Annotated in this window: 47 protein-coding genes and 1 pseudogene (2 of these 48 cut by a window edge); 31 read left to right on the top strand and 17 right to left on the bottom strand. The window is 51.4% G+C overall.

Translation table 11 applies throughout. The features are described 5' to 3' along the window. The 3 genes from C173_RS07360 to C173_RS07350 all read left to right on the top strand — a co-directional run. On the top strand, nt 1-393 hold the 3' end of the coding sequence (locus C173_RS07360) for a DnaJ C-terminal domain-containing protein (protein WP_036723649.1). 603 nt of this gene lie to the left of the window's left edge; only the last 393 of its 996 coding nucleotides appear in the window; its start codon lies beyond the left edge, outside the window; it ends in the stop codon at nt 391-393. A 76-nt stretch (nt 394-469) separates the two neighbouring features. Continuing rightward, nucleotides 470-3,112: an ATP-dependent chaperone ClpB gene (clpB, locus tag C173_RS07355; protein WP_036723648.1), complete on the top strand. Its 2,643-nt coding sequence runs from the start codon at nt 470-472 to the stop codon at nt 3,110-3,112. A gap of 668 nt (nt 3,113-3,780) precedes the next feature. Next, the gene (locus C173_RS07350; RefSeq protein ID WP_036723643.1) at nt 3,781-4,206 is read left to right on the top strand and encodes a hypothetical protein; all 426 of its coding nucleotides are present in this window, start codon (nt 3,781-3,783) and stop codon (nt 4,204-4,206) included. Here the strand turns inward: C173_RS07350 and C173_RS07345 are convergent. The 4 genes from C173_RS07345 to C173_RS32740 all read right to left on the bottom strand — a co-directional run bounded on the left by C173_RS07345 (nt 4,203) and on the right by C173_RS32740 (nt 8,430). After that, nucleotides 4,203-4,652: a GNAT family N-acetyltransferase gene (locus C173_RS07345; RefSeq protein WP_036723638.1), complete on the bottom strand. Its 450-nt coding sequence runs from the start codon at nt 4,650-4,652 to the stop codon at nt 4,203-4,205. The two genes, C173_RS07350 and C173_RS07345, sit on opposite strands and share 4 nt — an antisense overlap. Before the next feature lie 120 nt (nt 4,653-4,772). Beyond that, nucleotides 4,773-5,477: an MBL fold metallo-hydrolase gene (locus tag C173_RS07340; protein ID WP_036723636.1), complete on the bottom strand. Its 705-nt coding sequence runs from the start codon at nt 5,475-5,477 to the stop codon at nt 4,773-4,775. 560 nt (nt 5,478-6,037) lie between these two features. Beyond that, the gene (locus C173_RS07335) at nt 6,038-6,379 is read right to left on the bottom strand and encodes a sigma factor-like helix-turn-helix DNA-binding protein (protein ID WP_036723635.1); all 342 of its coding nucleotides are present in this window, start codon (nt 6,377-6,379) and stop codon (nt 6,038-6,040) included. A 209-nt stretch (nt 6,380-6,588) separates the two neighbouring features. Then, nucleotides 6,589-8,430 carry a glycosyltransferase family 2 protein gene (locus C173_RS32740; RefSeq protein WP_051477886.1) on the bottom strand — a complete coding sequence of 614 codons (1,842 nt, stop codon included), beginning with the start codon at nt 8,428-8,430 and terminating at the stop codon, nt 6,589-6,591. A gap of 231 nt (nt 8,431-8,661) precedes the next feature. Here C173_RS32740 and C173_RS07320 point away from each other — a divergent pair, with 231 nt between their 5' ends. From C173_RS07320 to C173_RS07285, 8 genes are all read left to right on the top strand, one after another. After that, nucleotides 8,662-8,880: a hypothetical protein gene (locus tag C173_RS07320; RefSeq protein ID WP_036723633.1), complete on the top strand. Its 219-nt coding sequence runs from the start codon at nt 8,662-8,664 to the stop codon at nt 8,878-8,880. Then, entirely contained in the window at nt 8,877-9,302 is a 426-nt protein-coding gene (locus C173_RS07315; protein WP_036723630.1) for a peptidylprolyl isomerase, read from the top strand. The genes C173_RS07320 and C173_RS07315 overlap by 4 nt, the downstream gene beginning before the upstream one ends. A 96-nt stretch (nt 9,303-9,398) precedes the next feature. Beyond that, on the top strand, nt 9,399-11,012 hold the full coding sequence (locus C173_RS07310) for an ABC transporter substrate-binding protein (protein WP_036723628.1): 1,614 nt from the start codon (nt 9,399-9,401) through the stop codon (nt 11,010-11,012). Between the two features lie 85 nt (nt 11,013-11,097). Next, complete coding sequence (locus tag C173_RS07305; RefSeq protein ID WP_036723626.1) at nt 11,098-12,048, top strand: ABC transporter permease; 951 nt, start codon at nt 11,098-11,100, stop codon at nt 12,046-12,048. A gap of 4 nt (nt 12,049-12,052) precedes the next feature. Next, entirely contained in the window at nt 12,053-12,898 is an 846-nt protein-coding gene (locus tag C173_RS07300; RefSeq protein WP_036723623.1) for an ABC transporter permease, read from the top strand. Nucleotides 12,899-12,912: 14 nt separating this feature from the next. Beyond that, nucleotides 12,913-13,923: an ABC transporter ATP-binding protein gene (locus C173_RS07295; RefSeq protein ID WP_036723621.1), complete on the top strand. Its 1,011-nt coding sequence runs from the start codon at nt 12,913-12,915 to the stop codon at nt 13,921-13,923. Then, nucleotides 13,920-14,837, top strand: a complete 918-nt coding sequence (locus C173_RS07290; RefSeq protein WP_036723619.1) for an ABC transporter ATP-binding protein — start codon at nt 13,920-13,922, stop codon at nt 14,835-14,837. The genes C173_RS07295 and C173_RS07290 overlap by 4 nt, the downstream gene beginning before the upstream one ends. 53 nt (nt 14,838-14,890) lie before the next feature. Next, nucleotides 14,891-15,337 (top strand): hypothetical protein, encoded by a 447-nt coding sequence (locus C173_RS07285; RefSeq protein ID WP_036723612.1) that lies wholly within the window; start codon nt 14,891-14,893, stop codon nt 15,335-15,337. 59 nt (nt 15,338-15,396) lie between these two features. Here C173_RS07285 and C173_RS07280 read toward each other — a convergent pair whose 3' ends face one another. Beyond that, nucleotides 15,397-16,236: an SDR family oxidoreductase gene (locus C173_RS07280; RefSeq protein WP_036723611.1), complete on the bottom strand. Its 840-nt coding sequence runs from the start codon at nt 16,234-16,236 to the stop codon at nt 15,397-15,399. A 235-nt stretch (nt 16,237-16,471) separates the two neighbouring features. On the opposite strand from C173_RS07280, the gene C173_RS07275 reads away from it, so the two are divergent. From C173_RS07275 to C173_RS32735, 10 genes are all read left to right on the top strand, one after another. Continuing rightward, nucleotides 16,472-17,506, top strand: coding sequence for an AI-2E family transporter (locus C173_RS07275; RefSeq protein WP_036723609.1), 1,035 nt, complete (start codon nt 16,472-16,474; stop codon nt 17,504-17,506). Nucleotides 17,507-17,677: 171 nt separating this feature from the next. Next, complete coding sequence (locus C173_RS07270) at nt 17,678-18,694, top strand: S66 family peptidase (RefSeq protein ID WP_036723607.1); 1,017 nt, start codon at nt 17,678-17,680, stop codon at nt 18,692-18,694. Nucleotides 18,695-18,938: 244 nt separating this feature from the next. Beyond that, nucleotides 18,939-19,829, top strand: coding sequence for a DegV family protein (locus C173_RS07265; RefSeq protein WP_327196439.1), 891 nt, complete (start codon nt 18,939-18,941; stop codon nt 19,827-19,829). A 218-nt stretch (nt 19,830-20,047) separates the two neighbouring features. Continuing rightward, the gene (locus C173_RS07260) at nt 20,048-21,967 is read left to right on the top strand and encodes an AraC family transcriptional regulator (protein WP_036723604.1); all 1,920 of its coding nucleotides are present in this window, start codon (nt 20,048-20,050) and stop codon (nt 21,965-21,967) included. A 48-nt stretch (nt 21,968-22,015) separates the two neighbouring features. Continuing rightward, nucleotides 22,016-22,573 (top strand): hypothetical protein, encoded by a 558-nt coding sequence (locus C173_RS07255; protein ID WP_036723603.1) that lies wholly within the window; start codon nt 22,016-22,018, stop codon nt 22,571-22,573. Nucleotides 22,574-22,779: 206 nt separating this feature from the next. Continuing rightward, nucleotides 22,780-23,895, top strand: a complete 1,116-nt coding sequence (locus C173_RS07250; RefSeq protein WP_036723602.1) for a DUF4037 domain-containing protein — start codon at nt 22,780-22,782, stop codon at nt 23,893-23,895. Between the two features lie 320 nt (nt 23,896-24,215). Then, nucleotides 24,216-25,652, top strand: coding sequence for a radical SAM/SPASM domain-containing protein (locus C173_RS07245; RefSeq protein WP_051477885.1), 1,437 nt, complete (start codon nt 24,216-24,218; stop codon nt 25,650-25,652). Between the two features lie 89 nt (nt 25,653-25,741). After that, the gene (locus C173_RS07240; protein WP_036723600.1) at nt 25,742-29,320 is read left to right on the top strand and encodes an ATP-binding cassette domain-containing protein; all 3,579 of its coding nucleotides are present in this window, start codon (nt 25,742-25,744) and stop codon (nt 29,318-29,320) included. Between the two features lie 259 nt (nt 29,321-29,579). Continuing rightward, a complete protein-coding gene (locus tag C173_RS07235) occupies nt 29,580-32,474 on the top strand; it encodes an S-layer homology domain-containing protein (RefSeq protein ID WP_036723599.1) in 2,895 nt (964 codons plus the stop codon). Between the two features lie 196 nt (nt 32,475-32,670). After that, the gene (locus C173_RS32735; RefSeq protein WP_051477884.1) at nt 32,671-33,195 is read left to right on the top strand and encodes a helix-turn-helix transcriptional regulator; all 525 of its coding nucleotides are present in this window, start codon (nt 32,671-32,673) and stop codon (nt 33,193-33,195) included. Here the strand turns inward: C173_RS32735 and C173_RS35620 are convergent. The 3 genes and pseudogenes from C173_RS35620 to C173_RS07220 all read right to left on the bottom strand — a co-directional run. Further along, nucleotides 33,192-33,323, bottom strand: a pseudogene (locus C173_RS35620) (flavin reductase family protein); the annotation flags it as partial. The gene C173_RS32735 and the pseudogene C173_RS35620 overlap by 4 nt on opposite strands. A gap of 3 nt (nt 33,324-33,326) precedes the next feature. Further along, complete coding sequence (locus tag C173_RS07225; protein WP_036723598.1) at nt 33,327-33,770, bottom strand: SMI1/KNR4 family protein; 444 nt, start codon at nt 33,768-33,770, stop codon at nt 33,327-33,329. A gap of 205 nt (nt 33,771-33,975) precedes the next feature. Further along, the gene (locus tag C173_RS07220) at nt 33,976-34,371 is read right to left on the bottom strand and encodes a hypothetical protein (RefSeq protein ID WP_036723707.1); all 396 of its coding nucleotides are present in this window, start codon (nt 34,369-34,371) and stop codon (nt 33,976-33,978) included. 253 nt (nt 34,372-34,624) lie between these two features. Here C173_RS07220 and C173_RS07215 point away from each other — a divergent pair, with 253 nt between their 5' ends. The 4 genes from C173_RS07215 (at nt 34,625) to C173_RS07200 (ending at nt 38,359) form a co-directional block, all read left to right on the top strand. Then, nucleotides 34,625-35,317, top strand: coding sequence for a response regulator transcription factor (locus C173_RS07215; protein ID WP_036723597.1), 693 nt, complete (start codon nt 34,625-34,627; stop codon nt 35,315-35,317). Further along, complete coding sequence (locus C173_RS07210) at nt 35,314-36,783, top strand: sensor histidine kinase (RefSeq protein ID WP_036723594.1); 1,470 nt, start codon at nt 35,314-35,316, stop codon at nt 36,781-36,783. The genes C173_RS07215 and C173_RS07210 overlap by 4 nt, the downstream gene beginning before the upstream one ends. Nucleotides 36,784-36,886: 103 nt before the next feature. Then, nucleotides 36,887-38,008 (top strand): PD40 domain-containing protein, encoded by a 1,122-nt coding sequence (locus C173_RS07205; protein WP_036723592.1) that lies wholly within the window; start codon nt 36,887-36,889, stop codon nt 38,006-38,008. Between the two features lie 114 nt (nt 38,009-38,122). Beyond that, complete coding sequence (locus C173_RS07200) at nt 38,123-38,359, top strand: DUF6953 family protein (protein WP_036723590.1); 237 nt, start codon at nt 38,123-38,125, stop codon at nt 38,357-38,359. Nucleotides 38,360-38,470: 111 nt separating this feature from the next. Here C173_RS07200 and C173_RS07195 read toward each other — a convergent pair whose 3' ends face one another. The 3 genes from C173_RS07195 to C173_RS07185 are packed head-to-tail and all read right to left on the bottom strand — an operon-like array spanning nt 38,471 to nt 41,833. Beyond that, entirely contained in the window at nt 38,471-39,553 is a 1,083-nt protein-coding gene (locus C173_RS07195; RefSeq protein ID WP_036723588.1) for a mannose-1-phosphate guanylyltransferase, read from the bottom strand. Beyond that, nucleotides 39,546-40,652, bottom strand: coding sequence for a glycosyl transferase (locus C173_RS07190; RefSeq protein WP_051477883.1), 1,107 nt, complete (start codon nt 40,650-40,652; stop codon nt 39,546-39,548). The genes C173_RS07195 and C173_RS07190 overlap by 8 nt, the downstream gene beginning before the upstream one ends. Next, nucleotides 40,652-41,833: a glycosyltransferase family 4 protein gene (locus C173_RS07185; protein ID WP_036723587.1), complete on the bottom strand. Its 1,182-nt coding sequence runs from the start codon at nt 41,831-41,833 to the stop codon at nt 40,652-40,654. The genes C173_RS07190 and C173_RS07185 overlap by 1 nt, the downstream gene beginning before the upstream one ends. A 201-nt stretch (nt 41,834-42,034) precedes the next feature. Between C173_RS07185 and C173_RS07180 the strand changes: the two genes are divergently transcribed. The 3 genes from C173_RS07180 (at nt 42,035) to C173_RS07170 (ending at nt 43,913) form a co-directional block, all read left to right on the top strand. After that, nucleotides 42,035-42,331, top strand: a complete 297-nt coding sequence (locus tag C173_RS07180; RefSeq protein WP_063830889.1) for a helix-turn-helix domain-containing protein — start codon at nt 42,035-42,037, stop codon at nt 42,329-42,331. After that, nucleotides 42,297-43,244, top strand: a complete 948-nt coding sequence (locus tag C173_RS07175; protein ID WP_036723585.1) for a DUF1861 family protein — start codon at nt 42,297-42,299, stop codon at nt 43,242-43,244. The genes C173_RS07180 and C173_RS07175 overlap by 35 nt, the downstream gene beginning before the upstream one ends. 84 nt (nt 43,245-43,328) lie before the next feature. Beyond that, nucleotides 43,329-43,913, top strand: a complete 585-nt coding sequence (locus C173_RS07170; protein ID WP_162174673.1) for a 50S ribosomal protein L25 — start codon at nt 43,329-43,331, stop codon at nt 43,911-43,913. A 127-nt stretch (nt 43,914-44,040) separates the two neighbouring features. On the opposite strand, the gene C173_RS07165 is transcribed toward C173_RS07170, so the two are convergent. The 3 genes from C173_RS07165 to C173_RS07155 all read right to left on the bottom strand — a co-directional run bounded on the left by C173_RS07165 (nt 44,041) and on the right by C173_RS07155 (nt 47,287). Continuing rightward, nucleotides 44,041-44,982 (bottom strand): carbohydrate ABC transporter permease, encoded by a 942-nt coding sequence (locus C173_RS07165; protein ID WP_081751059.1) that lies wholly within the window; start codon nt 44,980-44,982, stop codon nt 44,041-44,043. A gap of 41 nt (nt 44,983-45,023) precedes the next feature. Further along, nucleotides 45,024-45,908: a carbohydrate ABC transporter permease gene (locus C173_RS07160; RefSeq protein ID WP_051477881.1), complete on the bottom strand. Its 885-nt coding sequence runs from the start codon at nt 45,906-45,908 to the stop codon at nt 45,024-45,026. A gap of 83 nt (nt 45,909-45,991) precedes the next feature. After that, nucleotides 45,992-47,287, bottom strand: a complete 1,296-nt coding sequence (locus C173_RS07155) for an ABC transporter substrate-binding protein (RefSeq protein WP_036723584.1) — start codon at nt 47,285-47,287, stop codon at nt 45,992-45,994. Nucleotides 47,288-47,904: 617 nt separating this feature from the next. Here C173_RS07155 and C173_RS07150 point away from each other — a divergent pair. Both C173_RS07150 and C173_RS07145 read left to right on the top strand, forming a co-directional pair. Beyond that, on the top strand, nt 47,905-49,869 hold the full coding sequence (locus tag C173_RS07150; RefSeq protein WP_036723583.1) for an S-layer homology domain-containing protein: 1,965 nt from the start codon (nt 47,905-47,907) through the stop codon (nt 49,867-49,869). 23 nt (nt 49,870-49,892) lie between these two features. Then, the gene (locus tag C173_RS07145) at nt 49,893-52,436 is read left to right on the top strand and encodes a hypothetical protein (protein ID WP_155991326.1); all 2,544 of its coding nucleotides are present in this window, start codon (nt 49,893-49,895) and stop codon (nt 52,434-52,436) included. A 92-nt stretch (nt 52,437-52,528) separates the two neighbouring features. Here C173_RS07145 and C173_RS07140 read toward each other — a convergent pair whose 3' ends face one another. After that, complete coding sequence (locus tag C173_RS07140; protein WP_036723582.1) at nt 52,529-53,245, bottom strand: GntR family transcriptional regulator; 717 nt, start codon at nt 53,243-53,245, stop codon at nt 52,529-52,531. A 273-nt stretch (nt 53,246-53,518) separates the two neighbouring features. On the opposite strand from C173_RS07140, the gene C173_RS07135 reads away from it, so the two are divergent. Continuing rightward, nucleotides 53,519-54,847 (top strand): 6-phospho-beta-glucosidase, encoded by a 1,329-nt coding sequence (locus C173_RS07135; RefSeq protein ID WP_036723581.1) that lies wholly within the window; start codon nt 53,519-53,521, stop codon nt 54,845-54,847. An 88-nt stretch (nt 54,848-54,935) separates the two neighbouring features. Here C173_RS07135 and C173_RS07130 read toward each other — a convergent pair whose 3' ends face one another. Further along, a complete protein-coding gene (locus C173_RS07130) occupies nt 54,936-57,281 on the bottom strand; it encodes a UvrD-helicase domain-containing protein (protein ID WP_036723579.1) in 2,346 nt (781 codons plus the stop codon). Nucleotides 57,282-57,374: 93 nt separating this feature from the next. Beyond that, nucleotides 57,375-57,671: the 3' portion of an Imm30 family immunity protein gene (locus C173_RS07125; protein ID WP_036723578.1), read on the bottom strand. 174 nt of this gene lie beyond the right edge of the window; only the last 297 of its 471 coding nucleotides appear in the window; its start codon lies off the right edge, out of view; it ends in the stop codon at nt 57,375-57,377.

The raw sequence follows: 57,671 nt of genomic DNA, 5'->3' as shown, positions 1-57,671 counted from the left end.
GGCGGCGATCTGCTGATCTCGCTGCATCTCCTGCCGCATGAGATCTATGAGCCGGACGGCGGGGATCTGCTCGGCACGGTTGAGATCGCCCCTTGGCAGGCTGTGCTTGGCGGGGAAGCCAAGGTAGCGCTGCCGGATGGCAGCAGCGTGAAGCTGAAGATCCCTGCCGGAATAGCCAGCGGCGGAACGCTGCGCCTCTCCGGCAAGGGGCTGAGACGTCCGGACGGAACGAATGGTGACATCCTGTTTCGGATGGAGATGGTCATTCCGGCCGGAACGACCGAGGCAGAGAAGAAGCTGTACCGTCAGCTGGCGGAGTCCGGCAGCTTCCAAGCCGGCGCGAAACGGCGTACCACAGGCGGAGCGCAGCGGCGAAGAGCGGCAACACGGTAAAGAACATTTAAGTTCAGCATATATAACAGCCGGGCATCCGGTTGATTAACCTATACATTAGAAAGGCGATGATTTTATGGATTTCAATAAGCTTACCCAGAAGCTGCAGGAAGCGGTAGCAGAGGCGCAGTCGCTGGCGGCTTCCGGCGGGCATCAGGAGATTGACAATCTTCATCTGCTGAAAGCCTTACTTCAGCAGAATGAGGGCCTGCTGCCCCGGCTGCTGCAGAAGATGAATGTTCCCGCAGCCGAACTGCTGCAGGGGACCGATGCGCAACTTCAGCGCAAGCCCAGCGTAAGCGGGAGCGGAGCGGGCACCATGCGGCGCTATGCATCGCCCGCGCTGATTGCCATGCTGGAACAGGCGGAGCAGGAAGCGGCCAAGATGCAGGACGAATTCGTCGCGGTGGAGCATGCCGTCCTGGCGATGGTCTCGGATGCGAGCAGCGGGAACCGCGAGCTGCGCGGGCTGTTCACCAGCCGGGGCGTTACCCGGGAGAAGCTGCTTGGAGTGTTAGCGGAGATTCGCGGACACCAGCGGGTGACCAGCCGGGAGCCGGAGGCCACTTATGAGGTGCTGGAGAAGTACGGCCGCGATCTCGTGGCTGAGGTGCGGGCCGGCAAGATCGATCCGGTCATCGGGCGCGATGCTGAGATTCGCCGGGTAATCCGTATTCTCTCCCGCAAGACCAAGAATAACCCTGTGCTGATCGGGGAGCCGGGTGTCGGCAAGACGGCGATTGTCGAAGGGCTGGCCCACCGGATTGTCCGCCGGGATGTGCCGGAGGGACTGAAGGACAAGACAATTTTCTCGCTGGATATGAGTGCGCTAATTGCCGGTGCGAAATACCGGGGAGAATTCGAGGAGCGGCTGCAGGCGGTGCTGAAGGAGATCCGCGAGAGTGACGGACGGATTATTCTGTTCATTGACGAGCTGCATACGATTGTCGGTGCGGGCAAGACGGAGGGGGCTATGGATGCGGGCAACATGCTGAAGCCGATGCTGGCCCGGGGTGAGCTGCACTGTATCGGGGCGACCACGCTGGATGAGTACCGCAAATATATCGAGAAGGACCCGGCGCTCGAACGCCGCTTCCAGCAGGTGCTGGTCAGCGAGCCGGATGTCGAGGATACCATTTCGATTCTGCGCGGCTTGAAGGAACGCTTCGAGGTGCATCACGGGGTCAAAATCTATGACAGCGCTCTGGTAGCAGCCGGTGTGCTGTCTAACCGTTATATCACGGACCGTTTCCTGCCGGATAAGGCGATTGACCTGGTCGATGAAGCCTGCGCAATGATCCGCACGGAGATTGACTCCATGCCCGGTGAGATGGATGAAGTAACCCGCCGCCTGATGCAGATGGAGATTGAAGAAGCCGCGCTCAAAAAAGAAACCGACGACGCGAGCGCCCGCCGCCTGGAGAACCTCCAGCGGGAGCTGGCCGACCTCAAGGAGAAGCATCTGGGGATGACGGCCCGCTGGGAGAAGGAGAAATCGGCCATTCAGGGCATCCGCGACCTGAAGAAGCGGCTGGAGCAGGCCCGCAAGGATCTGGTCGATGCGCAGGAGATCTATGATCTCAACAAATCGGCTGAATTAAGCTATGGCATTATTCCTGATCTGGAGCGGCAGCTTAAGGCGGCAGAGGAAGCGGCGCAGCAGGACCAGGAGACCCGGCTGCTGCGTGAAGCCGTGACGGAGGAGGAAATCGCCGATATTGTCTCACGCTGGACGGGAGTTCCCGTAAGCAGACTGGTGGAAGGCGAACGGGATAAGCTGCTGCGGCTGGAGGATACGCTGCATGAGCGGGTAGTCGGGCAGGATGAGGCGGTCCGGCTGGTAGCCGATGCGGTTCTTCGGGCTAGAGCCGGCATCAAGGACCCGAACCGTCCGATCGGCTCGTTCCTGTTCCTCGGGCCGACCGGGGTGGGGAAGACGGAGCTGGCCAAAGCACTGGCGGTCTCGCTGTTCGACCGCGAGGACGGCATGATCCGTATCGATATGTCGGAGTACATGGAGAAGCACAGTGTCTCCCGTCTCGTAGGTGCTCCTCCCGGATATGTCGGCTATGAAGAAGGGGGACAGCTGACCGAAGCGGTGCGCCGCCAGCCGTATACGGTAGTACTGCTCGATGAGGTGGAGAAGGCGCACCCTGATGTGTTCAACATCCTGCTGCAGCTGCTGGATGACGGGCGGCTGACCGATTCGCAGGGCCGGATGGTCGACTTCAAGAACACTATTGTCATCATGACCTCCAATATTGGCTCACCGCATCTGATTCAGGGCACGGATGATAACGGCGAGCTGACCGAAGCCGTCAAGGATCGGGTCATGAAGGAGCTGAGCGGGCACTTCCGTCCGGAGTTCCTCAATCGCGTAGATGATATCGTAATGTTCAAGCCGCTGACCCTGAATGAGACGGAGCAGATTGTTGTGAAGCTGGTCGATGGCCTGCGTCTGCGCCTCTCAGAGCGGAATATCGGTCTTAAGCTGAGTGACCAGGCGGTCCGCTTCATTGCCGAGGAAGGCTTCGATTCCATCTATGGGGCCAGACCGCTGAAGCGGTTCATCCAGCGCAGTCTGGAGACCCGGGTAGCGCGCGCGCTGATTGCCGGAGAAGCGGAGGAAGGCTCAGTGATGACGGTGGACGAAGCGGACGGCGAGCTGACTGTTGCAATAGCGAAATCAGAGTCTGCGAAGACAGTAGGATCGATGTGAAATGTAATGGGCCCCGGCGTCACCTCTTAGTACAGTGTCAGATTTAAAAGGGTGGATAAGCTTGTGAAACTCAGGGGTTCGTGTAATGAAACCCTATCATCCCAAAAAATCTAACGGACCGAAGAGACCTTATCCCCACGAGAACGCCACCTTTTGCAACGTAACGGACTCAGTGGACCTTATCGTCTTTCTGCGAGACGTTTTGGAGCTGAATTGCAGGGGATAAGGTCCTTGCGGTCCGCTAATCGCCTAAGTGACGACTTTCTTCCCGGATAAGAGCCCCTGTGTCCGTTACGCTAAGCCAAACGCCCCCAAATAACAACCATCTATTGAAAAAAATATGTAATTTGAAGGGTAATTTATTCTACTCCACTATTTTAAATCTGATGAGGTACTAGGATAAATCTTATGTCAAATAAGGTTCGTTAGAAAGAGACAAAAGCATATCTTTGTAGATGATATAAATATGGACTGGAACTGCCGTTGGAAGCGGTGCGGGGCAAAGCGAACATGGGCCTTTGGCGCTTTTACAGACCTCCCGGCTAGGTCTTTGGTATGGTCCAACCAGCATCCGATTGAGACTATGCGACGATTTTTTGTAAATATGTGGTTGGAATGTTGTCATGGCGGGAGCTGCCGGGTAATAAAAATGATTAGAACTTTCGAATATGGCTGGATTTGCAGCAGAAGCCAAGGAAACGGAGGGAGAGATCATGGCGGCACAGACGGTATCCGGTATCAGCCCGGTACAGGCCACTACAGCTTACGGCAGCACACAGAGCGATGTCAGTTCTCTGGAGAAGCAGCGCAACCGGCTGCTGATGGAGCTGGACAAGGTGAATGCGGCGCAGGGCGGAGAGATGCAGACTCCTTATCGCCGGGAGCAGCTGCAGCGGCAAATACGGCAGCTGGAGGCCCATCTGGTGCAGAAAAGCGGGAGTACCGCTTCGGCTTCATTTGTACCTGCTCCCCCGCTTCAGGATCATACTCCGCCCTGGCGGACTGAGGGAAAGGGAGGCCTTAAGGGCATCGGTCTGACCGATCCCCGGACAGCGACGGTAGACGCAGAGGGCCATTTCGACGCGTTGATTTAGATAAGGGAGTAGTGAACCCAATCCTTCCCTTTGACCGCGTTCATGTTTTCAAAGAAGCTTTGAGCGCGTTTGTTGTTAGTAGAAGTAATCCAAGTCATGTTGGCATAGCCATGATTCTGTGAGTATTTTTGACATGCCAGGAATATTTGTGATTCCACTTCGGTATCTCTAAAGGGTTCTCTTACAAAGAGGTCGTTCATAACACTGATTTTATCTGCTTTCATAGTGCTGAATGTAAAGAATAGGGTAGCAAAGCCGACTAACTCTCCATTCTGCTCTGCCACGAACTGCACCCCCTGCTGCTGGTCAAAAAGGGTCTGGATTAAAGTGTTGATTTTATCGGCAGGAGGTTTAGGATTCTGATAAAAACCAACGATGTATTCATACATCAGCTCGGTCAGACTGTTTACATCATAAGGCTCAGCGTTTCTAATTATCAATGGCATAGGTATGCTCCTTTTTCGCGAATAATGAATAATAATACAACTATTAGAATAATAATTCAATGCGCGATAGACATATCCGTACAAAAAAGGCCATCCATAAAGGATGACCTTATCCAAAATCTAAAAGATTCTCACTATATTGTTAGAAACGGCCGGATAGTGTTCGAATATTTGCAGATCATGGAATGGGAGCGGAATTAATCCGCTGTGATGAGCCTCATTTAGAAACCGTTCGTTATTTTCTGTACTGGAAAAAACCCCGTTCGGCCGATTGCTTAGCAAATTATCGCACCAGTAGCATTCATCGCCGGTGATTATATAGTTGGTATTAACCGATTCAAAGTAAACCACCGATGAACCAGGGCTATGCCCGCCGATCACCTTGAATCTGAACTGGTTGTCGTAAATATATTCGTTGTCTACGGTGACAACCGGGCCTTGAAGCAGCTTCTCCTTGATGGCCGGCGGGCACTGCTGTAGCGCAGTTTCATAGTCGGTTTTTGAAATAATGATTTCAGGCTTATCAAACAAGTCAAGATTCTCAATATGGTCAAAGTGACTATGCGTAATGATGACTGTATCTACGGAGCTTAGATTGCCAATGATGCCTCTTAACTCGTCTGCAACGTCTGTTAGTGTAATCCCCCATTGCTGTGCCACATTCTCATCGCGAAAGCCTGTATCGATACAGATTGTTTTATTATTATGCTTGGCAATATAAAATGACCACGCAATCTGGACTAATTCCTCCGAATGATGCATATCGCGGTATACGTTGCTTAAGCGAAATGAAGATTCACCAAATTTTACGGCGTAGAGTTCCATGGATTGGTTCAACCCCTTCTCGTGGCATCCGAGTTATACAATGTACGATTCAATATTTAATGAGTTTACCCCATTTCGCCGTGCCCGGTCTAGAGTGTCGATGGAAGCCTCGATAATGATGCGGATATCTGTGCTGGCTCCGAACGGTCCGACCAGACCTCCGATGTAACATCCCATGGGCCTCAAGCTGCGAACTCTCCGATCTTCAACGCATGAACACCCTTTCATAAGTTATTCCGTCCGGAACTTCTTATAGTAACCATAAACCTTACCCTAGCAGGAATGTCAATACCTAGGGTGCAGTCAGCATGAATGCTGGTCTTGCCTGATAGATTAGCTATTCCCAATGAATGACAAGCGGGCAGCGCCACGATAGGTCGGCGTTTGCCCGCTTGTTCATGTGCTATCCCCCGCCTGTATGAAGTTAAGAATCTCCGTCACAATATGTGAAATGGCATCCTCCCGCGGGAGGAGGATGCATTGACTGACTATTTCGATGTCCTCCTGAAATAGCTCGATGATCTGGAGCATGGCCTCCGGCTGTTTCTGGCGGACACCTGTCAGAAGGTCTGCGAATTCGCTGTCTGTGATAGCTGCTGGAGCATTTTTTGCTTCCATTTGTTAACCCCCTGTTGACTCATATGCAGCTGTGCCGCGACCTCAGCCTCTGTCATTTCCTGCAGATAAATCTTTTGCAGAATCACCTTTCCTTTGGCTGGAAGGGTATCTAATAGCTGCTCAACGGACAACCGGTTAATCATCTCCTCCGCTTCATCCCGCTGAGCCGGGCGGATATCCATGAAGGTACATTCATGCCGGCGGGTTCGCTTGCTGCGGTATTGTAAGCGCCAGCCGATTCGATAGATTTCCTGCCGGTAACGCTGTATCATTTGCTGTTCCATTGCCGTTACGCCTCCTCTTCTATATATCTTTCTAATAATAGGGAAATATTAGGATGTATTTTACAACCAAAATACGAACTTATGTTCTGTTATTTTAGCATATTTGCCTGCGGACCTATAGTGATATATTTCCTGAAGCTTATTTGCAAAAAAAGAAGAAGCTCCGATAAGGAGCTTCTTTCTCTCTTCTTATGACTTAGCCCTCCGCCTTATTCGCTCCAACTCACCAGCCGGGGCTTCGGGTCAAGGATGGACTGATACTGCTCCTTCCAGCCGTACTCAGCATCCGGGTCCAGCAGCATATAACGCAGATACTTCTCCAGCCGGAATTCCGGCTTCGACCAGCCAAGATGCTTCAGCCGCAGGTTGCTTAACTGATGGGGCAGCTCGAAGATATTCTCCGGCAGCCGCCCGCAGTGCTGCGGAAGATCATTCCAGGTATAGGTGAAGTCTTCCCGGTAACGGAGCAGGAACGGGCGGTAGCTCTGGTGGGCCTGCCAGTACATATCCTCGCGGTAGCTGGCCTCATCCCAGAAGTCGTAGAGCCGGAAGCAGAACAAGTCGCAATCCGCTGTCCGCAGCAGGGAGTCAACCTCCTCTGGAAAACAGGACTCGAACAGCTCATCCCCGTCCAGATTAAGAATCCACTCCGGACGGGTTGCAACCACCGCCTCCCACTGCTGCTTGCGCAGCTCTGATTCATTATGGAAGAGGGAGACAGGATTCTGTATCAGGTGGAGCGGAATCCCCTCAAGAGCCTCCCGGCAGATATCGGCTGTATCATCTGTGCTTGCGTCGTCGATAATGACGGCCTCATTAATATACTTGCGGTGCTCCTCGAGCACCTGGCGCAGGAATCTGGTGCCTTCATTCTTGACGATCATCGTGAGGGTCAGCTTGGGCCGGCGGGAAGCAGCTGCCGGAGTGACCGGGGACGCTGCAGAAGCGGATTGAGGCTTCTGCAGCCCTGCTCCTCCGTCCCCGCCTGTGCTGGCTCCTTCTGCCGTCTCGCCTGCGTCAGCAGGCAGAGGCTCCTTGGACAAGCGCTGCCGGGCTTCGGCTTCGGTCCACAGCACATCCCACTGCGCTGCTGCCTCTTGTACTCTTTTGTCAGCAGGGGACGGAGCCGTCTCTGCATGGCCCGGCAGATCAGCAGCGGCTGCTGTATCGCCGTCCTCCGGGACCGCTGCTTCAGTCCGGGCCCCGGGCTCCCCTTCTGCTATAGAAGCTGCTTCCGTGCCCGAGGTGTGCCGGATGAATTCCGCCACCAACTCCAGGTCGCTATCTCTGTAGAGGTGCAGCGCCGGGAAGTGGGTGTCAACGAAGAGAGGAATGCCGAGGGCCGCTGCACGGATGCAGAAATGACGGTCCTCTCCCCAGTAGGAAATATTACGGACCCGGTCGTAGCTGATCCCGGAGCTGAGGGCTGAGCTGCTGATCAGCGTGCAGGCACCAAGTCCGCCAACCTCATAGATTCCAGGCTGCTGCATCTTCAGCAAAAAAGCATAGAAACGGCGCTGAATCTCATCCGGAGAGAGCTGCTCCCCCGGATGAATCTCCCACTGGTTGTATTCGTCATGCATCCATACCTGCGGCTGAAGCAGTGTATTCGGCTGCCACTGTGTCCAGAAAATCTCGGAGATAATATCCTTGCCTGTACCGATCAGATGCAGCAGCGTATCCGGGTGCAGAATGAGGTCCGAATCAATCAGGAACAGGTAGTCATAGCCGAAGGCCTCCGCCCGCCGGATCATCAGATTCTTGAATCCGGCCACCTTCCAGACCAGATTGGAATGCCAGACATGAGTATGCTCATCTCGGATATAGTCATCATGGTAGCCGGAGGATTGCAGGAAGACGGATCTGCCGTTCCGGGCGAACTGCTGCAGCAGCTGGCTTGCGGCTTCATCCGGGTTATCGTCAATCAGATAGAAATCAAGATCGATATCCTTCAGGTTCAGACGCAGCAGAGAGTTCAGGAATTGCTCCAGGATCGCCGGTTTTTGATGGATCGGGCTGCCCAGCAGCACCCGGGTTCTATTCGGATTCATAGCAGCCACTCCAGAATAAGGTCAACATGATAGAACATCCCCTTGGATTCGCAAATAGTTGATATAAATTATATGTATTCGATATTTTTAGAGAAGTACCAGACTTTCCCCATTTCCCCGAAATAATCACCTGCATGTATAGAAGAGAGCCGTATTGCCGTTTGCCCTGAGCTATTGTACAATACCGCTAATATATATAATCCCCGGAAGAGGGCTGGCAGGAGTGAGAGGATGGACAAGCCAACGTTAAAAGTACAGCAATTGATCAATGTCCTCCTGGCGATGAATCCGCGCGCTGAGGTGTTCCTGCATATGGAGGGCGGAGAGCTTAGGCCGCTCGTGGACGAGGATATCGAGGAGATTTATGCGCCGCTGCATGCTGCCAAGACGGCCGTCTATATCGGTGTACCAGCAGATACTGCAGCCCGTGTAGAGGAGGAGGCGCCATGAAGCAGGCTCTGATCCGTCTGGAGCAGGGACCGGAGGTTCGGCTGGAGCTGTTCGATCAGGAAGCGCCGGGAACCGTAGCCAATTTTGAAAAGCTTGCGAACAGCGGCTTTTACAACGGTCTGGCCTTTCAGCGTGTGGTTCGCGGCTTTGTTGCCCAGGGCGGCTGCCCGGACGGCAACGGCAGAGGCGGCACAGATCCCATTCCCTGTGAGACGCAGGGGAATCCCCATAAGCATGTGCGCGGGGCGCTGTCTATGGCGCATTTTGGACCAGGCACGGGGTCCTGCCAGTTTTTTATCTGTTATGATACGTTCGATTATCTGGACGGCTGGCATACGGTATTCGGCAGGGTTACGGAAGGAATGGAGCATGTCGATGCCCTGCGGCGCGGAGCGGTCATGCAGGAGGTCCGCGTCTGGTAAAGCCCATGGTAAATTCATACATTGTAATTCCTAGTATTCCGATATATAATGACTCAACGACGAGTGGGAATGCTCATAGACATGGAGGAAGAGACAATGCGTAAAGGGATAACAGGGGTTGCTATTCTACTATTATTAACACTGATGATCAGTGCATGTTCGAGTGGGAATAACGCTTCATCTACCAATGCCGCACAGACACCGGCTGCATCACAAGAGCCTGCTGCCGGCGAACCGAAGGATGGAGGCAGTCTGATTATAGGGGTAGCTTCTGATCCGGTGGTACTGAATCCGAACTATGCGGGTGACCGTGTCAGTCTGACGATTGACCAGGCGCTGTATGCTCCGCTGTTCCAGGTGAACAACGGCAAGAAGACCTTCTATCTGGCAGACAGCCTGACACCGTCAAGCGATAATCTGACATATACATTGAAGCTTAAGGATGGACTGACCTGGCATGATGGAGAGAAGCTGACGGCGGATGATGTGGTATTCACCATCGACAGCATTCTTGATGAGAAGCAGAACAGCTTCCTGCGGGCCAACTTCCTTGTCGGCGACAAGGCGATCAAGGCCGTCAAGGTCGATGATCTGACTGTAGAGTTCAAGCTGCCTCAAGTCAGCCCGGCTTTTGAAGCCACGCTTGTACAGGTATTCCCGATTCCGAAGCATATCTACGAGAATGAGACCAACATTGAGAAGAGCACGAAGAACGCTTCTCCTGTCGGCTCCGGTCCCTTCAAATTCAAGGAATACAAGGCGGGCGAATATCTGACGCTGGAACGCTTCGACAACTACTTCGGCGGCAAGCCGCATCTGGATTCCGTCACCTACCGGATTGCCAAGGATACCAATGCTGCGAATCTGGCTCTGCAGAACGGCGAGATTAATGTACAGTATCTGGACCCGAAGGATGTTCCTACGATTCAAGCGACGAATAATTTTGAGATTCTCCCGTATAGCGAAGGCCGCCTCGCTTATCTGATGTTCAATGCGAACAGCGATACCGGTGCCCTCGCCAAAAAAGAAGTCCGGCAAGCCCTGTCTTTGGCCCTCAGCCGCGACGAGCTGATTCAGACGGCGTACACTTCCAGCGAATATGCTGATCCGGCAAAGTCCTTCCTGACTCCGGATGCACTGTACTTCACGAACGATGTCCCTGCCTTTGACAATGATGCTGCCGAGGCGAAGGAACTGCTGGCCACTGCCGGTGAGAGCAACCTGAAGCTCCGGTATATCGTACAGAGCGGTAACAAGGCGCAGGAAGCCATCTCGCTGTATGTGCAGCAGAAGCTGAAGGCAATCGGCGTAGAGGTTGAATTGCAGAACATGGATTCCTCGGCCTGGGTGCAGAAATTCATTGATCTGAAGGCGACCGACTATGAGCTGGCTCTGACCGGCTATATCATGGGCTATGATCCGGATGCGTACCGTATCCTGTTCACTACGGACAGCTCGTCCAACTACTCGCATTATTCCAACAGTGAAGTCGATAAGCTGATGAATGACGGTGCAGGCGAAGCAGATCCGGCCAAGCGTGCAGAGATCTACAAGAAAGCACAGGAGCTGGTAGCCGAGGATGCACCGATCTATCCGATCGCTTATACGAAGACTGTTGTAGCTGTCTCTAAGAACTACGGCGGAGTTGATGAGGCTGTCCTGAAGCCAGTCGTTATCTTCGAAGACCTGTCCAAGATCTACAAGAAATAATCTGCCTCACAAAATAAGCAAGGCAAAAAAATAAGCTGGTTCTCCCAGCTTATTTTTGCCTGTTAAGAGCTGGGAGAAGCTGCGTATGAGACAACTCATCGTCCGAAGGTTGCTGCAAACATTGCCGATGCTGTTTTTTGTATCGGTGGTCTGTTTTACCATGATTAAGCTGGCTCCGGGAGATCCGGTGCTGTCTTTCGTGACGCCCAATATGCACGCTGATGATATTGAGCGCATCCGTCATAATCTGGGGCTGGATAAGCCTGCTTATATCCAATATTTCATCTGGATCAAAGAGATGGTCCAGGGCAATTTCGGGTACTCGCTGGTCAATCACCAGCCTGTGCTGGATCAGATTCTGGACCGCCTCCCCGCAACTGCGGGTCTGATGGGCAGCGCCATTGCCCTGGCCGTCCTTCTGGCCATTCCGCTGGGCCTCGTGGCCGGTGCGAACCGCAACCGCTGGGTAGACAAGCTAATCAATTTTATCGCTTATATCGGCATCTCCATCCCCTTATTCTGGCTGGCTATCCTGCTGATGTATCTGTTCGCGATCAAGCTGCACCTGCTTCCAAGCATGGGGATGCGCACCATTGGTGTGGAATCGCCGCTTGATGTGCTGAAGCACGGGATATTGCCGTGTACGGTGCTGGCCTTCAGTTTCCTGTCCGGGTACGTGCGCTATATCCGCTCCAGCACTATCGGACAGCTTAAGGAGGAGTATGTGCAGATCCAGTACGCTTTTGGCTCGAAGAAATCCACCATCCTGTTCCGGCATGTGCTGAAGCATGTGCTGCTGCCCGTGATCACGCTGATCGGTATGTCGATGGGAGATCTGGTGGCCGGGGCGATTGTTACGGAAACGGTGTTCTCTTGGCCGGGGATCGGCTCCCTGGGGATGACGGCGGTGAAGGGGATGGATTATCCTGTCATTATGGGGATTACCCTGTTCTCTTCCTTAATGCTGATCTTCGGTAATCTGGTAGCAGATATTCTCTACAGCGTTGTCGATCCAAGAATCAAACTGAAGGGGTGACCTCATGAATCGCAGTAAATGGAAAAATCTGCAGTCCGAGCTGTTTACGAACGGTCTGGGTGTCGCTGCTCTTGTCATATTGATGGTGTTTACACTGGGGGCGGTCTTTGCCTTCCTGTCCGGTCATGATCCGAATGCCATGGATGCCATGGCCCGCCTGACGAAGCCCGGCGCCGCGCATCTGTTCGGCACCGATGATTATGGCCGCGACTATCTGTCCAGAGCCTTATACGGAGGCCGGGTCTCGCTGCTGGTCGGGTTTGCCTCCATGGTCGTAGCAACCTTTGTGGGCGTGCTGGTTGGGGTGATCAGCGGATATTTCGGCGGCTGGATCGATAATCTGCTGATGCGGATGCTGGATATTATCATGTCGATCCCGTCCTTCCTGATCCTGCTGCTGCTCAGCGTCTATCTGAAGCCGAGCATCGGCAATCTGATCATTATTATTGCTCTCTTGATGTGGATGAATGTGGCACGTGTCGTCCGCGCGGAGACCCTGACGATCAAGGAACGGGAGTACGTGTTATATGCCAAAGCCTCGGGACAGAGTGCCTTCGGTATGATCTGGCGGCATATCCTTCCGGGGCTGATACCGGTGATTATTGTAGGGGCGACGAATAATATTGCCTCGGCCATTATGATGGAATCGTCGCTCAGCTTCCTCGGCTTCGGGGTACAGCCGCCGAATGCCACGTGGGGGAGTATGCTGAACAGCGCACAGGGGTATATTGCCCAGGCACCTTATCTGGCGCTGTTCCCCGGGCTGATGATCCTGTTTACGGTGCTGAGCTTTAATGTGCTGGGAGATATTTTGCGGGTCGGCTTTGAACCTAAGCTGATCCGAAGATAGGAGGGCTTAACATCATGACTGAACGGCTGCTGACTGTTGAGAATTTACAGGTTTCCTTCGCTACCCGGGACGGGGAGAATCAGGCCGTCCGTGGCGTTAGCTTCCATATTGATGCGGGTGAGACCGTAGGCATTGTCGGGGAATCCGGCAGCGGCAAAAGCGTTACAGCCAAGGCGGTCATGTCACTGATCACACCGCCGGGGCATATGACTGCCGGGAAGCTGGAGTTCCGCGGCAAGAGCCTGAAGGGGCTTACGGAGAAGCAGTGGCGGTCCTTGCGGGGCAACCGGATTGCGATGGTCTTCCAGGACCCGATGACCTCGCTGAATCCGGTCAAGCGAATCGGCCAGCAATTGACAGAGGTTATCCGCAGACACCGCGGACTGGATAAAGCGGCGGCGTATACCGAAGCGGCGGAGCTTCTCCGCCAGGTCGGCATCCGTGATCCGGAGCAGCGGCTGAAGCAATATCCCCATGAATTCAGCGGAGGGATGCGCCAGCGGGTGATGATCGCGATGGCGCTCTCCTGCCGCCCGGAGCTGCTGATTGCCGATGAGCCTACCACCGCGCTGGATGCGACCATCCAGGCGCAGATCCTCGATCTGTTCAAAGAGCTGAAGGAACGGGGAGATACAGCTGTTGCGCTTATTACTCATGATCTGGGAGTGGTAGCCCAGGTCTGCACGCGCGTCATTGTCATGTATGGCGGACTGGTGATGGAGGAGGGGACGGTGCAGGATATCTTCTACCGGCCTCAGCATCCGTATACGCAGGGCTTGCTGCGTTCCATACCGAAGCGCGGCGGCGGTGAACGTGAGCGGCTGATTCCGATCGAGGGCACACCGCCCGATCTGCTGAATCCCCCGCCCGGCTGCCCGTTCATGGACCGTTGTCCGCATGCCTTCGCCCGCTGCAGTGAACGTCCTCCGGTAGTCGAGTTTGCACCGGGGCACCGCTCGATGTGCTGGCTGACCGAAGGTACAGAAGAGAAGACAGCAGTTACAGCGGGGAGGGATTTCACTTGAGTGAGCGCAAGGTGCTTGTGGAGGTTAGCAATCTGAAGAAGCATTTCCCGAAGGGCAAGGATTTGCGCGGACGGGATAAGGGCGTACTTAAGGCTGTGGATGGGGTCAGCTTCCAGATCCGTCAGGGCGAGACCTTCGGACTGGTTGGTGAATCCGGGAGCGGCAAGTCCACGGTCGGACGCTGTCTGCTCCGTCTGTACGATTATACAGACGGAGAGGTGTTCTACGACGGGAAGCCGCTTGGCAAGCTGGGCGAGAAAGGGCTGAAGCCCTTCCGCAGGCGGATTCAATCAATTTTCCAGGACCCGTATTCCTCGCTTAATCCAAGCCTGAACGTACTGGAGCTGATCAGTGAGCCGATGCGGATTCACGGTCTCTATCCGGGCGAAGAGCGCAAGGAAGCGGTGGCAGAGCTGCTGGAGAAGGTGGGGCTGAAGCGGGAGCATCTGTACCGCTTCCCCCATGAATTCAGCGGCGGGCAACGCCAGCGGATCTCCATTGCACGGGCGCTGTCGGTCCGGCCCGAGTTCGTCGTCTGCGATGAGCCCATCTCTGCGCTGGATGTTTCTGTCCAGGCTCAGGTCGTTAATATGCTGGAGGATCTGCAAGCCGAGTTCGGACTGACCTATCTGTTCATCGCCCATGATCTGTCGATGGTCCGCCATATTGCTGACCGGATCGGCGTGATGTACGGCGGCCGGCTGGTGGAGGTGGCTCCAAGCGATGAGCTGTACGATAATCCGCTCCACCCCTACACCAGAGCCCTGCTGTCCTCCATTCTGGAGACAGACCCGATGATGGCCAGCCGCAGAATCCAGCTGGAGGCTTACCCGGCTACGCGCGGGACAGAGGAAGCCGCTGCACTGCGGGAAGTGAGTCCCGGACATTATGTGGCCGGGGAATATGCAGACTAATATTATGAACGAATCTTAGAAGATACACATCTGTGAATCAAGGAGGAGATACAATGACAATACCGACTAGCAAGGTCAAGCTATCACAATGGGATGCCCTTCTGCTGGAATCGCTGCGCGCGCTGTCCGGATCTGACGAAGAGCTGCTGCGCAGAGTCAGCGAAGGGGATTTGCCGGCCGATGAGAGTAAATACGAGTTCGATTACGGGCAGTTGTCTGTCCTTGCAGAGGAACAGCCGGAGGGATTCCGCCGGGCCGTTCTGGAAGGCTACCAGATTAAATACAATACCATCCGCGGAATCCGCAGCTGGATAGAGGTTGCGCTGGGTATTGAAGCGAAGCTGGAGCTTGCGGAGGGGCAGGAAGCGGTGGAAGCGGAATTAACGGAGGCTGAATGCGAACGGCTGGAGGATGTGTTGTCTTACGGCTGGGCGGTCACTGGCGGGCCTGCTGGAGACGGCAGTACCGGAACGTACCGGATTGAGCCGATTCAGCGCTAGCATCTGATATAGGGAAAGCCAAAGACAGCCGCTCCAGGAATGGGAGCGGCTGTCTACATTTACATATTCAACTGAATTCTGCGCGTGCTTAGTATGCCTTCCAGTCCGGTAGGGTCAGTGCTGACCTTGCGGGCAACGAAGGCTTCGGCCCGCTCCGAGGTGCGCAGGCGCAGCGGCTTGGTCTCAAGCTGTACCAGCTCCCACATCACATCCGCAACAGAGTCTGCCGTCTGCGGCTCCACATTGCGCTCCAGGAAGGCCGCTCTATAAGCATCCAGAATCGGCTTGTACTCGTCTTCCAGAACGCCGCCGGTGCTGGCGACATGCCCCATGACGGTTGAATTGAACTCCGTAGCAATCGCCCCTGGCTCCAGCAGGGTGATATCGATATTGAACTGCGGCTTGTAATAGGTGGCCAGACTCTCCAGCAGCCCTTCTACTGCGAATTTGCTGGCGCAGTAGACCTCATTCATCGGTTGCCCGACCAGTCCGCCGACACTGGAGGTCGCCACAATATGGGCGTAGCCAGTCTTTTGCAGCAGCGGCAGTGCAGCCCGGATCGTATGCATGACCCCGTACACGTTGGTATTGAAGACATCCTCGATCTCAGGGAACGGTGCCTGCCCAAGCGCTCTCAGATATCCGAATCCGGCATTGCAGAATAATAGATCCAGCTTGCCTTGCTCCGCTTCTATCCGGTCAATAACCTGCTGAATACTCTCCGGCTGCGTCACCTCCAGCTCTACGAACTGCAGACCCTCCACATTCTGGTACAGCTCCTGTTCACGCTTCAGATGGCGGGTTCCGGCATAGACCGTCCAGCCCTCATGGGCGAACTTCAGTGCAGTGGCAAGGCCGATGCCGGAGGATGCTCCGGTGATACAGATTACTTTGTTCATACCAGCTTTCGCCTCCATTAGTTTGAACTTCATTGATTTGGACCTGTTGAAAAAGGTATATATGTTCCAGTTTTGCCCACATTATAGCATATAGCAATAGAGCTTCCTGTAAATCGACATAAAGTTCGCGGTTTCGCGGGAATTGGGCGATGCCAAAGTTGCTATATTTGTTTTCAGTACGGTACACTATAATAAAAATCTTATCTGCCAGCGAATGGAGAGGAACAAGGGAACAATGGAAGTATTCAAGCGTTATGTCGCCAATTTAACAGTCCGGCGCTTCTTGATTCTGGGATTGATTGGACTGCTGCTGTACAGTATCAGAGATATGCTGAATCTGGTGCTGCTGACCTTCCTGATCGCTTATGTGATGAACAGCTTTCAGGTGCTATTAAGCAAGCGGATCGGCAAATTTGTGAAGGTGAACAGCAAGGTCATCATCATTATACTGTATGTGGCGCTGATCAGCATGATCGTCATGGCACTCGTCAAATATATGCCCAAGGTATTCTCACAGATCAAGCAGTTAACCACTTTTCTCGGCACGCTGACCTCCGATGATATTCCGCAGAATGAAATTATGCAGTACTTGTTCCGAAAGGTCAGGGAGCTCAATTATCAGAGCTATTTGAATCAGGGGATCGAATATGTCTTCAAAATCAGCAACTGGGGCACCACCTTCGTCCTGTCCACGATTCTAAGCCTTGTCTTCATTCTGGAGAAGAACCGGATCGTCAGCTTCACCTCCCGTTTGAGAGACAGCAAGATCTCCTGGTTCTATGTGGAGCTGGAGTATTTCGGCAGAAAATTCATCTCCTCCTTCGGCAAGGTCATTGAAGCACAGATTCTGATTGCGCTGTTCAATACTTTGTTTACCGTGGTCGGGCTGTGGGTGCTTGGTTTCTTTTTCGAGCCATTCCCGTATCTGTTCGCCCTCTCCATTATGATCTTCATGCTCAGCTTGATTCCGGTCGTCGGCTTTGTCATTTCGCTGATTCCGCTGTGCATTATCGGTTATAACACGGGTGGACTGATGCTGACGATCAACATTCTGGTGATGATTGCCCTGTTACATGTCATAGAGGGCTACTTCCTCAACCCGAAGCTGATGTCCTCCAAAATGAACCTGCCGATGTTCTACACGCTCGTAGTGCTTTTGTTCTCCGAGCATTATATCGGGGTATGGGGACTGATTCTCGGGATTCCAATCTTCGTCTTTTTCCTGGATATTCTGGATATCAGCCGGGACAATAAGCCTTCACTGGAATGACGCAGCCAATGATATAATCCGTAGTACGCATAGGGCGATATTCAACCTGCTCAAGGTTCGGGTATCGCCTTTTTTATAGAATTTATATGTTTTGGGGTCCCCGCAAAGTACCTGAGTCATCATCGAAGCTAAAGTCCCACTTGGTGGGGTTACCTTAGGAGGAATAACCGGATGATCAGATATCCCGTATTAGAAGCAGAAGCTGTTATTGGTGTAACTGCACCCTCATCAGGAGTGGGGGAGGAGCTTCGTGAACTGCTTGAGCTGGCTGTAGAACGGCTGCAAAAAAGAGGGTACGGCGTAGTATGCGGACCGACAGCATGGACACAGGAGAAGGCTAAATCGGCCCCGGCTGCTGTACGTGCCGCTGAATTCAACGCGATGATGGCCGATGAGTCCATCGGACTCGTCGTGCCTCCCTGGGGCGGGGAGCTGCTGATTGAGATGCTGGAGCAGGTGGATTTCAGCAAGATGAAGTGTAAATGGATTCTCGGGTATTCCGATATCAGTGTGCTGCTGCTGGCTGTCACGCTGAAGACGGGGATTGCCACTGCCCATGGCACGAACTTCATTGATCTCCGGGGAGAAGAGACAGACCCGACAACCGCCATGTGGGACAAGGTATTGTCTACGCCAAGCGGTGGTTCTGTACTTCAGCAATCCTCACAGCAGTATCAGCTGGAATGGGGAGGAGGCGAGCCGTCGCCCCATGTGTTCAACCTTACAGAAGCCACTAGCTGGAAGACGGCGGGCAATCAGGCCCTCGCCATGCAGGGCCGCCTGCTGGGCGGCTGTATTGACGTTATCCGTCATCTGATCGGCACATCGTATGGAGAGGTGCGGCATTTCCAGCAGCACTATATCCATAATGAGCCTATTCTGTGGTACTTAGAGAACTGTGAGCTGTCCGTGACCGACCTGCGCCGCTCCCTGGTGCAGATGAAGCTGGCGGGCTGGTTCGAGCATTGCAGCGGCCTTATGTTCGGCCGCAGCGCGGCTAACCGCCCTATGGACGGGTACACCGTAGAGGATGTCTACCAGGAGCTGGCCGATGAGCTGGGCCTGCCAGTCGCATACGATATCGACTGCGGGCACCTGCCTCCCCAGGTTACTTTGGTGAACGGTGCTTTTGCAGAGGTGGTGGTTGGTGCAGGTAAGGGAACGGTGACGCAGTACTTCCGGAAGTAGAGGAACTTAGTAGGATGCTCGTACGAACTCTATTTTCCGCCTTTTCTCATACCATAATCAAACCTCTCTTAAACAGGTATATTCGTCATATATAATGTGAATTTATGTCGAATTTAGTTGAAAAAAAGTGCTGGGATTATTCAAGGAATACTCTACGAATGGCTGGCATCCTGTATAATTTATGAATATACAGACAGCCATAGCTGCTGATTCCTGAGCAGTGAATTCCTCACGAAAGAGAGTAATGACTATGAAATCCATCGCCTGGGTGACTGACAGCACCAGCACCATTGATTCTGAATTCGCTATGAATAACCATGTGTATATCGTCCCCCTCCGTCTAATCGTCAATAATGAATGTTATAGAGAAAATATAGATATTAACGCTGATCAGTTCTATGACAAAATGCGTCAGCATGACAAGGTAGGCAGCTCCCAGCCGCCGATTGGCGAGTTCGTGGAATTATACGAGCGTCTGAAGGAAGAGTATGACGAGATTATTGCGATCCATTGTTCCTCCGAGCTTAGCGGGACCTTCAACACCTCGATGCAGGCGGCAGACATTGCTGGAGTGAACGTAATTGGTATCGATTCCAAAGTAGGCGCATACCCCATCCGTGAGATGCTACTACGCGGTATTCACTGGCAGCAGGCAGGCTGCTCTGCACAGGAGATCAAGAACAGAATTGATAATATAATCGAGGAAATGTCCTTCTATATTATCCCTGCCAGCCTGAGCCAGCTGCACCGCAGCGGACGGCTCTCCGGCTCTCAGTTCCTGCTGGGCCAGCTGATGCGGATTCATCTGCTTCTGCGGTTCGATGAGGGCAAAATTGTCGTCGCCGATAAAATCCGCACCTTCAAGAAGACGAAGCAAAAGCTGCTGGAGACCATCCAGGAGGAAATCGGCCGCTTCCAGGATGTATGCATTATGCACGCCAACAATAAAGAAGAGGCGCTGAGCCTGGAGTGGGCCATTAAGGCCATGTCCCCTTCGGTGCGTACAGAGATTATGACCTTTGTCCCGGTGGTAGGTGCTCATATGGGCGAGGGGACACTGGCGCTGTCTTGGATTAACCGTACGGCCTTGAATAGTATTGATGCTGAGGATGAAGTGCTGGAGTCTGTACTCTAGGCTGATTTGCGCCAGGTTTAACTGCCGCTCCCGTCCCTAATGAACCTGATAGACGCTTGGACTTCCGCATGTGGGAGGCAAGCGTCTTTTTGCTTTTGAGAAGACTCCGGTCAACCCGTGTTGACAGTACGAATCCTATTCGTTATGGTGATTAAAAACAGGATTCAATTGAGAATGATTATCTGTTCGATCATTTAGGGGGAGCTTGCGAATCAGCTATGGATGCTCTGAGAATTATACAATTATGGAATCAGGTGACGGTGCGCGTGCTTGATGTGCGGCTGAAGCAGGCCGGAACCGGCGGGGATTTGAAGCAGTACCGCTTACCGGCGAGTGCATTTTTATTTGTTTTCCAAGGGCAGGGTGAGTTGTGGGTTGACGATGAGGTATGGCTATGCGACCGTTTTTACGTGCTGCACGCCGGTAAAGGCGCTCAGGTGACGATCCGGAGCCAGGAAGCACTAAGCGTATATATCGTACTGTACAAAGCTTCGCTGCCCGCTTCGGCCTCGTATGAATTTCATAGGATGATGCATGAATCCGACCCGTTTCTGGACAACTGGGGCTTCCCGCCCGTTGAACCGCTGGCTATGTTAGAGCTGCTTCAGACAATATGCGGCAGTTGGCTTCAATTGGATGACGGATTGACCCGGCTGTCGGTCAAGGGAGATTTCATCCGCTTCGTCCATGCAGTTCTGAGCGAGCACCTGTTCAGACCCGGTGAGGTATCCTTGTCCGAGCAGGTCATCCGGTATTTGTCCAGAAATTACCGTAAGCACATCTCGCTAGAGGAGCTAGCGCGGCAACTGAATTACAGCCAGCAGTACATTTCGAGGAAATGTAAAGAACAGACAGGACTCAGTCCGCTGGATTATGTTATCCGTTTCCGGATGGAGGAAGCGAAGAATCTGCTGGCCGGTACGATGGCAACACAACAGGAGATTGCAACCCATGTTGGTTATCCAGATCTTATGTATTTCAACCGCATGTTCAAGAAATATGCCGGCATAACGCCAGGCCAATATCGTAAACGATATGGACAGTCCGTTTCAGATTATGCAAGGAATAGGTCACAATCGTCCGTTGTTCCCAGCCGGTCATTACGCTATCCTTTTCATGTGAGTGATATTGATTATCAATTTCAATGGAATGAGGCGAATAGAATGACCAGAGCAACCAGAAGCTTGTATGCAGTGATGCTGTTATGCTTAACCGTGATGTTAACGGCTTGCGCTGGGCCGGTGAACAACGGGAGCGCAACGCACAGCCAGGTTGCCGTCAGCGCTTCTCCAACCGTAACCGGGGCTAAGGCCTCTTCGGGGACCAAGATGGTTAGTACCGCTTTTGGCGATGTCGAGGTTCCTGAGCACCCTCAGCGCATAGCGGCAATCTCTTATCTCGGTACTGTACTTGCGCTGGATGTTCAGCCGGTTGCAGCCGAATCGTTCCTGATGTCGAGCCCGTACCTGGAGGGAATGCTGGATGTTGTGACGGATGTCGGCGACTCGCTTGAGAAGCTGCTGGAGCTGAATCCGGATTTGATCATAACGCATAATCCACAGCCTGAGGTAGTTGAGAAATATCAGAAGATTGCGCCAACGGTATCTGTGCCTTACAATCAGTTCGCATCCATTCAGGATGAGATGCTGTATTTCGGCAATTTGCTGGACCGGCGCGAGGCCGCGGAGCAATGGAACGAACAATTCGAGAAGGAAATTGCAGACATTCGGGCGAAGGTTAAACAAGCGGTTCCTGAAGGGAAGACGCTTTCGATTATGCAGGAGTATGACGGAAACGTGAGCTTGTTTGGTCCGAAGTCGGGTCGGGGCGGCCGGCTGATGTATGAAATCATGGGGCTGAAGCCGCCGGCTGCCGTTCCCGGATATATGCTGGAGGAATCCTATTACGAATTTTCACTGGAGAAGCTTTCAGAGTACATGGGGGATTATTTAATTCTGACTACAGAGTCCAGTTTAGAATCGTTGCAGGCTGATCCGATATGGGGGTCGCTGGGCCCCGTTGCCCACAATCGGGTGTTTATATGGACGGAGAACCAATCCTGGTACCGTGACCCGATCGCTGTGAAGAGTCAAATCAACGAACTGACCGACTGGATCATCGAGGTAGCTAGCCGGTAAGGATTTAGAATTGGGTTGACATAAGCTACGCTGGGAGGGAGCGGAACGATGTTCTTATATCATTATTATGATGCATCTGTGGGTCCGTTTGTTAGCCTATCTGATTTGCCGGGCGATCAGGCGAGGGCCGTGCTGGAGACGATTAAGCAGACCAAGCCCAAGGCCCAGAGCGCCCAAAGACATGATAAGTATGTGGAATATCGGCGGAACTGCGAGAGCATCATCCGGGCGGAATTTATACGTAAGGGCGGTGTGGTCCAGCGGTCCTCCCCGCATTATATGGTAGTTGAACACAGTCCGTGGCTAAGCACATGGTTCGAGAATGGCGCATCGCTCAAGATTCCGATTGAGGAATTTGATGTGAACACGATTTCTTTTACCTATGGGGACTCCATGCCTACCTTCAGCCCGCTGATTAACGATGGCAAAGAGTACAGGCACACTCTGTATACCTATCCCGAGATTGTGAGCATCATTGACAAGTACGGGTTACCGCAGAATTGGAACAATGACGGAAAGTACGGTCCGGAGCGGTACGTCGAAGCGCATGTCTGGAGCGATGGGGCGGTTGGCCGGTATCTGAGTGAGCGGAGCTGGGCCCGATAATATGGTATCGAAATAACCAGAAAACGGCTGGATCAGGGGAACCTGACCAGCCGTTTTTAATGGAATAGTATTATTATCAAGACTTCAATCTAAATGATAACAGAATTCAAATGAATAGTTTAGTAATTTTTGGGCGATATGTTAACATAAGGTTACCGGTAAAACAAAATGTGAGTGCGCACTGTTACATGAAATGGAGTCTGCAAATGAAGGGTTTAGACTTGAGCGAGGAGTTCTATTGGGAGATTGTGAGGCCGCTGATCGCCAGACGTTTCCCGCAACTAATGGAGAAGCATGCTGCCGGATTGATTGGATATGGCTCGGATGTTCTAGGGCATGATGACGACTTATCAAGAGATCATGAATGGGGAGCCAGATGCTACATTTGGCTGCAGGACTCGGACTACGATCAATATGCTGTAACCCTCGATCAAGCGTTGGATGAAGAGGTTCCGGCTTTATTCAAAGGGTATCCCGCCCGCTTTTCTGTAGATGAGTCTCACAAGGTGCTTATACCCTCTAATGGTAGTGGCAATCTGCATCATATTGCTATTACATGTGTCTCCCGGCATATGCGAATCCAACTGGGTCTGCATAGTGTGCAGCCTTCCTTACACGAGTGGCTAATGCTTCCTGAGCAGAAATTGCTCGAATGGACAAGAGGGAGAATCTTCACAGACCCTATAGGGGAAATAACAGAAGTGCGTAAGACCCTTGCTTATCTGCCAGATGATATCTGGCGCTATAAATTGAAATATGCCTGGAGTTCATTCTGTCATCTCTATGTGGTAAAGCTCGCTGAACTTCGGGGAGAAACGTTGTCAGCCCAGCTGCTGTTAAACCGGATGGTGGAGCAGGCGGTGCAATTGGTCTTTCTCTACAACAGAAGGTATCGGCCGGGGACCTACAAATGGCTGTCCAGGGAGCTGGCGCAGATCAGCCCTGTGGTCAATGAGCATGTTAAGCAACTTGAAGCGATCCTGATGGAACCCTCTATTGCAATAGCAGTGCAACAACTGGAAGGCTTGTTAATGAAATTGGCGTATCAACATAATGGATTGAAAATAACCGAATTTATTGAACTTCAGCCAGCGCCGTTCTACGCAAGAGGCCTGCAATCGTATTCTTATGTAAATATAGAAGATGCGATACTGGCTACGTTACCTGGAGAACTCCAGCATCTTGAAATCCCGGGTGCACTGGATCAGTTGATTACAAGTGATCACGTGTTGATCTGGGCGGATCATTATTCCAAATTCAGGCCAGTATACAGTGCCAAGTCTGATATAACAAGAACCGGGATAGGGGATATGATTGTCTAGCTGACCGTGTTTAATAGTCACCGCCGAAACGATGAACATGATATTTTTAACAGTTTTTTTACCAGAAGATGAAATAATATATTTTATAACATCTGGGATTATATATCATAAATGAATCTTTATCACATAATTCTATTTCTCTTGAAATAGACCGTGAATGGAGGTGAAACTATGAAAAAGCCAGTAATGATCCATCCTTCGTCTGTTAAAACAAATTTAAACCCATTGACGACTAATCGTCCTTGCTAATCTAACCAGGGATATCTGTGGACCTCTTAGGGCACTCAGATATCCCTTATAACTTATAACGGAGGATAAATATGAAGGTTTTGTATAAGCTAGCCCCTAACTTAATCAAGTATTCTATTACGGATGACTATTACTTTATCTACAATGCACTGTACGGAAATGGAAGAATAGTTTCTAAAGAATGTAATGACTTTTTTGATGGTCATACTATAATTTCGGAGCATGAAGTATTGGAGTATTTTGGCGATGAAATGTTCAATGATTTAATTGCTTTGAATTTTGTCTATAAGGTTGAGGAAGATGAACGGGCCTTGTTGGAGAAAGAATTGGATCAACGGCAGCAGGAGTTACATACTGGTATTTATTTTGACAGGCTTCATCTTTCTACAACTAACAAATGTAATATGAGCTGTAGCTACTGTTTTTGTAGCACCTTTGACTATAGTGAAGCTAACCCGCAAGATGATAAGCTGAGATTTCCGCAGCAGGCAATGTCTTTTGAGGTTGCCAAGGAAGCTATTGAGAAATCGATTCAGGTCATTCAAATGAACGGAAAGAACAAACTGTCAATTGAGTTTTTTGGTGGAGAACCTTTTTTGAACAGTAAGCTGATTGAAGAAGTATTATTACACTTCGGCGATGGTACAAGCTTTGGCATGGATTTGGAATACGGAGTCACGACAAATGGTTCATATTTGCCATCCAGCATATTGGAGCTGTTGGCTAAGTATAAGGTGCGAGTGGCTGTAAGCATTGATTATATTGATTACCTTACAGGTGAGTTCCGTGGAGAAGGAAATAATCTGATTAAATGGGCTACACTGGACAAGAATATTGGCAAGCTTAGAGATCGCAATATCAATATTGAACTGCAGTCAGTGATGTCAGAAGAGACTTGGGATCATTTTAATTATGAGCTCATAGACTATGCTGCAGCAATGGGAATAAAAAGTATTGAGATTATCATGTCTTTTGATTTTGATTTTTATAGGAAGTTTGGTTCCAAAGAGATTGGTGACCGAATTCTTGATGCTTATGATTATGCTCAGACTAAAGGCGTGTTGTTATCAGGGTATTGGTATCAATCATTCTGGGGAATTGTTCATCCGGACGAATGGGTGGAAAGAAGAGCCTGGAAGACCTGTCCTACCATCGGGCGTCTAATAAGCATTGAGCCGGATGGCAGTGCCTATGCCTGTAAAACAACTTCAAAAAAATTAGGAAATACAGATTTATTTCAGGAGATTTTTGCCGGTGAAGCATACCGTTATTATGCGATGAGAGCGTATTCCAACTCCACGGGTTGTGTCGATTGCGAATTGGAGGGATTTTGTTCGGGGAACTGTACAGGCGCTGTAGAGAATGAATTTGATGATATCTATAACTATGATGAAGCATACTGCAAAACAATTAAACATATAGTTAAAGGATTGCTGGAACGTTATTTCGTGGAAATTAAAGCGCAACTGCCGGAGACCGAGAAAAAAGCAGATTATATATCAGGATAAAATATGTTAACCAGGCTCCGTCTTGTTATAGGATGGGGCTTTGTATAGTTTAACTATTTAATTTCGCAATAAGTGAAGGGATGAACAGTTTGACTAACCCGAATCAGAGCCGCTCTCTTGAAGAGATATCAAATCCTATTCAAAGGATATTTTTTACGTGGACACGTTCGTTTACTAAGCAAGCTATTCGTAAGGATCAGCCGCTAAGTACCATCCAAGAATCCATTCTCACTATTCCTTCCACATATGGAATCGGTCGGTTTCAAGAAGAATCAGCATCCGTACGCAGATCCAAAAAAGTGATGCCGCTGGTTATTCATATCGTATGCCAATTAAAATCCTCTTTCCTGGCCTATGCACTACTTTCGTTTCTGACCCTGGCCCTACAGTTCTCTATCCCGTATTTGTTTCCTGATATCCTTCGCGCCATTATTAACGATAGCTCACAGCCTCACGGGGCAACACTGGGAGCGATCTTTCTGTTTGTTGCCATTCAAATGGTGAAGGTGATCTCCAATTCTCAATTTCTGCATTTCCGCTGGAAGCTAATTATCTCCACTGAATTCAATTACCGCAATATCCTGTTTAAGAATATTCTGCGGAAAAAAGAATCCGCGCAGCGTGCAGGGCAACTGATAGATTTGTACGGAAATCAAATTAGCTGGTTCAGAGGAATAGTTTGGTTTATAGACGGCATAAGCAGCGCGCTCGGGATTCTATTTGGCGTTGCACTCCTGGTAATGTATTTAGGCGCCGGGGGTCTTATGGGGTGTATTTTGCTATTCGCAGCACCTATGTTTTCGAGGCTGCTTCATGAACTGAATCGGGTAGATACTGAGCTCAGCCGTGCAAACAGTAAGCGATTATTTGAAATCAACGATTACCTTAATAAATATAGAGAAGCTAAACAAATGAACTTCACCAATTACTTCATCCGCAAGATTAATAAAGCAAGATCGCGCCAATCGGAATTTTTACATAAAAAAAGTAAGATTCAAATTCTGCTAACTCTAATCAACTATTCTCTGGTTCCGTTGACGGCCATGATATGTATTGGCTTCTCCTCTCTAATGGGCTATCCGCTAAGTGTTGAGAAAACCATGGCATCCTTTATTGTATTTGGCCTGCTGGATCGGTGTATTAACGATTTCCTCGTCAGTATCAACACAGTTAGACAGGGGCTAAAGGCTGCCTCACTCGTAAAGGAATATGTTAGCCTGGATGAAGAAGAATGGGAGGGAAGCAGAGGGACTGTAGAGAAGGCAGGGACGATCTCACTGAAGAAAGCAACGTATAGCAGACCTAATGACCCTGGCCAGATTCTGCTTACAGATATAGATCTAACGGTCAATCCAGGACAGTTGGTTATCATTGTAGGTGAAACGGGGTCCGGGAAAACGAATCTGCTGCGAGCCATTGCCGGATATCTGGAACGCGTTCAAGGAGAAGAATCTGCGGAGCTGCGCTGTGAGGAGGTCATGGATCATTCACCTTTATTCCCGGTAAGCATCAGAGATAATATCATCCTTGACAGGCCTTATGAGGAGGCGCGTTATCGTCAGATCATTCATTTATGCGAGTTAAGCAAGGATCTGGAACAGTGGACAAACGGGGATTCTACTGTTATCAACACAGATATGGTCAATCTGTCAGGCGGGCAGAAAAAAAGAATTTTGCTGGCCCGGGCTGCATATCAGAATGCTAAGACCGTATTGCTGGATCAGATTCTGAATTCTTTGGATGCAAAGGTGCGAAAGAGAGTACTTAAAAATTTGATTCTGGATTATTGGAATGATACAACTAGAATTATGGTGGCAGCCACTATGGATCAGGAATTATTCGAACGGGCAGACCAAGTGATTGTAATGAAACAAGGCCGTATCAACGATATTTTCCAAAAGAATGCATTCGATTACAATACACTTCGTGACTTTCTTCCTGATGAAAAAGTAATTCAAATGAATAACGAAAGTATCACCAAGGCATTGTCAGAAGAACAGAGCTTAAAGCGGGAAGAGCCGGGCCCTGAAGAGCAGGAGAAGATTAAACAATCTAGTCTTAGAGTACTGAAGCACTACTTTTTGGCATTAGGAAGCAGGCCGCTGCTGATTCTTTTCATAGCTTTATTTATATTAGCGCAGGTTATCGATGCTGCCTCTATCTATATTGTGCCGAGGTTTGGTGGAAATACTGCAAACCCTATGTTATTCGCCTCTATTTATTTTGGCATAGCTCTATTGCTGGTTATTACCAATGTAGTGCGTATAAGTATAATCTACTTAGGGAATGTAAAAGCCGGTGAAGCCCTTCATCAGCAATTATTACAGCGGGTATCGAAACTCAGTTTTTTGCAGTTCAGTAAACAACAGAACGGGGCATTATCCGCGCGTTTTTCCAATGATATGAAGGTTATTGATATGGATATGAGCGGGTACACCAGCAATCTGCTGGAATCGTTTTTCAAAATTATTGCCGCAGCAATTCTAATTGCTTACTCGGATTTCTATATGGTGCTGGTGCTTGGTGTGTTCCTGATATTTTTTAATAAAATTCAGAAGGAAGTTCGGATCACAGGCAAAATTACATCCAGGCTAGCCAATGAAGCCCACGAGCCCTGCCTCGCTATTCTTAAATCTGTGGCTGCAGATTCTAATTATGTAAGGAAGCAAAGCCTGCAAACTTATTTTACGAATATCTGGGAAGGGAAGATTACAGACGCATTAAATGCAGAGTATACAAGACAGTCAGTGAATAGACTTTATCTGTTCTGGATAGAGGTGGCAGGGTATTTTACATTTTCTGTTTTCTTGATCCTTATGAGCTTGAGGGGCTTCTCGGGAGACTCCGTTATCATCTATGTGACTTTAACCTATACGTTAACGGCATTTTCCAATTTTGAAGTGCTGCTCAGAGATCTTCGTCATATGGAAATTGGGACGAATTCACTTGAAAGAATTTTGGGGCTTGAGCGCGGAAAATCCCCGGTAAGCGCAATGGAGGCTACACCTTCAGTTATGGATACGGCAGGCGGCCTGACAATCAGGAATTTGAGCGCCAAATATAGTGATTCAATACCAGTCATCTCCGGATTGACATTAAAACTTGAGCCCACTGAAAACCTGCTGGTCAAAGGAAGAACGGGAAGCGGTAAATCTACGTTATTTTACTGCCTGACCCGATTTATGGAGTATGAAGGCGAGATTCTGCTCGGAGACACTAATGTGAAGTCCATTCCAGATCATCTGCTGATGAAAAAAATAGTCACCCTGCCGCAGCGTCCGGTGCTGTACCATGGAACGCTAAGAGATAATTTGGACCCCGAGCAGCAATGTACGGATCAGGAGATATGGTCAGTGCTTGAAAAGTTAAACCTTAGAGGGAGAGTAAGCTCACTTCAACAAGAAATTGATGAAGATCAGGGGAGCTTCAGCCAGGGTGAAAAGCAGCTTCTTAATTTGGGAAGATGTCTGTTACTCAAGCCGGAATTGTTATTAATTGATGAAGCAACCACCGATATTTATGGAGCACAAGAATCAGATTTGTACAGACTGATAAGCAGGGAATTGCCGAATACGATGGTCATTGGCATTTCACACAAAGAGACCCAGTCCAGCTTTTATCATAACATTCTGGATATGGAAGAGATGAAACTCCAAAAAATACGATAAGGGTCTCTTTGAATTAGATGCAGGAAACTGTAGGCAGCCTTTAGGCTATCAAGCTTATGCTTGATGGTCTTTTTTTAAATTTTCTTCCTCTAATATTCCAATTTATACAATTTCCTAGTATCAATATACATAGTAAATGTACATAGTCCTATTGTAGAATCAAGAAGTTGTCGAATTATGGAGCGATATTCCATCCTTGGAACTCTGTAGGGCGATGGTTTTTATGAATTTTTTTATACAGAAAGAGGGGGAAGAAATTTTGTTATTCCAAGCAGCACGCCGTAAACTCAGTCTGGTGATTGTATTTGCCCTGCTAATAAGCAGCCTTACGCCACATCTGGTGTTCGGGGAGTCCGCGCAATTGAAAGATATCGCAGGCTCTTATGCTCAGAAGGAGATTCAATCCTTAACTGAAGCAGGAATCATCTCGGGGTATGAAGATAACACCTTCAAACCGAATAAGGCTATGTCGCGCGCCGAACTGGCGAAAATTATAGTTCTGTCCTTAGGACTGGAAGTAAGTGGTGATCAGGCCGCTGCATTCAAAGACGTTGCCGCTACCAGCTGGTATCGTGGTTATGTAGGTGCGTTGGTGAAGGCAGGCATCACAGAGGGGACATCGGCGAGCACGTTCAGTCCTAATTCGAGTGTAACCCGGGAAGAGCTGGTTGTATTTTTCATCCGGGCCTTTGAATTAGATGAAACGGCGAAGAAGCTTCCGCTTGGCAGTAAGCTGTCGGATATGTCTGAGGTGTCTGAATGGGCAAAAGCTCAAGTATCCCTGGCCTTCAACAATGGGTTCGTTAACGGGGTTCAAGGCAGTGATGGCACGCTGAAATTCAAACCTAAAGAGCGCGCAGAGCGCCAGGCTCTGGCCCGTCTCGCATATGAGTTCAAGACGAATAAGGCACTATATGTTGAGAAGTCCAAGCAGCTCCTTGCTGAAGAGATGAACAATGTTAAGACTCCGGTGGTTACTCCGGCTCCCACAGCGACACAAGCTATCCGTGATACGTCTGTGAGCGCTCCGGCAGCCCCGGGTCCAGGAACGCCAGCATCGGCAACGCCTGCACCAGCGGAGCCGACTCCAGCACCCGCAACACCGGCACCAGCGGAGCCAACTCCAGCACCCGCAACACCGGCACCAGTGGAGCCAACTCCAGTACCGGCCAATGCTCTCCAGATTGTAGTGAAGGGGGAGAGTACAGATGCTATTTATGAAGAAGAGTCCACTGAAGTTATTTTCCGTACAACGCTTAATGCGGCAGAGACAGTAACTGCAAGTGTCTATCAGGTAGATGACAGCGGCAAAATGATGTCACAGATCACCCTGCTGTATGATGATGGTTTAGAAATTCATGGAGACAGCCTTGCGGCAGACGGACTCTATAGCGGCAAAGCAGCATTAACTGAAAATACAGAGGGCTACATAAATCTGCAGGCCTTTGTTGGAGAGGTACCTAGCAGTGCAGTCTTTAAACTGTCTGTACTGAAGCATCTTACAGATGAACAGCTTGCACAAACAGAAATGATTGAAAATAATACACAGAGTAAGCTTGATCAACTGGCTGCTTCTACAGGTAATTTGCAACAGGCAAAGGAAGAGACAGTGGCTTGGCTTCAAACCCAGGACGAAGTAGAGCATGCAGGAATATCGGGTGAAGGAGGAAGCATCTGGTATTTGCTGGACAACGGGATTCTAGGCGGAATATCCTCGGCCCCTGAGAATACAAAAGGATTAAACAACACTGTAGAAGAGGCTGCGTCCAATAATGCATTGACGGCGCTCACGCAAGATGTGGAACAAACCGTAGCCACCATAGGAAGCCAGCAGGTTGCTGTGGTCTCTCCATTCTCCGGGAAACTTCCATCTTCGACGGTGTATGACGCTGTATATCAAAGTTTTGAGCAGTCGAATTACCCCTTCCTTGTGGAGAGAGTAAAGGACAGCGCAGCGGGCGTTAACTTCTTCAAAGGACTTAATCAGTATGGTGTTGTGGTCTTAGATTCCCATGGGGATACGTACTATGATGAGATTGTGCTCCAGACATTCCATGATAAATACGGTGTTGATTTCAAATATGCGGGGCCGCAAGTCATGTTCCTGACTGGAGAGAAGGCAACCGCAGAGAACAACAAGATCTATGAACTGGATCTGAAAAAGGGAAGATTGGCTATCATATCAGGTTATTATGCGATTACGCCTTCTTTCATTACACGGTACAATGATATGCTTCCCGGCACTATTGTATATAACGGCAGCTGCCGCAGCGCATACAACGATTCCATGTCGGATGCGTTCATCAACAATGGCGCCAGCACTTATTATGGTTACACCGATTATGTAAAGCTTGCTTATGATCAGGTCATTGCTCCATCCGTATTCAATGCCTTGAATAATGAGAATATGACAACCGGACAAGCTTTTGAGGCAGCAGTGGCTGCTCATGGAACCGATGACGGGTTGGCAGCATTCGTTATGAAGGGGAGCAGCATCGGTACGAAGACCGAAGGGATTATCAACGGAACCTTTGAGAACGGAAAATGGACCGGCTGGAATGGAAACGGAGATGTCCGGGTCATCTCAAAGCTGGGGCCGCTTAAGCCTACAGAGGGTAACTACATGGCGATTATCAGTACTGGCCTTGGGTTTGAAAACAATGATAAGGGAGGATATGACTACAATTCCGATAGTTATATCGAGCAGAGCTTCATTGTCCCGGCGGGAGCCACAACCTTGTCGTTCGATTACAATTTCATTTCTGAGGAGCCAAAGGAGTTTGTTGGAACCAAATACAACGATACATTTAGAGCAACAGTAACTTCAAGTGTATACATCAATCCGGCTTCCCTCGTCACCTCACACTTGAATGGCGGACCTACGGTGACGTCCAGTGTCTACGGACAGGAATCTGTGATTGTGGGTAAGGAATCGATTAATGAATCCACAGCCTATTGGATTGATGAGAACAAAGTAGACGTTAATTTCTACGGCGGGGATGATACGGCCTACATGACGAATTGGAAGCACGTCCAATTTGATGTGAGCCAATTTGCCGGCAAGGGCTCCATTGTCCTCCGGTTCCATGTGTGGGATCAAGGTGACAGCGTCTTTGACACGGCGGTATTGATCGATAATGTAATATTGAAATAACCGTAAACGGCTGGATCAGGGGAACCTGACCAGCCATTTTTTAATGGGATGAGCATTCAAGACTACTACATAGCCTTTTGCAACCTAGAGTTGCAGAATAAATTTAGAATACTCTACTTACGCTCGATTTCGATATCAGCTCCTCTATGCTACTATTGGCTGTGTTGAGTGATAGTAGAGTGGAGGTGTGGTCACGTTGATAGATAATAACAAAGCCGGGCAGAATATATTGAACTTAAGGAAGGGGCTATCCCTGACCCAAGCAGAGCTGTCCAGCTTACTTGGCGTAAGCCATCAGGCGGTTTCCAAGTGGGAGCAGGGAGACTGCCTGCCTGATATCGGGGTGTTGCTGAAGCTTGGACAGGTCTTTGGGAAGTCGGTGGAAGAGCTTCTGTTAGGGGAGAGCGTTAGCCGCGATTCAGCTTCTGAGGAAATTGGAAGCCCTCCCATCGAACTGCCGGATGAGGTCTGGACTGCGGCCTTGGATCGTATCCAAGGCCGCATCTCACCACCCAGCTTCAACACCTGGTTCAAGGGCACGAAGGGGAAACAGCTGGGGGAGACTTACTGCGTCTACAGTCCGAGCCGTTTTGCTTCAGAATGGTTATATCACCGTTATTCCAATTTGATTGTACCGGTTCTCGAAGATATTACAGGCACATCCAGCCTTAAGGTCGAGTTCTGCTCTATGGGAGCATGGGACACCAACCGTAAGGGTTAGGTTTCTGCCCGGTAGGTTTTGCCAAGCTGATGACCCAGACCAAAATAATGGCGGAAATTGTAGATGAGCGGACTCCATTTCAGAGGATCGATATGATTGTCATCCATAATAATTAGGTGCAAGGAATGAAGCTACCACTCCATAAAATTCTCTTCAATCAGCGCAGCAAACGATTCTGCGATCACCTCGTAATCCCCGTTATCATGGTCGATGAGCAGCACGCGGCCCTCGGGGTCAAGCAGGATCGGGTTGCCCGAGCCGTCCATGGAAAAGACTGCACTTCGTGCAAGCAGTCCGCTCATAGCGGTATCCTTGTAATCCTCGCGGAAGGACAACGTTAACTCGGTCACACTCTCCCGTCCGATGGAGGAACCGTTGCTGAAGGCGTGTACGGGTAGTCCGGCATAAGCGCCGCCAAAGCTTCGGATGAATTGAACATAATCCTGATCCAGCGACAGACCCAGTTGCTTCTCTGCCTCAGCGATTTGTTCCTCTGTTGCCGGTGTACCGAGCAGACTCTGATTCCCTTCTTTGGTTAAAAAAAGCTGTAAACGTTCCATTAGCGCATCATTCATTGTTCTTCCTCCATTTCTAAGAGTATCTATTAATCATAACAAGAGCGGGACTTAGGTCAATAGTGCTCTTTGAATGATCTAAATGTGTTGCTGCGAAGGCATATGAGCCGGATATAAAAAAGCTGTCCCATACGCAGTAATTCTGCGAAAGGGACAGCTTTTTAAATACTTTCAACCCTATTTAGTTATCGCTGCGCCCATTCACTCAGCCAAACGAAGTTTCGACACTCTGCGCGACAATCTCCCTCAGCTCGGCCTTCTGTGCGTTGAACTGCTGCGGGGTGATGCTGCCGCTGGCGAGTCTGGCTTCGAGCTGCTGGGTCAGCTGCTTGACTTGCAGGTTGATGACCTGGGTCACGTTGCCGCCATTCTCTTCTGCGATGTTACGCAGGGACTTGCCTTCATATAAGGCGTCGTATAGCTCTTCGTCAGAGGTCGGGTTCAGGTTCAGGGCATCCAGCAGCTCATCGGTATCGGCCACATCAGAGGTGGACCATTTGGCGACAGGAAGGGTATGTAAAGCCGGCTTACCCCAGGCCGTTCCTCCGAACGACATAGCTACGATCATTGTTCCTACAATCATTACACGCTTAATATTCATATGTTTTATATTCATGTGTATAATCCTCTTTTCGTGGTTGGTTATATCGGTCAAGGTTCATCATTTACCGCGGCTAGTGAACTTCAGCTAAGTACAGTTTACCCAATAATACTGAAATGAAGCTTAAGTCTTCTTAAAGATAACCTAAACTTTGCTTGGCTCTGCCGGTTCCTTGCTCCGGCTTCTTCATCTGCGTTATTCTTGAAGGGCAGTAACAGATCAGAACAAGCGTGAGCGGAAGGATGAACCGTCTATGAAAAAAATACTGGTCGTCGATGACGAACCGGCCATTGTAAGTGCGATTGCCTACGCGCTGCGGCGTGAAGGCTATGAGGTCGATACTGCCGGTGACGGGGAGGAAGCGCTGAGCAAGGCGAATACCTTTCGTCCGAATGTGCTGGTGCTGGATGTAATGATGCCGAAGCTGAGCGGTTATGATGTCTGCCGCAAGCTGGAGGACCGGGATGATATTGGAATCATCCTGCTGACTGTCAAGAATGATATTGTCGATAAAATTGTCGGTCTGGAGCTGGGTGCAGACGATTATATGACCAAGCCCTTCGAGATCCGCGAGCTGCTGGCCCGGGTGAAGGCGCTTCTGCGCCGGCTGGAGAAGAATACGGCTGAGGTTCGCAGTGAGCTGATCGAATACGGCCTCTTGCAGGTTCACCCGGACCGGCGTAGCGCCGAGCTTGGCGGGGAGCCGCTGGAGCTGACCCCGAAGGAATTCGATCTGCTGCATCTGCTGCTCTCGCACCCGCAGCGGGTGTATATGCGCGAGGAGCTGCTGGAGCAGGTCTGGGACATGGACTATGCCGGGGGAACGCGCACCGTGGATATTCATATCCAGCGGCTGCGCAAAAAGCTGGGCGAGCCCTACCAGAATATCCTGCAAACCGTCTACGGTGTAGGCTATAAGGCAGTGCCTGCGGGGAGCTACTCATGAGAATCAGCATCAAGCTGAAGTTCAGCCTGTTCCTGGCGGCGCTGCTGATTCTGGCCGTCGGCGTGCTGAGCTACTTCGTCCTGCGCGGCGTGGAGCGCAATGAGCTGAGCCAGACGGAGCACAATCTGGCCCAGCACGTCAACACGGTCAATCTGCGCGTAAAGCAGACATACTATACCGGTGCGCGCCTTACGCCGCAGGTCTTCATGCAGCAGCGCGGCAAGGCGCTGGCTGCCGAGCTGGCCGGATTCACCGGCCTGGAGGTGACCCTGTACGACAGCCAGGGCCAGCAGGCGGGCACCTCGGCAGGCGGGCCTGGGCCTGGTCCGGGCAAGCCGGATCTCAGCACAGCGCTGGACTACGCGCTGAATAACAAGGTCGCCTACCAGAGTGAAGGCGACAAGCTGTTCTACCTGGCCCCGCTGCAGGGGCCGGAGGGCCAGATGGGCGTGGTGCAGCTGCAATACTCCCTGGAGGGAGCCCGCAGCTTCCAGCAGACGCTGCTGAATCTGTTCCTGACGACAGGCGGCGTGGTGCTGGTGTTCAGCTTCATCCTCGGGTATCTGTATTTCAACCGTGCGGCTGCCTCCATCGGGCGGCTGAAGAAGGCGGCGGAGGATATCCGCGGTGCCAACTATATCACGGCTCCGCCGGTGCGGCGTAAGGATGAGCTGGGGGAGCTGGCCGAGGGCATCTACTTCATGAGCCGGGAGATCGAGCGCAGCATTGCCGCCAAGGATGAAGAACGGCGTAAGCTGGAGCTGGCGGTGGAGAAGCTTCAGGCGCTGGAGCAGCAGCAGAAGCAGTACATCGGGAACATCAGCCATGAATTCAAGACGCCGCTGACCTCGATTAAGGCGTATGTTGATCTGCTGAATATGTATGACGATGACCCCAAGCTGCTGCATGATGCCAAGCTGAGTATCGCCAAGGAAACAGAGCGGCTGTACGAGATGGTGGAGAAGGTGCTGCAATTAACGGCGCTGGAGAAGTATGATTTTGAATCCCAGGCAGAGCTGCTGGAGGTTGAGAGTACGCTGCGCGATATCTGCGGACGGATGAAAGGCAAGGCGGAGCGCTACGGCCTCACAGTCAGGCTTGACGCCCAGCCCGCGCATATCTGGATCGATAGAGAAAGCTTCATGCATATCTTCATCAATCTGCTGGACAATGCGATCAAATATAATGTCCCCCAGGGGAGTGTTCATCTGTACAGTGAGGTCAGGGATCAGCGGGTATGGATCACCGTGCAGGATTCCGGCATCGGCATTCCGGAGGCGTCGCGGGAGAAGATCTTCGAAGCGTTCTATACGGTCAATCGTGACCGTTCCAGAGCCTCGGGCGGCACAGGGCTTGGTCTCTCGTTGGTCCGTAATCTGGTGGAGAAGCAGGGCGGAACCATTGCCTTGTTGGAAGGCTCAGGCGAAGGGGCGGCGTTTGAGCTGTCTTTTCCCCTGGTGACCTGAAGGGATAAAGTTTACAAGTTGGAGATATTTGCGATGCGGTTTGGAAATAAGCGTCCGCTATGCTGAAGTGGCAACATGAGCGATGAGCTGGAGGGAAGCCTGAATGAATCATAAGAGCCATAGAGCCAGGGGCAAGATCTGGAGCATTCTGCTCTGCGGAGCTGTTCTGCTAACGGTTACTGCCTGTAGTACTGAGAGCACAGATACACGTGAGGTTGTAGAGAAGGCAGGCCGCAAAATTACAGTCCTCGATAATATCAGCGAACCGGTCTATACAAAGCTAAAGCTTGCGGGCATACAGAAGGTGGAGGGGGTGCGGGGGACGGATTTTGCCGGTGAGGATGTAATGGTAGTGACCAAGGAGAACCGCAGTCTTCCCTCGCAGATTATTGAAGGACAGGAACGGTATCCGCTGAATCTCTATCTGCATACCCTGTCCACAGGTGAGGAAGCACCGCTTCAGACGGGAGAGCTGAATTACGGCGCGCCGCAGTTGTCTCCGGACAAGATGCATGTTTTCTACAAGGAGCTGTATGACCCCACAGGATTCGGATATATTATGGATCTGTCCGGGGGTGAACCGGTGAAGGTAAGTGATGCAGAGTTTCGGGTGGAGGAAGGAAAGTGGGCGGATGACGCGCATGTGATTTTTCCTGATATGGAAGGCAATATTCTAAGTGCAGATCTAACCGGCAAGCAGGAGACGATTGTGAAGACGGGCATCCCGTATGTGCATGAGGTGGTTCAGACCGGCAGCCGGATTCTCTATGTTACAGGTGAAGACAGCCAGCTTAGCGCCTATGACACAGCGACGAAGGAGACCAAGGTGCTGCGAAAGAATGTGATCTGGGCGGTTCCTTCTCCGGACGGAAGTCAGATGGCGATTGTCGAGCGTATCGGACGCGGAGAGATGACTCTGAAGCTCTGTGACAGCGAAGGCAATGAGCAGTCTAAGCTAGCTTCAGGGCAGCAGATCTTCGGCACCAGCTGGTCGCCGGACGGCAAGCTGCTGGCTTATGCAGTGACGGCGGCCGGTTCAACGGATGACCAGCAGGACCTGTTCATTACCGAGGTGGAGACCGGAGAGCAGACACCTGTACTGAATGATTTTCATCTGGCTGATCCTCTCCACTGGAGTCCGTCCGGCAAGAAGCTGCTGGCTACAGCTACGGTACTGAAGGATAATATCTATCAGTTTCTGACCTATGTGGTTAGCCTGTCGTAGCTTTCTTATTCGCCAAAAGGTAAAGGCCGCTGGAATGGCGGAATCGACTGGCGGGATTCGTGGTATAATGGGGGAATGTGCAAGCAGGATGAACAGGAAGGAGCAGTACCCCCAATGGAAGTAACCGCACAGGAAGTAGCGGAGTGGATGGTGAAGGAGATTAAGTTCACAGGAACTTTATACCAGACCGCTGCGATTGAATATGTGAAGGCGAATTTCGGTGAGGAATTTGTATTCGTGAATGAGAATGGCAATGCCTCGTTATCCAAGGAAGTGAAGAAGGCCTTTCGCAAGCTGCATGGTGGCCGGATTGCCTGGGACCGCGACGGGTTCCTGTGGGCCTGGACCTGAGGCTGGACGAGTAGAGGATAACCATAAGAACATAACAAAGGGAGCATTGCTGTAATAGCAGTGCTCCCTTATGTTATACTCCTGCTCTTAATACAACATTAGTGACATCCCCTATACATATTCCAGCATGCCCTTGTCCTTGAGCAAATCAACGATATCTTTAACCGACTGCGCCTTGTCCTTAGGGCAGATCATGAGGGCATCCCCCGTGTCGGCGATGATGAAGCCGTCTACGCCGATGGTGGTGATCAGCCGCCCGTTACCATAGATAATGGAATTGCGGGTGTCGATGCCGACATGATTCGCTTTGATAATGTTGCCTTCATCATCAGGCGGGAAGATGGCGCCGAGTGCATCCCAGCTGCCGATATCATTCCAGCCGAACTGGCCGGACAGCACCACTACCTCATCAGAGCGTTCAAGTATGCCATAGTCAATGGAGATATTCTGCAGCAGCGGATAGATCCGGTTAATCGTCTCCTGCTCCTGGTCTGTACCGAGCGCTTCACTAATCGGCAGCATCGTATTATATAGCCGCGGCAGATAACGCTTAAAGTTATCGATAATGACCGAAGTCTTCCAGATGAAGATCCCGCTGTTCCAGAGATAATTGCCTGAGGCCAGATACCCCTGTGCCTTCTTGAAATCCGGCTTCTCCACGAATTCAGCTACATCGTATACGGCAACCGGCTTGACTGCGATCGGCTCCTGGTCATAAGCGATGTAGCCGTAGCCGGTGGATGGGAAGGTCGGCTTAATCCCGATCGTGACAATGGCGTCACTCTCCATCGCGACGGTGCAGGCTTCGTCCAGCGTAAGCCGGAACTGCGGCTCATCGGTAATATAATGATCGGAAGGCAGGACGACCATTAGGGAATCCCCTTCACTCATCTGCTGGATGGAGAAGGCGGCAAACAGGATGCTTGCTGAAGTATTCCGGGCCACAGGCTCGATCAGAATATTGCTTTTCTGAACACTACTGTGCATAATGCTCTCCAGCAGGACCGCCTGGGTGCGGTTCGTTACAATAACGGTATTCTCCTGCGGGATGATGCCCTTGAAGCGTTCGATGGTATCGTTCAGCATAATATCGTTGCCGCTGATGTTCAGCAGCTGCTTGGGGATTTCCTGTCTGGACAGCGGCCAGAAGCGGGTGCCGCCACCGCCTGCAAGTATGGTTGCGTATTTATCCATGATGAGTCACCAGATGGGCAATCGAGAAGGATATAATGCTCTCCGATCCCTGATTGAGGTTCAGCCCTGAGCTGTGAATGCCGTCGTAGCAAGCCCCGGACTGGGGGTCAATCAGGGAGATCTGCAAGGAATTATTCCCTGTATACCAGGCGTAGCACAGGTCAGCCCGCTGCAGATAAGCCGGGTCCTTCAGCACAACGGCCGCTTCCTCGCAGGCCAGCAGCATTTCGCAGGCTTCGATGGGCTGTTCATCATATAACGCAGGGCTGCCGCCGCGCAGCAGCCAGCCGTGGCTGCCAATGGGCTTGTAATAGCCTTCCGGCGCGAAGGTCCGGGAGATCAGGAAATCGAGGCTTTCCTTAGCCGTGATTCTCAGCGCCGGATTGCCGGAAATCTTGTAAGCCTTAAGCAGCGCCCAGGGCAGCATCGAGTTACCATACGTAAGACTGTCTTCATACCAGTTCCAGCCTTCGCCCTTGGTGAGATTGTATTGGTCATTCAGCCGGACGGCAACAGATTCAATAAGTTCTGTGATGAAGGCTTCAGGCAGGAAGGCGCGTTCTTCTTCTGTACTTGGTATATGCGGATAAGGGAAGGAGTAGGTGAGTGCTCCTGGAGTCCCGGGTAAATAGCTGAGTCCGATCACGGCATAGGCCAGAGCCCGGGGCGACCGCAGGCCTGCGATATGCGGCAGCGCCTGGTTGATTAAATAACGGCAGGTATTCAGCAGATTATCAGGCAATATGGAGGAATAGGAGAGTACGAAGCCCAACGCCCAGAGGGTACGCCCCTGGCAATCCTCAGAGCCCCGTTCTTCCAGGAAGGAACGGTTATAGTCCATGAAGTTCCGGAAGTTGCCTTCTTCAGTCTGTGCATGGTGGACGAAAGAGAGGTACGTATGGATCAGGTCGAGGGAGGCGTTGTCCTGATTTTTTTTGTACATCAGAACGGCTGCAATTAGAGCCCGCGCATTATCATCGGTAGTGTAGCCTTTGGCACGGTCGGGAACCCCGAATTTCGTATGCTGAAAAATCCCTGTATCATCGGTAATCCGGCGCATATAGTCCGGCTTGAACTGTAACACTGCTGGCGCCTGCATCAGATCACACTCCGGTCAGCCGGTGTGGCAAGGCCTATAATGTCCTGGAAGATGGCGGCATAGGTCTTCGCAACCTCACTCCACATCATTGTACTGCCGAGTTCCTGTGTACGCTGTTCCATATCCCGGACTTTGGCCGGACTGTCCAGCAGCTCCAGAATACAGGCCTCCAGGGAAGCCGAATCGCGGAATTCTGCCAGCAGTCCTCTGCCTCCCGCCAGCATTTCTTCGGCATAGCGGTAAGGGGTGGAGATAATCACTCTGCCATAGCCGACTCCATAAGCGAGCGTTCCGCTGACGGCCTGTTCCTTGCCCAGATAAGGAGTCATATATATATCCGACATCACCAGGGACTCAATGACCTCTTCCTGGGTCAGCAGCTTGTCGACGAACAGCACATTATTGACCAGGTCTAATTCATGCACCAGATCGGTCAGCTTTTGCCGGTAGACTTCACCGGTCTCCTGCTTAACGACCGGATGCGTCTTGCCCCAGATGATATAGAGCGCGTCAGGATGCTGCTTCACTACGCCGCTCATAGCCTCAATCGCATATTCAATGCCCTTGCCGGGACTCAGGAAGCCGAAGGTCGAGAGGATTTTGCGTTCGCCGAACTTGTACTGGAGCTTCAGCTCTGCACGTGTGGAGGTCTGGACAAAAGGAACGCCGTGATGAATGAATGCTATTTTGGCGGCGTTAATATGATAGACAGAGATTAGATCCTCTACTGTGGATTGGGCCATGGTCACCACCTTGACGCTTCCTTCGGCGAGCCGGGTGATAATCTCATGCTGCTTGGGGGTAGGCTTGGTTAAGACAGTATGGAAGATAACTACGTAAGGGATCTGAAGCTCTTCTGTGAACTGCAGCAGATATTCGCCGCTCTCTCCGCCGTAGATGCCGAATTCATGCTGAATGACTAGCAGATCGGTATCTGACTGGTTGATGTCCCTGGCTGATTCTATATAATCAGATAGCTGATGTTGGTTGATTTCCCGCATGACCTGATCCGTGTAACGGTAGTTCCCGTTGTTATTCATGGCGATGATGCGCGGTTTGTTGAAGCCCTGAAGCTTCGTGAATTCATCCAGCAGATCCTGGGTGAAGGTAGCAATTCCGCATTCTCTAGGCAGGCTGGTGGACAGGAAAACAATGTTTTTATTGCGGTTGCTGTGGTTCATAATAGAAAGCCTCCCTATTGATTATCGAACTTTTGGGGACAAAAAAAGAAAATAAAGAGGACTTTATTTTCCGGGGATGAGTGGTATAAAGTTTTGTTTCTGCAAATTATTTCCTGACCAAACTATAACATGACCATTTAATCTTGTCAATTTATTGACTCCCTTGAAATCACCGGATATAGTGATGTAGGAGGTGTATGGATGCCAGTCATACGCAGTAAATTGAGTGAGGTTATGGATAAGCATGACCCGAAATTATCGATTCGCAAGCTAGCGAAGGACATTAATTACCATTTCGATTCCGTCCGGCGGATGTACAAAGACGAGATGGTGCAGTATCCCCGGGATCTGCTGCTGAAGCTGTGTACGTATTTCAATATTCAGCCTGGGGAATTGATCCGGATGGAATCGGATGAGAACGATTGGGCAATAGATAAGGCAAATGAATATGAGGAGGAAGGCAATGACAAGGAGCCCGGCGAAGACAGCAACCTGTAATGAACTGCTGGATACCTTTTATGCCAATCTCCGTACCGTGCACGTGGAGAAGCTGGTCTTCTCCGGCGTGGGCGGACGCGATGTATACAATATAACAGCCCCGTTCCTGCATGACGGGGAGGAAGTAATCTTGGGAAGAGTTGAGGAACGGGATAGCGAGTTCTCTCAAGTCTTCTTTTTTACATCCGGCGCAGATGGGGTATGGGTTCCCCGTGCGCATACCCATACCTATAATCTGCAGGACCCCTGCGTAACCCGCGTTAAGGGAGAATTGATTGTCGGCGGAGTTGAGGTGATTACGGCTGGGGATAATCCGCCCAAGATAGTCTCCTGGGTTACCCAGTTTTACCGGGGATACCGGATCGACTCGCTTCATCACTTCGCCTCCGGTCCGGAGCTGATGAAGGATATCCGGCTGATTGAGCTTCAGGATGGCAGAATCGGTGTACTGACCAGACCGCAGGGAGAGCGGGGCGGCAGAGGACAAATTGGCTTCACCATTATTGATTCACTGGAGGAGCTGCATGAACAGACCTTACTGGAGGCGGAGATTCTGCAGCATCAATTCGTGCCGGAAGAGTGGGGCGGAGCCAATGAAGCCCATCTGCTGCGCAATGGCCATATAGGTGTGCTGGGGCATATTGCCTGCTTCGACCGTCTGGGGAAGAAGCATTACTACTCTATGGTCTTCTCGCTTAATCCGGACACTTTGGAGACTACCCCGGTTAAAATCATCGCAGCCAGAAGCGATTTCCCGATCGGTCCGGGCAAACGTCCTGATCTGCAGGATGTCATCTTCAGCGGCGGACTGGTACGCGGAGCGGACGGCCGGGCGGTATTGTCTGTAGGCGTCAGCGATGCGGAAGCCTATAGAATCGAGATCCCTGATCCTTTTGCCGAATATGAAGTCTGATTGCTGCAGGTTTGACTAGATTCTATGGTCATGTTACACTTGAGGTGACAAGAATTTATGGTCGAAGAGAGCGGGAACCAAGCAATGAGTAAATTTATTCAACTAAGCAATCGTACGTCTGACACGAAGTCCAACCTGAATGTGGCAAGAAAGCAGGGCCGCATCCCGGCTGTACTGTACGGAATTGGTAAAGATACTCTTAGTCTTGAAGTGAACGAGAAGGAATTGCTGGAAGTGCTGAGAACAAATCCGCGGGCGATCCTGCAAGGGAAATTGACCGACGGTACAACCGTTCCGGTAGTGGTTCAGAACATCCAGAAGCAATCCATGTCCGGTAAAGTGCTGCATATTGATTTCCAGCATGTGAACATGAGCATCAGCATGGACAGCAAGGTGACCATTCATTTTGCAGGCGAAGCTGTTGGCGTCAAAGAAGGCGGCGTACTGCAGGTGGAAATCTATGAAGTAGAAGTCCGCTGTATGCCGGGCGATCTGCCTACTTCCATGGAAGTGGATATCAGCGGCCTTGCCATCGGCGACCAATTGCTGGTGTCGGATCTGATTTTCCAGGATGGCATTGAAGTGCTGACCGATCCAAGTACGGTCATGATTCAGATCAAGACTGTACATGAAGAAGTTGAGGAACCGGCAGTAGTTACTCCGGCTTAAATACAGTATGACGCATAGCCCTTTCGGGCAGAACGTCTTGGAAGCTCATGATATATCATGATTCCGCTACGTCTGCCCGAAGGGGCTTTTTGTTGTTGTGGGGGACAGGAAGGAAGTCAGGGGGAGGTTATTTCAGCGCCCCTTCTGTCAGGCCGGCAACGATATAGCGGTGGAAGAAGAGGTATACGACAATCATTGGGAGCGTAATAATCGAGAGTGCTGAGAACAGCAGCTTATAGTCGGTCATATACCGGCTGGAGAAGGCCAGCAGGCCAACCGGAATCGTCTTCAGCGCATCGTTCTGGATGTACAGCATAGCCAGCAGCAGCTCATTCCAGGCATTCAGCGCCGAGAAGATCCCCACGGTGGCCATGTTCGGAATAAGCAGCGGAAGGATAATCCTGCTGTACATTCTCCAGTTGCCGCAGCCGTCTATCCGGGCAGCCTCCAGCAGCTCTTTCGGTATAGAATCCAAGTATGCCTTGAGCAGGAATATGGCCAGCGGAAGGCCGGTTCCAATGTAAGGAAGGATTAAGCCCATATAGGAATCCTTCAAATTCAGCTGCTCAAAAATATAGCTCTGGGCAATGAAAAAGGATTGCAGCGGCATAAACAGTCCGAATACGAACATCAGCATCAGGAAGCTGCTGCCGCGGAAGCGGAGCTTGCTGAAGGCGAAGGCTGCGAGGCTCGCGAAGAGCAGAATGCCCGCAACGGTGGCCGAGGTTACAATTACACTGTTGCCGGCGTAGGTGCTCATATTGCCGACGGTCCAGGCTTTGGACCAGTTCTGGAGATTGATCTGTTCCGGCAGTGCGAATGGAGCGGAGAAGATCTCCCGGTTCTCACGGAAGGAGGAGAGAATAAGCCAGAGAATCGGGTAGAAATAGAAGCAGGAAATGAAGATCATGAACAGATAATACAGAATATGCGAGAACGCTCTGCGGCTGGCCGCTTCCCCGCCGCTGTAAGCGTCTTTCTTGAGATCCAGGGCTGTGGTCGTCAAGCGGTACACCTCACTTTCGTATAATGTACATGTATCGGGGTCCCCGCAAAGTACCTGAGTCATCACCCGAAGCCTCTTTCAGAGGACTGCGAAGCCGTGTCTTCCTAATACTCCAGTACACTGGAGTCTTTCTTATTCAGTCTGCCGGCCACAAGCCCGATCACTGCGATCACAATTGTCATGATGACGGCAAGTGCGGAGCCGTAGCCGATGCTCATATGGGTGAAGACTACTTTGACTAGATAGGTCGTAACGATTTCGGTTGAATTATACGGTCCGCCGTTGGTCATTACATAGAACAGATCGAAGGACTGGAAGCCGGTAAGTACACACAGCATGATGCCTGTCTCCACCAGATTACGGATCATGGGCACCTTGATTTTGAAGAAGATCTGTCCTTCCCCTGCACCGTCCAGATAGGCCGATTCATAGACTTCTCTAGAGATGCGCTGGATTCCTGAATAAAAGATGGTCATATAGAAGCCTGCGTAGACCCAGCCGGATACGATGCAGATGGCATAAAGCGCGGTATCGGGGTTGCCCAGCCAGACACGGGTCCAGCTCTCCAGGCCGATCTTCTCCAGCAGGATATTGATGAGGCCAAAGTCGGAATTATAGACGAATTTCCATAAGTAGGAGACGACTATCATCGGCAGCATGACAGGCACGAAGAAGGCGAGCCGGAAGAGTCCGCTTCCCTTGCGGCCCATCGTGATCAAGCCTGCGAGCCCGAGTCCGGCAATGACTTCAACAAAGACAGTGGCGACAATATAGATTAGCGTGTGTCCGTAGGAGTTCATGTAGACACGGTCCTGAAAAGCCCGGATGTAGTTGTCGAAGCCGGTGAATTTCATAGTGCCGATCCCGTTCCAATCGTAGAAGCTGAATACGAAGGTCATAAGGACGGGGACAAGTACAACAAAGCCAAAGAGCAAGAGGGCTGGAGATATGAACAGGTAGGGAGAGAACTTATTGCTTCGGCCGGACATGGGTCCACCTCCAATTCAAGATATAAGGGGGGATGCGTAATCTTCGATTTCCGGATGAAGCCGCCTTACGGACGTACTCATCGTTACTTCAGAGGGGCGATAGTTGTCTCCAGCTCAGCCAGAGCCTCTTCAGGTGATTTAGCGCCGCCGATAACTTCAGAGGTGGCCATATTGAGCGCGTTGGCAACTTCGATGGAATAGCCGGTATCGGGCGGCGACACAAGCGCTGGAGCATTTTCCATCAGATCGTTCAATTCCAGCGAGAGCGGAAGCATGGTCTCCTTGTCGATCCCGTCTTTGGTAATCGGAACAGCTCCGGCATCGGACAGCTTCTTGGAGGATTCGGGGGAGCTGTAGAGCTTCATGAATTCAATAGCCTCGTCGATCAGCCTGGAGTTTTTATTGACCACCATTCCGTTCAACACGCCGATTACACTGTCCTGATTGCCCTTGCCGTCCGGTATGGCCGGAGTATTGAAGTAGCCAAGCTCAAGTTCCGGCGTCTCTTCGACTGCGGTTGGAGCCAGCCAGCTTCCGATCGGGTGCATGGCACCGCTGCCGTTCAGGAACAGCATGTCCGCCTCACTGTCGCTTGCGGCAGTTACATTTTCGTTAATATAGCCTTTATCCCAGAGCTCCTGCACGTAACCGTAGGCTTTGACAAAATCAGGCGAATTGAACGGTTGCTTCAGCTGCATAGCCTCACTGTAGGCGTCTTCGCCCACAACCCGGGAAATGATATGGGCGACCCAGTTGCCTGCCGTCCACAGATCGGAGTTGCCGATCACGAGCGGGGTGATGCCTGCCTGCTTGATGGTCTCGCATACCTTAAGGAATTCCTCCCAGGTAGCTGGCGGCTGAAGACCCAGATCATTAAATACCGCTTTATTGTAAAAGATTACGTTCGTCACATCGCCCGCAGTTGGAATCATATACGTCTTGCCGTCGATCACCATACCATTGAAGGTACCCTCCGCGAACATATCCTTCAGTCCTGAGCTTTGGAGCTGCTCTGTAATATCCGCTGCATAACCGTCCGTTACTCTTGTCTGCAGGCGCTGCCCCGCCCATTCAAAGTACAGGTCAGGAGCGTTCTTGCCGCTTAGCAGATTTGGCAATCCGATCGTCTGATAGGTGTCATCGTCCTGATAGCTGAATTCCACCTTAATCCCCTGATGCTGCGCTTCAAACTCCTTGCCGATCGTTTCCCAGACCTTGATCAATCCTTCGCCGGGCGAACCCATAGCAATACGGAGTGTTTCCGGTTTGGCACCGGAGCCTCCGTTATTGGCCGGGCTGTTATTAGAAGCTGCAGAAGAGCAGCCCGTTAAGGCGGTAACCAGCATCGTTGAGATCAGTGCAATCATCCGTTTGTTCATTCGTTAATCGCTCCTTTGATTGGTATTGGCAAATAAGTTGACGCGACTACGCTCTTTATCCTTAGTCCCTACTCTCCCCTACGCGTTCACACTCCTAAATGTAATGTTATATGACTCGTTTGAGTGAGGTGTTTCTGATTTTTGTGTGTGATTGGTTGAGCAATGAAAATTTGTAGTAACAATATTGCTTTCATTATTCATGATAGCAAGAAGCCTGTCAATTGTTTTTTCATGCAAAAAGACATATAAAAATCATTTTATCCAGAAAGTAAGCAGTAAGTATTTTTGACCAATGGATTATTGTAAGCGCAAACAACATTGATTTAACAAGGAAATTTACGATGTTATGGGAGTTTGTGGAAAAGGGAGGAAGAATATCTCTCTAATTAATAAATGTATTGACAATTTGTTATGATTAAAAATAGAATGTGGGTAAATGTTACTACAATAACATTGATAATATGACATGGAGGTGACATGAAAAAACCTGCCAATTTGAAAAGATAACCTGAAAAGGATGTCACCCCTGGAGATTATGCAGCACATGCTTCCGAAGCAGTTGTGTACGAAGTTATCAGCTGAAGTACCGCTTAACAAAACCTTGAGGAGGAGTGCATATGAAGTTCAAATGGAAGCAGACGCTTGGAGTATTCGCCGTAGTGTCATCCGTGGCGTTTACGGGTATGCCCGCAGCATCTGCAGAAGTAGCGGAGAGGATTCCTGCATGGGCCGCAGAGGAAATAGCCTCGTGGAAAGAGATGGGGCTGCTCAAAGGCAATCAGGAAGGTCTCGTTCTGCCGAATGAAGGAATCAGAAAAACAGAATTCGTCGCCCTGATTAACCGGATCTTTCATTTCAGTGAGGAGAGCGGCCAGAGCTTTACTGACGTCCCTAAGACGGCATGGTACGCCTCTGACATCAGTAAAGCGGTTGCTGCCGGTGCTCTTATTGGTAACGGCGAAGGCAGGATCAATCCACTGGAGGTCCTGACCCGTGAGCAGGCGGCGCTGATTCTCAGCAGAGTATTTAATGTTGCAGCCTCCGGGAATTCCTTCGTCCCGTTTACCGATGATGCTCAACTTGCCGGCTGGTCCAAGGAAGCGATCTATGCTATGAAGGAAGCTGGTTATGTGGCGGGCACACCGCAAGGCGCGTTCCAGCCCAAGAAGGCACTGACGCGGGCCGAGGCCGTGAAGATGATGAATAACACCATGGGCCTCTTGGTTGCCGACGGCGGAGATCATTCGGGAACCTCCGGCAGCAACCTGATTGTTAACACAGCTGGAGGCACGCTATCGGATCTGAACTTCTCAGGGAATGTATATATTACTCCCGGCGTTGGCGAAGGTAATCTGAGTTTCATCAATGCTAAGATTGGAGGCACCGTTTACATAAACGGCGGCGGTATGAACAGCATCACCTTAACGGACAGTCATGTGGGCAGAATTGTAATCAGCAAGCCCGCATCTCCGGTAAGGGTTCTGTTGAAGGGAAAGACGATAGCCGGGAAGATTGATGTAACTTCTGCTGCCCGGATTGTCAATGAATCGGATCAGACGGTAAGTACCGTTAACCTGCTTACGCGGGCTTCCGATGCTGTCTCTGTATCAGGGGATGTTAATGAATTGAATGTAGCTGCACCGGCAAGCTTCACGCTGGAGGGCGGCCAGATTGGAAGCTTCAACGTCTCGTCCAAAGCAGGCGGCTCAGCGATTAAGCTGAATAAAGGCGGGGTTGTCAAGAAAATGACCTTGAACAGCGCAGCAACTATAACCGGTGAAGGAATAATCGCAGAAGCGGTGGTCAATGGAGAAGGCGTGTCTTTCTCTGTCAAGCCGGACAAGCTGACGATGAATGCCGCGAAGGTAAGCATAGGCGGACAGGATTTTGATGCTTCAGGTCAACTGATCACTTCAGCGGCCGGCCATTCGGGAGGAACCGGTTCAAGCGGCGGCACGGGAAGCCAGGCCCCTACTCCTACTCCGGCTCCAACCTCAAGCCCGGGTACAGGGAGTCCAACGCCGACACCGACACCAACAACAAAACCGACACCAACACCAACGCCAACAACGAAACCAACACCAACGCCAACACCAACACCAACAACGAAACCTACCCCAACGCCGACGCCAACCCCAACACCTGAGCCCAAAGCTCCGGAGCTGTATACCTATGCCGAAGCCTTAAGCTCCTTCAGATCCACAGGAGCAGAAGGATTAGCCAAGCAATACTTGACCTTCCTTCAGGACCCTTCATACACGCCTTCGATAGCGAACAAAGATGTGACCATGCCGAACCTTGTGAATGCAATAACCTTTGTAAATTATGAATTTAATATCAAACCTTCCATATTCGCTTCGATGCGGGGGATTAACACCTCTGTATTGGACAAAACCCGGACTTATTTGTGGATCGGAACAGACAGCGGAGTCACCAAAATCAATCTCGTCACGAATGAAATGATAAGTTATTCCGCACAAGGCAAGCAATTGTACGATGACAAGGTGCTTCTGCTTTTACCGGATGAAAGTACGGGTGTACTGGTTATTACACAAAGCGGCGTATCGCATATCTACCAATAAGGAAAGGGGAGCTTACCATGTACATGATGAAAAGAAATGGCGTGAAGATCACGGGTGCACTGCTTGCCTTAACGCTGTTCGTACTGCCGGCAGCGCCCGTGCTTGCGGAGAAGCTGCCGGGTGCGGGCTACTCTCCTGTTCAGCTGGAGGCTGTGCAGACCAAGGAAATGACCTATTACAAAGCCGGATCTGCCTCCATCCCGGGCACCCTTGAATGGGTCACCGGTACTGCTGCGCTCAAATTCCTGCCGCTCTCGGTAACCGGTGATGTAACCAGTGTAGTTCTGGACGGGGGGGTCTACTGGATTGGAACGGAGACCGGCCTGCAGCGGGTTGACTTCGGCGCAAGCGACACTAAGGATATCGTTCAGTATATGGCCGGACCAAGGTATCTGTATGGCGGAGACGATCATGTGACGGGACTTGCCAGTGACGGGCAGAACGGCATTTGGGTCCGGACAGCGAGCGGTGTCACGCATATCGCGATGCCGGAGAAGACGCTGCATGACAAATCGTTTATCTATGAGGATCTGGTGAAGTCGATTCTGGACCGGCGCGGCATGGTTCATGGCGCAGGCTTTACGTTTACGGAGATGGACAGCACGCTGGATGCGGTCAATTACAACTCTAAGACCGGAGTATTCACCTCCACACCTACCACCAGTGACAATGACGGTCTATGGACAGCGATGTATGCAATGGGGGAGATTTTCCGCTATAAAGCACTGCAGGAGCAGTACGGAGCCAGCCCGGCTTCCGGGGAGCAGGCAGAAATTGCTGATGCAAGAGCGGCGGCGCTTAGAGCGACCAAGGCCGTTCTGCTGCTCGATTATGTCTCCGGACGCGGAAACGGATTTCCGGCACGCTCCTATATGCTGACCAGCGAAGCGAGTGCGGCTACAGTGGGCAATTCAGTGTACGGCTACCAATCTCAGAACGGCTTCTGGTTCCAGAACTTTGTCGGGCCGGACATGACTAACCCGAATGGAATCATTCCAAGCATGCAGCGTAACGACGGGGTGGAGCCTATCGGCTATTCCATGGTGAGGGTAACCAAAGACGCAGAGAACAAAAAAGGCTCTACGCTGTTCCCGAGCGGAGGTACCGATGTGCTCAATTACAATGGGCTTGGGCTTAGTCAAGCTGCCATTGACGAGCTGAACCTGACGCGTCCTGAAGGCCAGAAGCTGGGGATTGATATCAAGACACGGGTTGGAACTACCGTAACCGGCGCAGTATATCAGGTGCTGCCTGTCATTACAGCCGCCACTAACAACAATGACGCGAAGGAAGATAAGACAACGGGTATCAATAATAAGCCGCTGTTTCAGCTGACAGCTCCCGTCTATGAGCAGATTCCGGAATTCTTTAATGATTTGTTCCCGGATAGCGCAATTGTGGATGGCCATATCGACATGAACCAGATTGTGTATAAGGCAGATACTTCTGCAGATGAAGTGGATGGCCATTATGCCATGTTCTATACAGCTTATAAATATCTGGTTGGTGACAGCACCGATCCTGAACTTCTTGAGCTGAAATCCCTCATTGAAGAAACCACGCACCGCATGACAGAGCTGATTTTGAAGGACGACCATTATTATATTGAGGATGCCACCGGCAAATCAACACAGTGGTCCAGATGGTTCGCCAAATACTTCAACGACAGCCTTGGCGTTATGGAGCAGCAGGTACAGTGGCAGTCCAAGATCGGCGTTGACGAAAAAGGGGATGATGCGCTGTCCTACGGTTACGAAGACGGCCCGCTCAACGCACTGCAGGTCATGGCTGCGCTGAAATCAGCAAGCTATATTGTCGCAGCGAGCTATCCGGCTGATTCGGCCAAGTATGAGCTGGCGTATGAGCAGGCTTTTGCAGGCAGCTACAGCAAGGAAGAGCCGTATATCAACGGTAAGGGCTATATGGCCATGGCACAGGACTATATTGAGCGCAGACTGGTGCGTCAGGCTACCAATGCTTACAGCGAGAACGACAACCAGCCGGTAACTATGGATAATGCAGGCGATGGCACGAACACCAATGCGACGCTTCATAATGACTGGACCCAATATATCAATTACTCGGATGAAGAGCTGGGCTGGTTCCCGGTATTCATACTTGTTACGCTTGAGCAGGATGCAGGCAGACATGCGCAGATTGTAGCAGCCTATGATCAATGGTACTCCAATGAGGTGCGGGAGGAGAATCCGTTCTACACCTTCCTCTACCAGCTTGCGCATCCGGACAAAACTGATGTCGATCTGCAGTCGGCGGTCCGCTTCCTGTACCGTTTCCCTGAATTCCAGATTGAATTCCCGGTGCAGTGGGACCGTCAGGATGTGCTGTATATTGAACCGGGTGACCGCGATGATTATAAACAGACGAACTACGCACTGGCTCCGGATGAGCGGCGCATCATTAAGCATAACTCGAATCCGTTTGAAAATGACAGCCAGACTACCGGGGCCAATCCGGGGTATAACTACCATTCAGGCAGCATTGAGGCGGGTTCGGTATTCACACTGCCCTACTGGTTGGGGCGCTATTTTGAGATCATCAAGGAGTAACAGGGCTTACTGAGCTGAAGGTAACGGAGCCGGAGCGCCCCATCCAGGGGTGCTCCGTATGCTCTCTGCGCTGACGGTCGCCCGGCCTTCCTTCATCCAAACTGTCTCTCGATAGTATAGCTGGGGAAATCACCCCGGAATACGCCGAAGCTGTATTCCAGAGGGGAACCGTCGGCCAAATACGTAAAAGTTCTCACTTGCAGGCAGGGGGAGCCTTCTTTGACACCAAGCAGCCTGCTGGCTGTTTTGTCCGCGAGTACAGGCTTCAGCTGCTCCACAGAGCGGTGGGCCTTCAGGTTATACTCTGACTCAAGGAAGGAGAAGAGCGATCCATCCTTATATTCATTAATGAGCCCCGGGGCGAGATCCCAGGCAATATAAGTAGTCTCATACAAGAGCGGTTCATTATCGGCATAGCGGAGCCGCAATAGCTGGTTTACCGGTGCTTTCAACGGAATATTGAGGAATTCATTGAGCGGGATTTCCGCAGGTGTCACTTTGGCTTCAATAATTGTACTGGTCGGCTCTTTGCCGCTCATCAGCACATCTTCAGTGAAGCTTCGTTTCTGGTTAAGCTGGAGCTCCTTACGTTTGACAAAGGTGCCCTTACCCTGGTGCCGCTCAAGAATATCCTGAACCTCCAGTTCGCTGAGCGCGAGGCGGATGGTGGTCCGGCTGGCGGAGAACATCTCGCATAACGCGGCTTCGGTGGGAAGCTTCTCTCCGACAGCATAGAAGCCGGATTGGATCTGTTTGAGCAGTTGTTCTTTAATATTGAAATATAATGTATTATTTGTTCTCTTTGTCATTACAAGTTTCCTCCGATGCCAATTTGTTATATTATATCACGGAAAAAGAGCAGGAGAAACCATATGGAAATGACGGGATTTTGAATCCATAATGTGTGCACCCTTTGCCGGGTATAGAGATTCACAAATCATTTGAGCGATTAGAAAATCCAATGAGGAGAAAAAAGGTTAAAAAAGGACATGTATTTGTAGGAACAATAAATAGAATTGTTATTATAAACATCTAACCGGGGCAATAATAGAGCATTTCAAGAGAGACGGAGGAAATCACAAATGAAGAAGAAACACTTGAAAATCGCAGTCATCGGAGGAGGTTCCTCCTATACGCCGGAGCTTGTTGAAGGCCTGATCCGGTATCATGATGAATTTCCGGTTGCTGAGCTGTATCTGGCAGATATCGAGGCAGGGGCGGACAAGCTGAGAATCATAGGGGAACTGGCGCAGCGTATGATTGATGCAAGCGGCAAGCCTATCAGGCTGCATACGACACTGGACCGGCGCGAAGCGATACGCGGTGCGGATTTTGTCGCTACGCAGATCCGTGTCGGCATGCTGGATGCACGCTCCAGAGATGAGAAGATCCCGCTGGCCCACCATTTAATCGGCCAGGAGACGACGGGCGCGGGCGGGTTCGCCAAGGCGCTTCGCACCATTCCGGTCATTCTGGACATTTGCCGGGATATCGAGGAGCTGGCTCCGGGTGCGTTCATGATTAACTTCACCAATCCGGCCGGTATCATTACGGAAGCCGTCTCGAAGCATTCCCGGGTCAAGTCTGTGGGGCTATGCAATCTTCCGATAAGCACGAAGATGCAGATCGCTGAGCTGTACGGGGTTCCGCAATCGGAAATGTTCATTGAGATTGTCGGGATCAATCACCTCAACTGGACGACCCGGGTGCTGATTGAAGGGGAGGACGTGACGGAGGACTTTCTCAATAAGCTGTCGGGAGCCAAGGGGCCTTCGATGGCCAACATCCCCGATCTGGAGTGGGATTCGGAGTTCATTCAGTCCGTAGGTGCACTTCCCTGCCCGTATCACCGTTACTACTATATGAAGGAAGAGATGTACCGGGAGATCTCTGAGCATTACCAGGAGAGCGGCAAGACACGTGCCGATGATGTGAAGGAAGTAGAAGCCGAGCTGTTCGAGATCTATAAGCAGCCTGAAGTGAACAGTAAGCCGGCTCAATTGGAGAAACGCGGCGGTGCCTACTATTCGGAAGCGGCGGTTCAATTGATGAAGTCTATCTATAATGATACCGGCGATATTCAGACCGTCAATGTGCGTAATCAGGGGGTTATTCCGGATCTTCCGGGTGATGTCTCCATTGAGATCAACTGTGTCATCAAATCCGATGGGCCGCATGCGCTTGCACCAAGCCAGCCCCTTCCCCCGCAGATCCGAGGTCTGCTGCAGGTAGTGAAGGCTTACGAGGAGTTGACCATAGATGCTGCAGTAAGAGGAGATTATGCCTCTGCACTGCAGGCCCTGACGATCCATCCGCTGGTGGGTGACGAGCGGATCGCCAAGGAAGTACTGGCCGACATTCTGGAGCAGAATGCTGAGTACCTGCCCCAATTCCAGGTGCGGGCAAGATAAACCCGGGAATAACGGCATCAGCCCCTTTCTGCAGCGCCGATTAGCTGCTGAAAGGGGCTGATGTTATGCATGGCAGCCGTGCGTCCTGTTATACCGGGACCTCCCGGGTGCTTGGTTCCATCGGGGAGCTGCAGAGCGGACACGGCTTCGAGGTCAGGTGATCCTCTGCGCCGCCCGCCTTCTTGCGGGTCCAGCCCGGACAGGCTTTGCCGGTGCACTGCCAGACCGGAACAGTATGTGTTCTCACTGCGGCTGAACCGTGTGTGCCGCTGCGGGTTACATGCGTTCTGCCCGGGCTGCTGGCTCCGGCGGCTGGAGCCGGTGCCAGTGGGCGGGCCGCCGAACGGAAGGCCGCGAGCATGAAGCGCGAGACCTCCGCTTTCTTGCCCCGATGCCTTGCAGGCGAGCTGATGAACAGCTCCTCCCTGGCCCGGGTAACGGCCACATAGGCGAGCCGGCGCTCCTCCTCCAATGCGGCAATGCCCGCTTCGGCTGCGGCTTTTGCAGCAGCCGCGCTGATCACCTTGACCGAGGCCTTCGCTGGCTTGCGGTCCTTCGCACGGTCCTCCTCCAGAGCGGAGCTATGCGGCAGAATTCCCTCTGAGGCTCCGATCAGGAAGACTACGGGGAACTCCAGTCCCTTGGATTTGTGGATGGTCATCAGCGCCACCCGGTTGCCTTGCTCCTTCAGCCCCGGCTGCCGGTTCTGCTCGTTACGCTCCGTTACGTTGTCGATGAATTCGAGGAACAGCGGAATTGTAGCGAAGCGCTCCGCCGAGGACTCCAGCTCATCCAGCATTTCCTTCAGCGTCTCCCGGTGCAGCGTAGCCTGATGGCGCTCGCTGCCTTCGATGAAATAATCGTAGAATACTGTGCGGATCTGGCGGATCGCTTGTAGCGGTGTCAGCTCCCGCAGGCCACGGATCAGGTCTAGCCGCTCGCGCAGCTTGACGCCCTTGAAATCTTCCATGCCCGGCATGGACAGCAGATGAATCAGCGGGCCCTGCTTCGCTTGCACCGCCTCCATACGCCGGATGTGCTCCATTCCCTTGTCCCGGTTCATGTAGAGTGTCGGCAGAATGTTCTCCATGGCGGCGAAGTCACGGCGGTTCACCGACAGGCGCAGGTGATCCAGCACCGGAGAGATCAGCCAATGCTCATAGAGCAGCTGGCCTTCCCCATAATCTATATAAGGAATATCGTGCAGCAGCAGCAGCTCCAGGACCGCCCGGTTGCTGCTTGTCGCGCGGTACAACAGGGCGAAATCACGGTATTCCCGGGCCCCGCTCTGCGTTTCACGCTCAATATGCTCCACGATTTGTCCAGCCTCGTCATCTGCTGTCTGCGGACGCAGATAACGGGGCGGCAGGCCGCTGCTGCGGGCTGCCTGCAACGTCTTGGCGCGGCGCCGCGAATTATGGCGGATAATGCCGTTGCCCAGCCCGATGATCGCCGGACCGGACCGGTAGTTGATATCCAGTGTGATCACCTTGGCCTGCGGATACAGCTTCTCGAACTCCAGGATGAACTCGCTGCGGGCACCGTTGAAGGAGTAGATCGTCTGGTCATCGTCGCCGACCACCATCAGGTTATCCTGCGGAGCAGCAACCATCTTCACCAGCTCATATTGCAGCGCATTCGTATCCTGGAACTCATCGACCATCACATATTGATACTGCTGCTGTAGCTCCCTCAGCAGCGCAGGCTGTTCGCGGAGCATCTGGTAGGCGAGCAGCAGCACATCGTCGAAGTCGATTTTGAAATGATCGGTCTTCCACTGCTCATACTGAGCCAGGATAGCCTTCATCTCCTTCTCTGCCTCGGTAGTCTCCGGCAGCTGTACGGGCAAGCCCATATTCATCTTCCAGGCGGAGAGCAGACTGAGCAGATTCTCAGGAGGATAGGCATCCTTCGGCAGTCCCAGCTCGCGCATAATCTGCTTCAGCAGAATATGCTGGCGGCGGGTCTCGCTGAAAATATCCTGCCGCAGTCCCTGCCGCCGCAGGAAATAAAGAAAGAACGAGTGGAACGTACGCGCCTGCAGGCGCGCAGCATCCCCCTCGTTCACCCCGGGCAGCAGGGCGATCCGCTCGCGCATCTCTGCAGCTGCCTTGCTGGAGAAGGTCAGCAGCAGCAGGCGTCCGGGGGCGATGCCGCGCACAGACAGCAAATACCCGGCTCTGCAGATCAGCACCGAGGTTTTGCCGGAGCCGGCTCCAGCCAGTGTCAGCAGCGGCCCGAGATGATGGCGTACCGCCGAGATCTGCGGCGGATTGAGCAGAATGCCGCCTGCCTCCAGCCGCCTGAAATAAGCGGCATCGCTGTCCCCCGGCTGTACCGTCTCCCGGCTTGTCCGGGCTGAGGCTACCTTCGCCTGGGGGATATTCTCACCGCTGGCTCCCAGCGGGATATTATGAAATAAGAGCTTATTCATTATGTTCACCTTCGTTTGTTTCTGAATGCGTAATCAGTCATGCGGTTTTGGCCAGTATACACTATAACATTCCGCACTCTATTCTGCACGAGGCTATCTCCCGGATGCATTCAGCTTGGCCAGAAAAGAATTCACCTTGCGCTCGTACAGCCGGGGCTGGTCCTCCTTGATCTCCTCCAGCAGGAAGGCCAGGCACTGCCGGATTCTTGGCGGCATACGGACGGCGATCTCGGCGTAATCCTTGCGGTAGCGGTCGTCCTGGAGAATTCTTTGATTCAGCACAATCGCCCAGTTGCGAGCGTGCTCCAGCATCTCCGGCAGCGACTCCAGCAGCTGGGTCAGATACATCTCCATCTGGACACTCTCCACAAAATGAACAAGGCTGAACAT

The organism is Paenibacillus sp. FSL R7-277, assembly GCF_000517965.1.
In the GTDB taxonomy this organism is placed as follows: domain Bacteria; phylum Bacillota; class Bacilli; order Paenibacillales; family Paenibacillaceae; genus Paenibacillus_AQ; species Paenibacillus_AQ silagei.
This window is presented reverse-complemented; position numbering and strand designations above follow the sequence as displayed.

Bases quoted from the DNA above. Each gene is read 5' to 3' on its own strand.
- clpB (WP_036723648.1), top strand. From the start codon at position 470: ATGGATTTCAATAAGCTTACCCAGAAGCTGCAGGAAGCGGTAGCAGAG.
- C173_RS07350 (WP_036723643.1), top strand. From the start codon at position 3,781: ATGGCTGGATTTGCAGCAGAAGCCAAGGAAACGGAGGGAGAGATCATG.
- C173_RS07345 (WP_036723638.1), bottom strand. From the start codon at position 4,652: ATGCCATTGATAATTAGAAACGCTGAGCCTTATGATGTAAACAGTCTG.
- C173_RS07340 (WP_036723636.1), bottom strand. From the start codon at position 5,477: ATGGAACTCTACGCCGTAAAATTTGGTGAATCTTCATTTCGCTTAAGC.
- C173_RS07335 (WP_036723635.1), bottom strand. From the start codon at position 6,379: ATGGAACAGCAAATGATACAGCGTTACCGGCAGGAAATCTATCGAATC.
- C173_RS32740 (WP_051477886.1), bottom strand. From the start codon at position 8,430: ATGAATCCGAATAGAACCCGGGTGCTGCTGGGCAGCCCGATCCATCAA.
- C173_RS07320 (WP_036723633.1), top strand. From the start codon at position 8,662: ATGGACAAGCCAACGTTAAAAGTACAGCAATTGATCAATGTCCTCCTG.
- C173_RS07315 (WP_036723630.1), top strand. From the start codon at position 8,877: ATGAAGCAGGCTCTGATCCGTCTGGAGCAGGGACCGGAGGTTCGGCTG.
- C173_RS07310 (WP_036723628.1), top strand. From the start codon at position 9,399: ATGCGTAAAGGGATAACAGGGGTTGCTATTCTACTATTATTAACACTG.
- C173_RS07305 (WP_036723626.1), top strand. From the start codon at position 11,098: ATGAGACAACTCATCGTCCGAAGGTTGCTGCAAACATTGCCGATGCTG.
- C173_RS07300 (WP_036723623.1), top strand. From the start codon at position 12,053: ATGAATCGCAGTAAATGGAAAAATCTGCAGTCCGAGCTGTTTACGAAC.
- C173_RS07295 (WP_036723621.1), top strand. From the start codon at position 12,913: ATGACTGAACGGCTGCTGACTGTTGAGAATTTACAGGTTTCCTTCGCT.
- C173_RS07285 (WP_036723612.1), top strand. From the start codon at position 14,891: ATGACAATACCGACTAGCAAGGTCAAGCTATCACAATGGGATGCCCTT.
- C173_RS07280 (WP_036723611.1), bottom strand. From the start codon at position 16,236: ATGAACAAAGTAATCTGTATCACCGGAGCATCCTCCGGCATCGGCCTT.
- C173_RS07275 (WP_036723609.1), top strand. From the start codon at position 16,472: ATGGAAGTATTCAAGCGTTATGTCGCCAATTTAACAGTCCGGCGCTTC.
- C173_RS07270 (WP_036723607.1), top strand. From the start codon at position 17,678: ATGATCAGATATCCCGTATTAGAAGCAGAAGCTGTTATTGGTGTAACT.
- C173_RS07265 (WP_327196439.1), top strand. From the start codon at position 18,939: ATGACTATGAAATCCATCGCCTGGGTGACTGACAGCACCAGCACCATT.
- C173_RS07260 (WP_036723604.1), top strand. From the start codon at position 20,048: ATGGATGCTCTGAGAATTATACAATTATGGAATCAGGTGACGGTGCGC.
- C173_RS07255 (WP_036723603.1), top strand. From the start codon at position 22,016: ATGTTCTTATATCATTATTATGATGCATCTGTGGGTCCGTTTGTTAGC.
- C173_RS07250 (WP_036723602.1), top strand. From the start codon at position 22,780: ATGAAGGGTTTAGACTTGAGCGAGGAGTTCTATTGGGAGATTGTGAGG.
- C173_RS07245 (WP_051477885.1), top strand. From the start codon at position 24,216: ATGAAGGTTTTGTATAAGCTAGCCCCTAACTTAATCAAGTATTCTATT.
- C173_RS07225 (WP_036723598.1), bottom strand. From the start codon at position 33,770: ATGAATGATGCGCTAATGGAACGTTTACAGCTTTTTTTAACCAAAGAA.
- C173_RS07220 (WP_036723707.1), bottom strand. From the start codon at position 34,371: ATGAATATTAAGCGTGTAATGATTGTAGGAACAATGATCGTAGCTATG.
- C173_RS07215 (WP_036723597.1), top strand. From the start codon at position 34,625: ATGAAAAAAATACTGGTCGTCGATGACGAACCGGCCATTGTAAGTGCG.
- C173_RS07210 (WP_036723594.1), top strand. From the start codon at position 35,314: ATGAGAATCAGCATCAAGCTGAAGTTCAGCCTGTTCCTGGCGGCGCTG.
- C173_RS07205 (WP_036723592.1), top strand. From the start codon at position 36,887: ATGAATCATAAGAGCCATAGAGCCAGGGGCAAGATCTGGAGCATTCTG.
- C173_RS07200 (WP_036723590.1), top strand. From the start codon at position 38,123: ATGGAAGTAACCGCACAGGAAGTAGCGGAGTGGATGGTGAAGGAGATT.
- C173_RS07195 (WP_036723588.1), bottom strand. From the start codon at position 39,553: ATGGATAAATACGCAACCATACTTGCAGGCGGTGGCGGCACCCGCTTC.
- C173_RS07190 (WP_051477883.1), bottom strand. From the start codon at position 40,652: ATGCAGGCGCCAGCAGTGTTACAGTTCAAGCCGGACTATATGCGCCGG.
- C173_RS07185 (WP_036723587.1), bottom strand. From the start codon at position 41,833: ATGAACCACAGCAACCGCAATAAAAACATTGTTTTCCTGTCCACCAGC.
- C173_RS07180 (WP_063830889.1), top strand. From the start codon at position 42,035: ATGCCAGTCATACGCAGTAAATTGAGTGAGGTTATGGATAAGCATGAC.
- C173_RS07175 (WP_036723585.1), top strand. From the start codon at position 42,297: ATGACAAGGAGCCCGGCGAAGACAGCAACCTGTAATGAACTGCTGGAT.
- C173_RS07170 (WP_162174673.1), top strand. From the start codon at position 43,329: ATGAGTAAATTTATTCAACTAAGCAATCGTACGTCTGACACGAAGTCC.
- C173_RS07165 (WP_081751059.1), bottom strand. From the start codon at position 44,982: ATGACTCAGGTACTTTGCGGGGACCCCGATACATGTACATTATACGAA.
- C173_RS07160 (WP_051477881.1), bottom strand. From the start codon at position 45,908: ATGTCCGGCCGAAGCAATAAGTTCTCTCCCTACCTGTTCATATCTCCA.
- C173_RS07155 (WP_036723584.1), bottom strand. From the start codon at position 47,287: ATGAACAAACGGATGATTGCACTGATCTCAACGATGCTGGTTACCGCC.
- C173_RS07150 (WP_036723583.1), top strand. From the start codon at position 47,905: ATGAAGTTCAAATGGAAGCAGACGCTTGGAGTATTCGCCGTAGTGTCA.
- C173_RS07145 (WP_155991326.1), top strand. From the start codon at position 49,893: ATGATGAAAAGAAATGGCGTGAAGATCACGGGTGCACTGCTTGCCTTA.
- C173_RS07140 (WP_036723582.1), bottom strand. From the start codon at position 53,245: ATGACAAAGAGAACAAATAATACATTATATTTCAATATTAAAGAACAA.
- C173_RS07135 (WP_036723581.1), top strand. From the start codon at position 53,519: ATGAAGAAGAAACACTTGAAAATCGCAGTCATCGGAGGAGGTTCCTCC.
- C173_RS07130 (WP_036723579.1), bottom strand. From the start codon at position 57,281: ATGAATAAGCTCTTATTTCATAATATCCCGCTGGGAGCCAGCGGTGAG.